The sequence below is a fragment of the Mesorhizobium salmacidum (SeqCode) genome (assembly GCF_037179605.1).
Taxonomy (GTDB): domain Bacteria; phylum Pseudomonadota; class Alphaproteobacteria; order Rhizobiales; family Rhizobiaceae; genus Mesorhizobium; species Mesorhizobium salmacidum.
This window is the reverse complement of record NZ_JAPYKS010000021.1, coordinates 56,526-107,276: the sequence shown is the minus strand read 5'-3', so window position 1 is coordinate 107,276 and position 50,751 is coordinate 56,526. Positions and strand designations below refer to the sequence as shown.

44 protein-coding genes (1 of these 44 cut by a window edge) are annotated in these 50,751 nt (G+C 60.9%); 15 read left to right on the top strand and 29 right to left on the bottom strand.

The window, feature by feature from the left end; genetic code table 11:
- Positions 1-784: 784 nt before the first annotated feature.
- The gene (locus O7A60_RS25065) at positions 785-1,090 is read right to left on the bottom strand and encodes a hypothetical protein (protein ID WP_337108455.1); all 306 of its coding nucleotides are present in this window, start codon (positions 1,088-1,090) and stop codon (positions 785-787) included.
- A gap of 390 nt (positions 1,091-1,480) precedes the next feature.
- Between O7A60_RS25065 and O7A60_RS25060 the strand changes: the two genes are divergently transcribed.
- The gene (locus O7A60_RS25060; protein WP_337108454.1) at positions 1,481-2,200 is read left to right on the top strand and encodes an SOS response-associated peptidase; all 720 of its coding nucleotides are present in this window, start codon (positions 1,481-1,483) and stop codon (positions 2,198-2,200) included.
- On the opposite strand, the gene O7A60_RS25055 is transcribed toward O7A60_RS25060, so the two are convergent.
- The 5 genes from O7A60_RS25055 to O7A60_RS25035 form a co-directional block, all read right to left on the bottom strand.
- A complete protein-coding gene (locus O7A60_RS25055) occupies positions 2,201-2,464 on the bottom strand; it encodes a hypothetical protein (RefSeq protein ID WP_337108462.1) in 264 nt (87 codons plus the stop codon).
- A gap of 99 nt (positions 2,465-2,563) precedes the next feature.
- Positions 2,564-3,271 (bottom strand): NYN domain-containing protein, encoded by a 708-nt coding sequence (locus O7A60_RS25050; protein ID WP_337108453.1) that lies wholly within the window; start codon positions 3,269-3,271, stop codon positions 2,564-2,566.
- A gap of 50 nt (positions 3,272-3,321) precedes the next feature.
- Positions 3,322-4,215 (bottom strand): IS1 family transposase, encoded by an 894-nt coding sequence (locus O7A60_RS25045; protein ID WP_337108452.1) that lies wholly within the window; start codon positions 4,213-4,215, stop codon positions 3,322-3,324.
- 44 nt (positions 4,216-4,259) lie between these two features.
- The gene (locus tag O7A60_RS25040; RefSeq protein WP_337108451.1) at positions 4,260-5,366 is read right to left on the bottom strand and encodes a P63C domain-containing protein; all 1,107 of its coding nucleotides are present in this window, start codon (positions 5,364-5,366) and stop codon (positions 4,260-4,262) included.
- A gap of 7 nt (positions 5,367-5,373) precedes the next feature.
- Positions 5,374-5,616, bottom strand: coding sequence for an RNA-binding protein (locus O7A60_RS25035; RefSeq protein ID WP_337108450.1), 243 nt, complete (start codon positions 5,614-5,616; stop codon positions 5,374-5,376).
- Positions 5,617-6,011: 395 nt separating this feature from the next.
- Between O7A60_RS25035 and O7A60_RS25030 the strand changes: the two genes are divergently transcribed.
- Together O7A60_RS25030 and O7A60_RS25025 are read left to right on the top strand one after the other, a co-directional pair.
- On the top strand, positions 6,012-6,359 hold the full coding sequence (locus O7A60_RS25030) for a hypothetical protein (RefSeq protein WP_337108449.1): 348 nt from the start codon (positions 6,012-6,014) through the stop codon (positions 6,357-6,359).
- Complete coding sequence (locus O7A60_RS25025; RefSeq protein WP_337108448.1) at positions 6,337-6,660, top strand: hypothetical protein; 324 nt, start codon at positions 6,337-6,339, stop codon at positions 6,658-6,660. Before O7A60_RS25030 ends, O7A60_RS25025 begins: the two co-directional genes overlap by 23 nt.
- Positions 6,661-6,807: 147 nt before the next feature.
- On the opposite strand, the gene O7A60_RS25020 is transcribed toward O7A60_RS25025, so the two are convergent.
- Positions 6,808-10,593, bottom strand: coding sequence for a hypothetical protein (locus O7A60_RS25020; protein ID WP_337108447.1), 3,786 nt, complete (start codon positions 10,591-10,593; stop codon positions 6,808-6,810).
- A gap of 239 nt (positions 10,594-10,832) precedes the next feature.
- Between O7A60_RS25020 and O7A60_RS25015 the strand changes: the two genes are divergently transcribed.
- Positions 10,833-11,804, top strand: a complete 972-nt coding sequence (locus tag O7A60_RS25015; protein ID WP_337108446.1) for a hypothetical protein — start codon at positions 10,833-10,835, stop codon at positions 11,802-11,804.
- A 79-nt stretch (positions 11,805-11,883) separates the two neighbouring features.
- On the opposite strand, the gene O7A60_RS25010 is transcribed toward O7A60_RS25015, so the two are convergent.
- Positions 11,884-12,381: a hypothetical protein gene (locus O7A60_RS25010; RefSeq protein ID WP_337108445.1), complete on the bottom strand. Its 498-nt coding sequence runs from the start codon at positions 12,379-12,381 to the stop codon at positions 11,884-11,886.
- Positions 12,382-12,717: 336 nt separating this feature from the next.
- Positions 12,718-13,113, bottom strand: coding sequence for a hypothetical protein (locus O7A60_RS25005; RefSeq protein WP_337108444.1), 396 nt, complete (start codon positions 13,111-13,113; stop codon positions 12,718-12,720).
- Positions 13,114-13,410: 297 nt separating this feature from the next.
- Here O7A60_RS25005 and O7A60_RS25000 point away from each other — a divergent pair, with 297 nt between their 5' ends.
- On the top strand, positions 13,411-14,019 hold the full coding sequence (locus O7A60_RS25000) for a hypothetical protein (RefSeq protein ID WP_337108443.1): 609 nt from the start codon (positions 13,411-13,413) through the stop codon (positions 14,017-14,019).
- A 1-nt stretch (position 14,020) separates the two neighbouring features.
- On the opposite strand, the gene scpB is transcribed toward O7A60_RS25000, so the two are convergent.
- Both scpB and O7A60_RS24990 read right to left on the bottom strand, forming a co-directional pair.
- A complete protein-coding gene (scpB, locus tag O7A60_RS24995; protein WP_337108442.1) occupies positions 14,021-14,692 on the bottom strand; it encodes an SMC-Scp complex subunit ScpB in 672 nt (223 codons plus the stop codon).
- Between the two features lie 2 nt (positions 14,693-14,694).
- The gene (locus O7A60_RS24990) at positions 14,695-15,663 is read right to left on the bottom strand and encodes a DUF1403 family protein (protein ID WP_337108441.1); all 969 of its coding nucleotides are present in this window, start codon (positions 15,661-15,663) and stop codon (positions 14,695-14,697) included.
- Between the two features lie 169 nt (positions 15,664-15,832).
- Between O7A60_RS24990 and O7A60_RS24985 the strand changes: the two genes are divergently transcribed.
- Genes O7A60_RS24985 through O7A60_RS24975 form a run of 3 tightly spaced genes read left to right on the top strand, consistent with a single transcriptional unit; the run spans position 15,833 to position 17,621 of the window.
- Positions 15,833-16,090: a type II toxin-antitoxin system VapB family antitoxin gene (locus tag O7A60_RS24985; protein WP_027143757.1), complete on the top strand. Its 258-nt coding sequence runs from the start codon at positions 15,833-15,835 to the stop codon at positions 16,088-16,090.
- The gene (locus O7A60_RS24980) at positions 16,090-16,476 is read left to right on the top strand and encodes a type II toxin-antitoxin system VapC family toxin (RefSeq protein ID WP_337108440.1); all 387 of its coding nucleotides are present in this window, start codon (positions 16,090-16,092) and stop codon (positions 16,474-16,476) included. Before O7A60_RS24985 ends, O7A60_RS24980 begins: the two co-directional genes overlap by 1 nt.
- Positions 16,477-16,478: 2 nt before the next feature.
- Entirely contained in the window at positions 16,479-17,621 is a 1,143-nt protein-coding gene (locus O7A60_RS24975) for a site-specific integrase (protein ID WP_337108439.1), read from the top strand.
- Positions 17,622-17,902: 281 nt separating this feature from the next.
- Here O7A60_RS24975 and O7A60_RS24970 read toward each other — a convergent pair whose 3' ends face one another.
- From O7A60_RS24970 to O7A60_RS24935, 8 genes are all read right to left on the bottom strand, one after another.
- Complete coding sequence (locus O7A60_RS24970) at positions 17,903-18,385, bottom strand: RES family NAD+ phosphorylase (protein WP_337108438.1); 483 nt, start codon at positions 18,383-18,385, stop codon at positions 17,903-17,905.
- Positions 18,382-18,816 carry an antitoxin Xre-like helix-turn-helix domain-containing protein gene (locus O7A60_RS24965; RefSeq protein WP_027143753.1) on the bottom strand — a complete coding sequence of 145 codons (435 nt, stop codon included), beginning with the start codon at positions 18,814-18,816 and terminating at the stop codon, positions 18,382-18,384. The genes O7A60_RS24970 and O7A60_RS24965 overlap by 4 nt, the downstream gene beginning before the upstream one ends.
- A 71-nt stretch (positions 18,817-18,887) precedes the next feature.
- Positions 18,888-20,228 carry a plasmid replication protein RepC gene (gene repC / locus O7A60_RS24960; protein ID WP_337108437.1) on the bottom strand — a complete coding sequence of 447 codons (1,341 nt, stop codon included), beginning with the start codon at positions 20,226-20,228 and terminating at the stop codon, positions 18,888-18,890.
- Between the two features lie 156 nt (positions 20,229-20,384).
- Positions 20,385-21,350 (bottom strand): plasmid partitioning protein RepB, encoded by a 966-nt coding sequence (gene repB, locus O7A60_RS24955; protein WP_337108436.1) that lies wholly within the window; start codon positions 21,348-21,350, stop codon positions 20,385-20,387.
- An 80-nt stretch (positions 21,351-21,430) separates the two neighbouring features.
- On the bottom strand, positions 21,431-22,633 hold the full coding sequence (gene repA / locus O7A60_RS24950; RefSeq protein WP_027143750.1) for a plasmid partitioning protein RepA: 1,203 nt from the start codon (positions 22,631-22,633) through the stop codon (positions 21,431-21,433).
- Between the two features lie 327 nt (positions 22,634-22,960).
- Positions 22,961-23,464, bottom strand: a complete 504-nt coding sequence (locus tag O7A60_RS24945) for a type 1 periplasmic-binding domain-containing protein (protein ID WP_337108435.1) — start codon at positions 23,462-23,464, stop codon at positions 22,961-22,963.
- Between the two features lie 22 nt (positions 23,465-23,486).
- A complete protein-coding gene (locus O7A60_RS24940; RefSeq protein ID WP_337108434.1) occupies positions 23,487-23,747 on the bottom strand; it encodes a type 1 periplasmic-binding domain-containing protein in 261 nt (86 codons plus the stop codon).
- Positions 23,748-24,056: 309 nt separating this feature from the next.
- Entirely contained in the window at positions 24,057-25,004 is a 948-nt protein-coding gene (locus O7A60_RS24935) for an EamA family transporter (protein WP_337108433.1), read from the bottom strand.
- A gap of 42 nt (positions 25,005-25,046) precedes the next feature.
- Here O7A60_RS24935 and O7A60_RS24930 point away from each other — a divergent pair, with 42 nt between their 5' ends.
- A complete protein-coding gene (locus O7A60_RS24930) occupies positions 25,047-25,682 on the top strand; it encodes a CGNR zinc finger domain-containing protein (protein WP_337108432.1) in 636 nt (211 codons plus the stop codon).
- A gap of 212 nt (positions 25,683-25,894) precedes the next feature.
- On the opposite strand, the gene O7A60_RS24925 is transcribed toward O7A60_RS24930, so the two are convergent.
- Both O7A60_RS24925 and O7A60_RS24920 read right to left on the bottom strand, forming a co-directional pair.
- Entirely contained in the window at positions 25,895-27,001 is a 1,107-nt protein-coding gene (locus tag O7A60_RS24925) for an ABC transporter substrate-binding protein (RefSeq protein ID WP_337108461.1), read from the bottom strand.
- A 210-nt stretch (positions 27,002-27,211) separates the two neighbouring features.
- A complete protein-coding gene (locus O7A60_RS24920; RefSeq protein WP_337108431.1) occupies positions 27,212-27,850 on the bottom strand; it encodes a CGNR zinc finger domain-containing protein in 639 nt (212 codons plus the stop codon).
- 53 nt (positions 27,851-27,903) lie between these two features.
- Here O7A60_RS24920 and O7A60_RS24915 point away from each other — a divergent pair, with 53 nt between their 5' ends.
- From O7A60_RS24915 to O7A60_RS24900, 4 genes are all read left to right on the top strand, one after another.
- Positions 27,904-28,698, top strand: coding sequence for a DUF2066 domain-containing protein (locus O7A60_RS24915; protein WP_051442660.1), 795 nt, complete (start codon positions 27,904-27,906; stop codon positions 28,696-28,698).
- Positions 28,699-29,195: 497 nt separating this feature from the next.
- Entirely contained in the window at positions 29,196-31,667 is a 2,472-nt protein-coding gene (locus tag O7A60_RS24910) for a caspase family protein (protein ID WP_337108430.1), read from the top strand.
- A 440-nt stretch (positions 31,668-32,107) separates the two neighbouring features.
- The gene (locus O7A60_RS24905) at positions 32,108-33,205 is read left to right on the top strand and encodes an OmpA family protein (protein ID WP_337108429.1); all 1,098 of its coding nucleotides are present in this window, start codon (positions 32,108-32,110) and stop codon (positions 33,203-33,205) included.
- 73 nt (positions 33,206-33,278) lie between these two features.
- Complete coding sequence (locus O7A60_RS24900; protein ID WP_337108428.1) at positions 33,279-34,451, top strand: caspase family protein; 1,173 nt, start codon at positions 33,279-33,281, stop codon at positions 34,449-34,451.
- Between the two features lie 51 nt (positions 34,452-34,502).
- Here O7A60_RS24900 and O7A60_RS24895 read toward each other — a convergent pair whose 3' ends face one another.
- Positions 34,503-35,039: a DUF6931 family protein gene (locus O7A60_RS24895; RefSeq protein WP_337108427.1), complete on the bottom strand. Its 537-nt coding sequence runs from the start codon at positions 35,037-35,039 to the stop codon at positions 34,503-34,505.
- A 175-nt stretch (positions 35,040-35,214) separates the two neighbouring features.
- On the opposite strand from O7A60_RS24895, the gene O7A60_RS24890 reads away from it, so the two are divergent.
- A complete protein-coding gene (locus O7A60_RS24890; protein WP_337108426.1) occupies positions 35,215-35,754 on the top strand; it encodes an OmpA family protein in 540 nt (179 codons plus the stop codon).
- Between the two features lie 38 nt (positions 35,755-35,792).
- On the opposite strand, the gene O7A60_RS24885 is transcribed toward O7A60_RS24890, so the two are convergent.
- The 7 genes from O7A60_RS24885 to tagH form a co-directional block, all read right to left on the bottom strand.
- Positions 35,793-38,237: a M23 family metallopeptidase gene (locus tag O7A60_RS24885; RefSeq protein WP_337108425.1), complete on the bottom strand. Its 2,445-nt coding sequence runs from the start codon at positions 38,235-38,237 to the stop codon at positions 35,793-35,795.
- Positions 38,234-38,725, bottom strand: coding sequence for a DUF1036 domain-containing protein (locus O7A60_RS24880; protein ID WP_027143742.1), 492 nt, complete (start codon positions 38,723-38,725; stop codon positions 38,234-38,236). The genes O7A60_RS24885 and O7A60_RS24880 overlap by 4 nt, the downstream gene beginning before the upstream one ends.
- 13 nt (positions 38,726-38,738) lie before the next feature.
- On the bottom strand, positions 38,739-41,273 hold the full coding sequence (locus tag O7A60_RS24875) for a serine/threonine-protein kinase (protein WP_337108424.1): 2,535 nt from the start codon (positions 41,271-41,273) through the stop codon (positions 38,739-38,741).
- Positions 41,270-42,049, bottom strand: a complete 780-nt coding sequence (locus O7A60_RS24870) for a PP2C family protein-serine/threonine phosphatase (RefSeq protein WP_337108423.1) — start codon at positions 42,047-42,049, stop codon at positions 41,270-41,272. Before O7A60_RS24870 ends, O7A60_RS24875 begins: the two co-directional genes overlap by 4 nt.
- A 135-nt stretch (positions 42,050-42,184) precedes the next feature.
- Positions 42,185-45,742: a type VI secretion system membrane subunit TssM gene (gene tssM, locus O7A60_RS24865; protein ID WP_415926856.1), complete on the bottom strand. Its 3,558-nt coding sequence runs from the start codon at positions 45,740-45,742 to the stop codon at positions 42,185-42,187.
- Positions 45,739-47,238: a type VI secretion system protein TssL, long form gene (gene tssL / locus O7A60_RS24860; protein WP_415926855.1), complete on the bottom strand. Its 1,500-nt coding sequence runs from the start codon at positions 47,236-47,238 to the stop codon at positions 45,739-45,741. Before tssL ends, tssM begins: the two co-directional genes overlap by 4 nt.
- Before the next feature lie 290 nt (positions 47,239-47,528).
- Positions 47,529-48,608: a type VI secretion system-associated FHA domain protein TagH gene (tagH, locus tag O7A60_RS24855; RefSeq protein WP_337108421.1), complete on the bottom strand. Its 1,080-nt coding sequence runs from the start codon at positions 48,606-48,608 to the stop codon at positions 47,529-47,531.
- Positions 48,609-48,853: 245 nt separating this feature from the next.
- On the opposite strand from tagH, the gene O7A60_RS24850 reads away from it, so the two are divergent.
- On the top strand, positions 48,854-50,751 hold the 5' portion of the coding sequence (locus O7A60_RS24850) for a type VI secretion system Vgr family protein (RefSeq protein ID WP_337108420.1). Its footprint extends 430 nt past the window's final position; the window shows 1,898 of its 2,328 coding nt (coding positions 1-1,898); it begins with the start codon at positions 48,854-48,856; the stop codon falls past the right edge of the window.

The window sequence follows — 50,751 nt, the reverse complement described above, 5'->3', positions numbered from 1 at the left end:
CAACTTTATGGCTGGCGTGACCGACGAAGCCGAACTGGTCTCGCTGTCCAAGCAGCCGCTCGGCCGGTAGGGACGATAGATGGCCGTTGCCAAGAAGGATCATGGCGTAAGGACGGGATCGCGCGGTGAAAAGGTGGACAGTCTCTGTCGGCGCGATCCTGCATTACGACCCTGGCCTGCCTGAATAGACCCGTAAGCTAATGAGCACAGCGGCCCCGACAGTGAGCGGGGGCTGGGGTTTGCCGGAGCCGCCTGCGCAGTCAGGGGTGGGCCTCGACCGCGCTGTCCCAGAATAGGACAGCGCGGTCAACGAGTCGGCAACTCTGTTCGTGCCGAGGAGTTCCTCCATTCGGCGGTTGTGCTATCCGGAAGACTTACTTGCGTCCCCGCCGCGGCAGGCAACACCCTTTCAGCAATTCCGTTGGCCGCAGCAGCGCTTGCCTGAGCCGGCGCTGTGATCAGCAATGGGAATAGGAACCCGCTCCGTATAGAGTTCTGGAGCGGGTTCCTGCTGCCTCAACGGTGTCTTATCAAAGCCGCGCCGAGGGCCGCGGCAATGCCTTGGTCGAGCAACATTCGTATCTACTGGCCCGCTGATCTGGACAAGCTCCAGCGGGTGTTTGATCGGCTGTGTAGCGAGCGCCGTCTCCCAAAAAAGACAGGGAACAGCGGGAATCCCTGGCTAGGGAAGTCTTCCAAGTTTTCGATGCCGGGACCACGAACGAAGCGGACCTATTGCGGGCCATTTCCAGGCGGGTAAAACGTCCCCCTTGATGGCGGCTTTCTATGTGGCCCTGTCCATCAGTGGCGCCTTCCGGGCCGGCGGCTTACAGGGCGCCACCAGCCTGACGGTATCGGCATCGACGGTGACGGGAATGCCCAGGTTCACCGTCACGTGATTTTCGTCGATGTGGGTGACGCTGCCAATCAGCTCGATGTGCTGCCCCTTCTGCACCTTCGTTGTTTGATCGACAATCGAATGCGGCTGTCCGTAGGACGGGATTGAAACGCTTACGCGATCGTCTGTCACTCGCCGCCGAACGGTCGCGGTGATGGCAACCTCATCGCCGATGTTAATGCCCTGAGCCATACGATGACTCTGGGGCGGCCAACGGCTTCGTCAAGCAAGCGCTAATACATTGCATTTTCGCCAACGCCCGGCGACACGGCTTAGAGCCGCCAAGTTATCCGGGCAAAAACATTCGCGCTCTGAAGACCACGGCAACTCCGCCTGCCGCCACAGCCATAACCACGACTAATTGCGACCTCGAACGGGCCGCCGCCATTCCGCGTGCCCGTCATTTTGAATTACCCAAACACGCCAAGAAACGTTACATGATGCGGCCTTTCGCCAGGCAAGCCGTGGGGATGGAGGAGGTGGGGCAGCCTTTACCGCCTCCGGAGCGCCGATAATCGCCTTGACTAGTTCCCACTGCGTTCCCATTTTGGTTTTCCCCGACGTCATTAGGTCGGCCTAAAAATGTGCGGACGCGTTTTCGTAAAGACCACAATTCCCGACATGGTTCGTCGGTTTGAATTCGCGCATCCTGGCGAAGTCGAGCGCCTGGGCAACAGCTTTCCGCTCTGGAACGGCGCGCCGAGCCTGACCTATCCGATCATCATACGCGAGGAGCTCTCGACCTCCATGGCCGGCTTTGTCTCAGCTCGCTGGGGCTTGGTCCCCGGCTGGGCTCGTGACGGTAGCGGCCGGCCGCCACCCGTCAATGCGCGCTACGAAACCATCGCCAGCAATGGCATGTTTAAGAAGGCTTATGCCGCGCGGCGCTGCCTAGTGCCCGTCGACGGGTATTTTGAGTGGCAGAAGCTGGATGCCTCGGGCAAGAGGAAGCAGCCTTATGCCATCGCCATGAAGTCCGACGAACCCTTCGCGATGGCCGGCATCTGGGAGGAGTATTCCGACAAGGTGACCGGAGAGCTGGTGCGCACCTTCGCCATCGCCACGTGCGAACCAAATGAGCTGATGGCGACGATACACGACCGCATGCCGGTGATCCTGGCGCCCTTGAACTACATGCGTTGGATTGGGCCGGAGCCGGATCCTCGCGACCTGTTGAAACCGTTCCCGTCAGAACTGATGAAGATGTGGCCGATCGATAGTAAGGTCGGCTCGCCACGCAACAACACGCCGGACATTATCGATGAAATCGGCCTCGGCCCCACCGACCTATTCGATGTTTGATCATTCCATGTCTGGAACTTCGCCGCTGGCGAAGAGTGTCGTGGGCGGCCCATAGTCCCCCACCGCAGGGTCTGTATCGCGGCTCCAGGCTATCACTCCGACATGCTTCGATGCGAGCGCCTTGGCCGTTCTGATCGCGCGGTCCTCGCTCTGCTGGTCGGCCGGGCCAAACGCAGGGAACAGCTCGCCGTCCTCGCCGCGATCGAATGCTACTACGACAATGAGCTTTGGTTTCTTTTGGCTGGGAAGGACGTGATCAGATATCAATGCATCTTTTTACGTTGGGCATGTTCACTCTCAAAGGTGTTGATCGCCGGATTCCCGATGCTCCAGGCAATACCAGTGTGACCGCTGGGTAGTGTCTCAGTTTGAATTTTGAACGGGCGCAACTTCGAGCGGTGCATACTGCGGTGGCCGCTTAGCCACCCTCTCGCCATTCACGACTATGACCGCTCCTTCAAACTGGCAAGCCTCGATAGTGGCCCGCTCAATCGACCGGGTGTCGTGAACGTGAGGCAAAATCTCTTTGCTGTGAGACCGGCCCGGAGGGGCAACGCTAATGATCTGCTTATCGGGGAATCGTTCCCTAAACATCTTGGCCGTTGCGACTTGGTCTGAGTCTGCCGTGACCAGATAGGCGACATCGAAGCGATCCAGGTGCGCATCGCTTATGAGATGAATAGCCAGGTTCACGTCGCCAGCTTTTTCGGTGGGGTGTAGGTAGTCGTGTCCGTCATGACACCGGCGCGGCTCCTCAACGAAATGCCCCTCTGCGCAGACAACACCGACGCTTAATTGAGCATTGCGAAATTCGCGCCAACGCAACATCTTTGCTACGTTTTTCGTATTGACGGCGGTACACCAAACGACGCGAACAAGCGTCTCGTCCCTGCGAATTATTCGCTTCGATAAAGCGTCATAATTCACCCATTTAAGATGGGGAACGCCAAGATTGTCTACCGCGTGATAAAGGTTGAACCCATCTATGTAGACGGCAGATCGCAAAGAAACGGCGGCACCGAGGCCGCCGTGGGCTGCCGGTAAACCGACAGCGTTGATGTCGTCACACATAGAGCGTTCGCCTTAACAGATCAAGAAGATTTACACGAAGTTTGTGCATTTCATACGGTCTCCGCACGTTTTTGGTACGGTCCGCGCTTGCCCGGCTTAGGTGCAATGGCGTCCATCTTCTCGCAAAGATTGTCCATTGACCAGAGCGTATTCGACACGCCGGCGGCCATTGCCGGCGACATTTTCAGCGTCTTGTGAATGCGAATGAAGTTGTACCAAACAGTGTAGAGCGCGACCATGTGGACGTGGTTTTCAAACTTCCTGGAGAAGGCATTCGTCAAGCGCGTGAAGTGGCGCATCTGCATACGCATGGTGAGGTTCTGGCGTTCAACGTGGGACGTGCTGACATGGGCCAGATCGGGCGAGCCTTCAATCCGGGTCTTTACCGCGCCAGTGCAGACTGCGGGGCTGTAGCGGCGTTCCTGTGGCACTGCCTTGCCTTCCGGCTCGCCGTACTGCTTCACCAGAATGGCGTAATCAATGTCCGCCCCAAAGGCTTCCTCGACCGCATTGAGGTAGGCGCGGTGACCATCGGTCGTAAGCTGGGCGCGATTGGCAAGACGGTCCTTCACGTCGTCCATGAACGCCAGCGCATATTCGCCATCGCGACCGCCGACCAGCCACGAAATAATAAGCTTGCTGTCGCTGTCCAACGCTGTCCATGTCCATGTGTCGCCAGCGCCATCGATGGGCTTTTTCATGCCCGCAACGTTCTTCTGCTTCGCGCCAGTAAAGCTCCAAATCTCATCGCACTGAACGCGCTTGGACTTCACGTTGCGGACTTCGCGGTCGTGCAGATCAGCGCAGAATTTGCCGGCATCGACAAGCAGCTTGCTCACGGTGTTGATCGACACATCGGCAACGCGGGAGATCGACCGCATTGACGATCCCTCGCAAAGCATTGTGAGGATTTGGACGCGGGTCTGGAGGGGCAGCTTGTTCATGCCCCTAATATGTGAACTTTTATGCTTAGTGTCAAGCATAAAGCTCATTCTTCATTTTTCAATCGGGCGATTTCGTCCTCCAAAAAGAGTTCCCCTTGGACAGGAGGAAACGCGTTTTTGAAGAGCATTTCGAAAAACTTCCACTGCCCTCTCGGTGAGGCGCGTAGCAGTGTTGTGACCGATGCAATCTGCCTGTCGACATGGGTCTCTCCGAGATTTTCGGTCAGGAGTTGAAAGTGCTTTTTCTTTCGGCGACCTGTTGATGGGTCCACTGGGTTCCGTCGTCTCAGTTCATCCGGGACGCCGGGAGGCAGCGTGTCATAGATGAGTTTATTCGTCAGTTTCCCCACGTAGGCGGTTCGCGCGCTGGAGGCTGCGTTAAAAGGCCAATCCATGACCCTATAAATTTGCTCATAGAACGAGACAGGGAATTTAGTAGAGTATTTCCGGAATTCTGGCCTGACGTAAGCGGATAATAGTCTTTGGAGAGCATCCTGTGCACGGCGCTTTTGATAACCAGTTGCTTCGTCTATTAGTGCGTCAATGGCCGTGTCAGCTAACGCATCCAAGAATATTTGAGATTTTTCAGCGACCTTTACTTGTGTAGGGCCAAGGACGCCGGCCGCGCGTGCACGGACCCAAACACTCAGAAGCCGCCGCAGGACGGTGCCGGGTATGCCTTCCGCAATTGCCGAATTCCCCTCTCCGCGATAGCGGATCGGATGGCGCAAAAGATCAACAAGTACCTCATCCTCCATAATGAATGGACGAAGGTTCTTCTGTGCCAGGTAAAGTGGGAAATGTAGCTCGTCATCAGGTGTGCGCCGAGTTGATAGCCCGCCGCTCCGATACATGCCCATAACGCGCATAAATTCAGTGCCGGAAATTACACGGATTTCGCCATCCAAGACCGCGCAGCGGAAGTTCAAGCCGGCAAGATCGACAGTACCTTCACCTAGGGCGTGGTGGACATGGTCTGTAGAAACAGCCCATCGCTTCTGCGCGGCGGCGCGGGCAATCTCACTGCGCTTCTCAGGACTGGTCTTTTCCGCTCTGGCGATGCCGCCTTTGCTTTGTTTGCTCGCAACCATGTGCTTTTGCTCCGATTCGAAACCGAAGCAAGCATTCGCATCAATCCCTGCTTCAAGCAAGCATAATTTATTTATGCTTGCTTGGGTGCCATCGCTTTTCCGCCGCCTTCTTTGCGATTTCGGCGCGCCGCTCTGGCGTCATGTTCTCGGCGCGCTTCTTCCCGCCCTTTGAACCAAGCTCTTTGGCGGCGGCGTTCTTGCCGTCGTCAATGACAGTGTCGTCTTCCTCGCCCGTCGCAATGCGCATGACGCGGACGGCGTTGCCGATTACATCGGCAGGACGCCTCTGGCCTTTAGGTCCGGTGGGCATCGGTACGCTTCTCCTGTGCGCTCTTACAGAGATCATCTAATTTGACCCGCACCCGATCGTTATCAAGCAGTAGCTTGGCGCGCGGGAAACCTTTGCTACGAAGCTCCCGTTCGATGGCTTGCCACCCTTCACAGTCGCCCGATGCGGCAAGTTTCCCAGCCTCGCGCCACATGCGCACATCACTCTTTTGGTCCACGCCTTTCCCCCATGCTTTGCGCTAAGCATATAGGAGTTCGGGCCGGATCGCGACAACGGCTTTTGCCGGTTCAAATTTCAAACTGAGACACTACCGACCGCTGTCTTGGCTTGGCAAACCCGAACGGCGCGCACTTAGCACACCCTTCAAACTCGCAAACGTGGTTTTGATGCGGGATGACCTCTATGTCGCGCCGCCAGTGAGCGACCTCATCGGGGCGCTTGCGGGCGGCGCTCCAGCAAGCCCAGCCGATCTCGCCGCAGTGGTTCTCGAAGAGCTCGATCGATACAGGGCGACGCTGCGGACCGGCAGCGAAACCCCGTGGAAGCGGTTCTGGAACACGGACAAGGACGGCGCTGCAACAACGCCGCAGATCGAGAACGAAGACCGCGATCGGTTGCTTGAACTGCTGCGGTTTCGCCTCGACAGGTACGGTATTGTCGCCAGTCTTCCGGAAGCGCGGCGTGGCGAAAACACCAGGGCCGACGTCCTGCTCCTCAGCCATGCTGGCATGAATCTGCCGATTGAGGAAGCGTCACTACAATAAAGAGCTGTGGTCAGCACCGTTGGAACAACTCGGCGGCTATGCAGCCGATGCAGGCGCCGACGGGTTTGGCATCTATCTCGTCTTTTGGTTCGGAATCGAATTTCCGGTTCCCGGTCGGAGTGACAGAGACGCCGTCCCCTCCACGGCCGAGGCACTCGAAACCATGCTTCGAAATGATATTCCGGCGGGCCTACAAGACAAGCTGGCGATCGTCGTGCTGGATGTTTCCCGTCCAACAAAGATGGTCACGGGCAAGATCCGGCGCCCTCAGAAGCGCTCGAAAAAGCAGGACGGTCGGTAACTGCTGCGCGCCCGACGCATCGCCAGACCCAATGCCACCTTAGGCAGAGGCCCGCGCGACTTTCGGGGAACCCTGACGGGACCGGAAGCGGGCTGGCTGCTTGGCGGGGATATGGGAGATCGTTATGCCAGCTTGTGTATGACGGGGTCATTCGAACCGACTATCGCGATCGCGATCCATTTCATCCCATTGTCTGATACGTTCCTCGAGCCGAGGCCCGGCCTCGCGCGCCCATGCCTGAGCGCGCGGAAGGGTACTTTGAAGCATGGCAGCGACGAGTGGCCGACGGCGCACAAATCGGAGCGAGAATGGTCCCCATCCGGCGCCGGTGAAGAACCTGCGCTCGAACGCGCGTAGGATTGGGCCCGGATCGGGGGCGATGTTGATCAATGCCAGAGCAACGGCCGACCAGCGAAGCGCCCCGCTCACATCGTCCTTGACCATGTATCTAACGACATGGGCTACCTTGAGAGCCCGCGCCTGCGGGTCTTGCGCAACCCATTCCAGCAGCGTTTCGACACCAGCCCCGGGTTCGAGCATTTCGTCATCATCTTGGTCCGCAAGCTTGCCGAAGAAGCGCTGGATGAGATGCTCATTTGCCGATTTCTCGACAATCTCCTCGCATACGGTTAACGGGTATTGCGCCATAATCAGTGTCGCCAACTCTCTAAAGTCGCGATCACTGATGTAGTTGTTGCCGGCATGCCCGCGCATCGCGATGCAGATCGTGCGGGCGAGCACCGGATTGTCGCCTGCGCTGAACACGACTTTGGCGATCCCAGCGATGTCGTGATCCTGCTGGCGAAACTCATGCGTGTAAATGCGCGCGTCGCCCAGCATCTCGCGGCCGACTTCAATTAGGGCCGGATCGAACGGCACTTTATCGCCGCGATCCCCGTACAAGCGCATATGCAGGATCTGTAGCGCGGGAACGAGCCCAGCATCATTTGCAAACAATTCCCGCAAGAATCGCGCAAGGACGGTTCCCGGCAACGGTTTGGTCACACTGCCCATCATGAGCTGCGAGAAGCGATCGACCGAGATGACGCCTCGCGAAAGCGCGGTACTAAACCGCTCGACCGCAGACGCGTCGAGCGGCACAGCATTGTGCAAAGTTACGAGATGCTCGCTCAGCGCCGGATCGGTGACGATTGCATCAAGCTTGCGCTCAACCCAGTCGCGATGCCGAACCCGGGCCCCCTCGAGCAGACCGCCCAACAGTCCTGGATGGCCTCGATCGGTAAGGACGAATCGCGCGTGGGCCATGTCCCAAAGTGCGTCGAGGTCAGTTGACGATCGCGCAAGGCCGACCATGAACGACCACACGCTGTTGGTGCCGCTGGCAGCGGCCGCACGGTCGAGATAGGGCGTCAATGCCACACTCCCCTGCATCATTGCACGCCCGACAGCCCTAGAAAGGGCGCTCGCATGGCGCACCATCTTGCGATGGTTTCCATTTGGGTGCCAGTGTCGCCAGGGCTCGCCCAAAACGAACGTTTCGAAAAAGTCGTCGATCGACTTCGGACGAAAATCACGCTCCAGCGCGATCAGTTTCTCAAGTTTCGTCGCTGCCGCGGTATCCTGGGGCGCAGGGCGCTGCATAAACGACAGCGTATCATTGATGGCCCGCCAGCCGAGTTCCCAATAATCGGCCCCGCGAACTGCGCGCATAGCGTCCAGCGTCTTGTCTTCGATCGAGCTGTCATAGTGTTCGCGAAAATGGTCAGCGATCACGTCTCGGGCTCGTACGGCTTCAGCGCGCCTACTCTCGGCGATCATCATCAGCCGGCCATAGGCTTCATCGAACCAAGCCCGATATCCTGGGCCATTGTTCGGCCGCCATTCCTTGAGCCGAACTTTAGCGCCGAACTCAAGATTGAGCGACGAGCTAAAATGATTGGCGTCGAGCATGTGATCAAGCGCTTCAACGCCGAGCGCTCGGATGCGGTCGTCTGGGTTGCTCAGCATCCGATCTATTCTGCTCAGCCGGGTATCCTGATCGGCTAGAGTAATGGAAAGGATCGGCCAAAACCGCTCAAGTAAGTGCGGGCGCGCCTTCAATTCATCACGGGTGTCACGATCGGCAAGTGTGAAGGCGGTAAGCACATCGATCGCTCGCCCGAACAGACGCGGTTCGTAGGCTATGTGAACAAGCAATTGGCTAAGGTCCCGGCGACGTTCGTCGGGTTCGAGCAAGCGGTCGCGGTCGTCGCTCCTCAGCGCCCGTTCGATCGCGGTTAGCGCTGCTTCGGGCGCTGCAGCGGCAGCGTGGATAAAGGCACGATGCCGCAGTCGATCGAGCGCTACCGGATGTCCCAGCGGTCCTCCCACCGCGAAAAAGCGCTCAGCAATGGCAATTGCAGCAGGCTCATCATGCAATTGTCCGATGCGCCGTGCAAAGGAGGCGAACAACCGCACTGGGCCGCAGACAAACGTCGCGACGAGCGCATCGGGATCGCTACGCCGAATGCAGGGCCCGGCCAACATGTTCGCGAGCGGCGGTGGCATTACCGCGCGCTGTGGCCCGCGCTGCTGCACGACGCCCCAGTCAAGGAAGGTCGCGATCGTGCGAAAGAACCGCTGAGGAGTGACGCCAGCTAGATCTGCCAGCACGGGATACTCGACGACGTGGCCATCTCCAGCGATGGCGTAGAACGCGTGGACAAGCGAAGCTGCCTCTGCACACTCTCGCGCCTTGGAGTCGCGTTCCTGGCGACCGGTCTGAAAGAGCCGTTCGAGCAACTCGCTATCCTTCAGTTTAGAGAGGTCAATGTCCTCGCCCCCTGCTTCGGCAATCTTGAGTGCAATCCGCGCATTACCGCCGGAGATTTCAGCGAGACGCCGACGTTCTGCGTCGCTCAGCCCTGGAAAGCGCTGCTTGAGCACACCATCCAGGATTTCCTCGCTATTACCGCCGAGTGTCACAAGTGTACCAGTGGGCTGCTCGCTCAGGACATCATAGTCGATTGTAAGGAGGCTGGCCCGGCTATTCCCGCGCCGCACTATCTCGGCGAGTTGGCTATGGGTCCGTTGCGTGCAGTTGTCGACCACCACAACGGCTTCGACACCTGCGACAGCGATCTGCTCCGCCATCAGAGCCGCGCTCACGGCGAGCTCAAGGCCAGCATCGCCATAGACCGCTCGCTCAGTCGGCAAGGCCGCACCCCCGCCGAGGCGATCGTCGAATAACGCTTCGGCAAGGCGTGTCTTTCCCATTCCCGACAGACCGATCAGACGCACAACCCCACCAGGACGGAAAAGTGTCTCGCGCATCTTTTTGACGGCGTCGCGCATCGGCAACTCGCGACTGTCAATCGTCGCGCGTGCCGTGTCGTCCAACAGGTAAGGCTGGCCCGGACTGTCGGGGGCTGACCAAGCGCCGTATCCACGCCATCCTGCCAATGGTCGTCCGACCTGCTCAAGCAACCATAACGCGACGCCCAGGCGCTGGTTGGACCAGCGTGCGATCTTATCGGCGCCGTAGAACTCGAGCGCGATTTGATCTGAGCCCGCAACATCGGCTATCGCATCGCGCATCGCAGCGATCCGCGCCTCGTGACGAGACTTGGAGGGGTCATCGCTCGAGAATACGATGTATGCACCTCCAATGGCCGCCAGTTCGGAGAAGATTGGGCGCGGAACACGCTTGGGGCGCATTTCGTGGATGAGCTTTGCCGGTCCCATTACCTCGGCCTTAGACTGGAAGTAAATCGTGCGCCGTGGGAGCCAGCCCTCGGGGTTGGGGGGTCCATTCCAAGCGATGGAGCCGTCAACGCCACCATCGCCGGCTGTTTGGTTCCCTCCTACTCCGATAGCTGACAGCGGAATATTGCCGGCTCGCGCCTCTGCCTCTAGCAATCGACGGAGCAGTTGACGTAACTGCTCATCCTCAACGCTTGCGATCATCTCCTTGGTGATCTCGAATACGGCCATGTGTCGTTGCTCGGTTGAGAATCAGCTGTTTAAAGGACAATCATTATCGTGGATTTGCCTAGCAGTTTCTGACGTAGGTACGCGGCGAAGTCTTTGACCGATTAGACCTGATGACTTAGCACTTGAAGCAATCGAGATCGGAGCGCGGAAGAGTGACTAGCGAGAACCTGCGGTATGGACCGAGGTTGGATGCGTGCGCTGTGCCGGACAACCCTTGGATAGCGTTTCTAGAAATCGACATGCGGAACGTGATCGCAATGACGTCAGGTTCGCTGGGTATCGACTTCGCGTTGACGGAAAACACCGACGTCCAAGCGATTGCTGTATTCAGCAGCCCGCCCAAGATCCTGATGACCTTCGGATTGGCGGACGCAATGTGTAGGCTTTCCAGTGTATTGGTCACCGCCGGCATGTTCGTCTCTTTTGGAGACACCGACCCAACGTGGTCACCGAAGCTGCAAAACACTGTCATCACTGTCGAGGATCAAATTCGCGACGAACCGTTCCGGTGGCACCCGGAATACACGCCCTGGATGAATGACGGCGAGCGACAGGTCATCTTTGCTTACCTGCTTGTGTCAATGAGCAGATTTATTGTCCTTCATGAGATCGGCCACATAGGCTACGCACACTCGCATGGACCGTCAGGGACCTCCCCAAGGCTGGCTGCTCTCATCGATGGTCAGGCGACAAACGAGGCAGACCGGCGGGCTGCGATCATTTCTCAAGCCAAGGAGATTGCGGCTGACGGATTCGCCTTCAATACGCACTTGTGTCTGCAGGCGCACGAACTTGGGGTGGCTGATCTAGACCCGATGAGAAAGTTGCTCACAGAGAAACTGATCGGGACACCACGGCTTCGCCTACGTTGGACGCTGCTTTCTGCATATTTTGTCTTTCAGCTTCTCGATCGTCGGAACTGGAACCTAGAGACAGCGACGCTTGCTACGCATCCGCCTGCACCGTTCCGCCTCAAGTGCCTGTACGCGGCTGCCCTAGAGCTCAAACACCCTGACCTGCCGGAAAGCGAGATTATCGAAGAGGTCTCTGGCGCGCGAACATTTGGAAGCGCCGTGTTCGACGTGGGCCTCAAGCGGTTTCCCGACCTATTCTGGATTGATCAGGTGGCTGACGAAGCGTTCGATGCAATCTTCATGGAAATTTATGCGGAATTGCACAATTGGACGGTCTGGGGTGGGAAAAAACCGTAGAGACGACCTCTCAATTTCAATGCACAGCGCATTCTGACGCCTTGCGAGAAGGCCTAGGCGGGTTTGGTGTTACACAGCTTTAGTTGAAGCGCGGGTCGGCCAGTCTGAGGCATTCCGCGGCAAACTCATCAAAGCCGCCGTCATAGCAAATCAGGCGTGGAGCATCTTTGTTCGATATAGTGGGGAAGACCTCTTTGATCACCTTGCGCTTGGCACCTTCAAGGCCGGGCCCAATATAGAAAATGAATTTCTGCCGGCCGTCTTCTGGCTCCTCGGCGAACTGGCGGAGGAAGAATCGGATTAGCGCATCATCCGGCGGCAGACTGTAGCCGACGATCACGAGCACGGTGGTATCACGCATAAGGCGAACGACCTTGGGGAACACCGTCTTGAAGTACGGGTCTGAATAGTCCTGTTCGCGTGAAGCTAGCATGAGGATGGGCGGGTCGTTTATGACCCTCGCCGGCGTGCGACGGCTGTAGTCGAGGGCATACCCATCTCCCCGACGGAGTATCTCAAAGCCCCCGTTGATCTTGAGCAGGTGCTGCACGAGCCAATGCTCGTGGACGGGCGACATGTTGCGCTCGCCGACGATCTCAGTCGGGTGAAGCCACGGTAGGTGTAGAGAAAATGGGAGTCGTCGTCACCCAAAACGCTGTCCAGAATCGTTTCGATCACATAGTCGTAGTTCGTAGTGATAAAATGGGTGCGAACACCCTCGGCTAGGCCCTGGGACCCATCAATCCGGGTGTGAAGGTGCCGGAAGAACTCTACCATGTCCTCTTGCTGCGGCGTCGGTGACGCCATCCTAAATTTGCTTGAGACTGTGTCGAAGTAGTTGAGGTCCGTAAGCTTGTCGTAGCGGTCTTGAACCGCGGCTCGAAGCGCTCCCCTGAACATCCGCAGGTTCTGCTCATCCACGTACCGGGAAGCGAACATCTGGGTACTTATCATACATGTCGATCTGGTAGACGATCTGCCTCAATTGCTCGGGGTTGATCTCGTCCATCCCGTTCAAACCGAACATGCGGGATAAGGCCCCGACGTCGGCGACTTTCTGAATGACCGTCGATTTGAGCGTAAATAGCTGTGACCCAACGGGCGCCTTGGGGTCCCATGATTTCGAGAACCCCGCGCCGGCGAAGAACGTGAAGTTGGTTAGCCCTCTCGGCTGTGTGCGCGGACCTTGCTGATAACTGAAGCAGTCAACGAGCGTCATGAAGCTCTTGGCCGCCTTAGAGACCTTCGTCTTTTCACCACCTGGCGATCGCTCTGATTTTGCTCCCTGGCCCTGCCTTAGCTTGTTCATCTGTCGCTCTGCCACATTTGTTGGAATTGATATCCAGTTCCAAGTTCCAGGTCGACTTTCTTTTAATCCGAGATGGCGGGCGGGCGCCGCAAAGCTGCCATCCAGACCTGGCCTGCGTGTGTCTCACCCGGGTGACTGTGACCAAGAAGCGCTCCCACTCGGCCTTCGCCATGTCGCGCCAACCGTGGCCGCTGAGGTGGAGAAGGTCGCAGCGACCAGATAGAGGTCGTGCGGCCGGCGCGTGAATGCTGGAGCGCAACGCATCAAGTTCGATGGTCCACGGCCATTGAGGCACGAATGGTCTCGCTTTCGATGACAAAGCTCTCGACCTTCGGCCCGGCCGCCTCGGCCGCCAGCGGCTTGTGCCAGGAGCGAAACGCCGCCAGGGATCTCGGCTTTACGGACGCGCAGAGCTACAACGATGCAAGGTCCGGCGGCTTCACATCCGCACGCGCATTCGCTCAGGCGAAGAGCATGGTTTTCAATACCCGGCGCGACCATGATGCGGCAATGTCGGGCGGCTTCCGCAGCAGCGACGAATACCAGCGGGCGCAGGCGGGCGGCTTCACGGCTGCCAACGAATATCGTGCTGGATGGCGAGCGCGGAGCGCGGTCAGTACAAGGACGAGTGCTTCCTGTTCGGCGCCGTCGTCGACAACGAATTCCAGATGTTCGGGAACCCGTATGAGTCCAAATGCAATGAAGCCCAGACTGCTGCCGGTGGGCCGTTGGTCACGAGCTCAAGAGCCTTTGGGTCGCCAATTGACCGACGGCGACGACGCAACAAAGCGGGTTCGGAAACCCGCAAATCTCACTCCGCACGTCGAAGATGGCTTCTCGAAAGCGCGCTGCAACAGTTCCAAGGCCAAGCACGTTCAGAAGGTCCTCACCGCCTTTCTTGCCTAACCTATCCCTCATCCCGATCGGAGAACTCGGGCATGATGTCGCCGGCCAGCAGCTTGTCCTTCGACAACAACCCGGCGTCCTCGAGCGCCTCGAAATCCGGCAGCTGGCGCAGCGTGTCGAGCCCGAACTGCGACAGAAAGGTTTTCGTCGTCACATAGGTGTAGGGCGCGCCTTGAGTGGGGCTGCGCGGCCCCGAGGCGATCAGCTCCTGCCCCCGCAGCACGCCGATCAGGTCACGCGACACCTCCTTGCCGAAGAAGGACGACAGCTCGCCACGCGTGATCGGCTGGAAATAGGCAATGCACATCAGCACGAGAGCCTCCGCCTGCGATAATTCCTTCGCCTCCTGCCCGGCCGAGCCAAATGCACTGCGGATGACATCCCCAAAGACCTTTTTGGTCCGATGCTGCCAGCCGCCGGCGACCGCGACCAGCTCGTAGGGGCGACCGGCGAGCTCGGCGCGAATGTCGTCGATGATCAGCTCGATATTGCAGTTCTTTCCCACCACCCGCGCGAGGACACTACGTGTCACCGGTTCGCTGGCGGAAAAGATCACTGCTTCGACGCGACCCATCCACTCGCGCCAGCGCAGTTCCGGCGGCAGGTGCTCGAGCTCCGTGTCCAGCAACGCGGGCTGATCGTTTGGCTTGCGGCGGGCGGACGATTGGCTCATCGCTAAAGCCCAAATAGCCGGAACGATGACCGCCCCGACAGCTCGCGCACGGCGTCGAGGTGTTGCAGCCGCTCGAACAGCCGCCGCGTCGCAAAACGCGACAGGTTTTTCGTCGTCAGCGAGCCGGAGACGGCGTCTTCGCTGAGCAGCAAAAAAATCACGTCGCCGGCGCCCTTGGCGCGCAGTTTCGGCGCCACCGCCAGGAGTTTTTCGGCGCGCCGCGATAGCTCGGCCGCCAGCCGGCAGGCCTCCGCCGCCGCTTGAACCAGCGCCAGGCACACCGCCCGCTCAAACCCTTTTTCGCCGGGTCGGATGCGCCTGCCGCCGGCTTCTGTGCGGAAAGCAGAGCCAAAAGCCTGCGCCATCAGCAGCGGCAGCGGCCGCAGCCAGCGCAGGCTTTGCGCCAGCGCCAGGTCGGCCAGCCACCAGGCCAAAAGCTCGGCATCGGGGCGCATGGCGACGACGCGGGCAGCGATCGCCGCGGCGACGAACGGCGCCGGCCGCTGCGAGCCCGCCAGCTTTTCAATCTCCGTGCAGAGGTCGGCGAGCGCCGCGCCGTCCCAGGCGAGCCCCAGCATCTCCACGATCTTTTCAAGCCGATCGGCGGTGGCGGGTGGCGGCTGCAGCGCCAGTTGCCGCCAGGCGGCAAAAATGGCGCCGGCGGGACCGGGGTCGGCGCCGACCGGGCAAAGCTGCCAGGCGTCGCGCAAGGCGGCCTCGTCCTCGGCGCGGCCGGCGAGCCGCATGCTGGCGGCGGCGCATTTGAGCGCCAGTCGCTGGCGCCAGGCGCCGGTCCAGGCAGGCTGCGTCCGGGCGAGCACGTCGAGGGCGCCCAGGGCGGCGCCGGCCTGGAAGGCGGCGTCGGCATCGTTCGGCGCACCGGCGCTTGCGAGCGCCCAGGCCGGAACGTTCGGCGGCGTGGCGGGGCTGGCGGCCAATGGACTGGCGGCGAGGGGATCGAGGCGAATCATGATCTTTGAGGGTAAAGCGGCCGTGCGCTTTGCGCTATCGATTTCAGCCTAAAACGCACAGCTTGTCGGAGAGACAAAACGAATGATAATGTTGCATTATCATTCGTATTTGCGTAGGCCGGAAACTTAAGGTAGAAACAAGTGAAAAGGTAGATTTCAGGAGCTTCTCGTGTCCCTCAACATCAAGAACCCAGCCACCGTCGCTCTTGCCGACGAACTCGCGCGCCGCCAAGGTATCACTAAGACAGCCGCCATTCATCAGGCCTTGAGCGAACGCCTGCATCGCTTGGGCTTCGGTGAAGCCGGCCAGGAGCGTCTGCTCGCAGAATTGCACGCCATCCGAGAAAGAGTAGCGCGTTTGCCTGAACTGGACAGGCGGAGCGACGAGGAGATCATCGGCTATGACGACCAAGGAATTCCGAACTGATGGTGATCGATACCTCCGCTATCGTCGCGATCCTTGGCAGTGAGCCTGAGGCAGCAAAGCTGGAAAGAGCGCTGGTTTCCGACCAGATCCGCTTGGTCCCGGCAACATGCGTGCTCGAGGCATGCATGGTTTTGGTGAGCCGGCGCGGCGAGCACGCGTTGGCCGAGATCGATCTGTGGCTCCGCAAGATCGAGGCCGACATCATTCCAGTCGAGTCCGAGTTGGTTGATCTGGCAACGCAAGCTTGGCTGTCCTACGGCAAGGGCCGACATCCCGCGGCACTGAATTTTGCTGATTGCTTCTCTTACGCTTTGGCAAAGCGTGCAGACGAGCCACTGCTTTTCATCGGCAAGGATTTCTCCCAGACCGATATTCAGGCGGCATGAGGATGGCGGGGAACGGTCGAACCTCATCTGCGGCTTCCGGAGACGACGATCTTCCCGATATTGTCGACCTGGTCATGGCGATGGGCCGCTCCGACGATGAGGCATCGCATGAACTCCCCTCCCCTGCCCTGCCGGTGGCTGACACGGCTCCACGCCTGCCGGCGCATCTGGAGCGGCTCGCCGACCGCGCCCGCGACTACGTCGAGGCGGCAAGCTCTGCCAACACGCGGCGTGCCTACGCCTCCGACTGGAAGCATTTTGGCGCCTGGTGCCGCCGGCAAAATCTCGAGGTGCTGCCCGACCCGCAGACTGTTGGCCTCTACATCACCGCTTGTGCTTCAGGGGCAGTGTCGGGCGACAAGACGCCGAACTCAGTCAGCACGATCGAACGGCGTCTGTCCTCGCTGGCTTGGAATTTCACCCAGCGCGGCCAACCGCTGGACCGAAAGGATCGGCATATTGCTACCGTGCTCGCAGGCATCCGCAACACCCATGCCTCCCCTCCCCGGCAGAAGGAAGCGATCCTCCCCGAGAATCTGATCGCCATGCTGGAAACACTCGATCGCGGCACGCTGCGGGGATTGCGCGACCGCACGATCTTGCTGCTCGGTTTTGCCGGCGGGCTGCGCCGCTCGGAAATCGTCGGCCTTGACGTTTCGCGCGACCAGACCGAGGACGCCCGCGGCTGGGTGGAATTCTTTTCCGACAAGGGCATTCTGTTGACGCTGCGCGGCAAAACCGGCTGGCGCGAAGTCGAGATCGGCCGCGGCTCCTCCGAGGCAACCTGCCCGGTCGTGGCCCTGCAGACGTGGCTCAAGCTGGCACGCATCGCCCATGGGCCGCTGTTCCGCCGCGTTTCCGGGCGAGGCAAAGCCGTCGGCGCCGATCGGTTGAATGACCAAGAGGTCGCGCGCTTGGTCAAGCGTACCGCCCTCGCCGCCGGCGTCCGCGGCGATCTGTCGGAAGGCGAACGCGGCCTGAAATTCGCCGGGCATTCATTGCGCGCCGGCCTCGCCTCCTCGGCCGAGGTTGACGAGCGCTACGTGCAAAAGCAACTTGGCCACGCCTCGGCCGAGATGACCCGCAAATACCAGCGCCGGCGCGATCGGTTTCGCGTCAACCTAACCAAGGCAAGCGGGCTGTAGCGTTGAAAGTCCCCTCCCCTCCCCCGCAAGAGAGAATTCCCGACGGGGCCGCTCAGCCGTTCGCGTGATCAGTTTCAATGATCGGAAATGGGTGCGGTAGCGGCCGACGTCTCGGTCAGCCATGGCTGAGGGCAACGACGTTCTAACAAACCGCGCCTCCGGCAATCTCCAAGTCCATCCGTTTTGGTGAGATTGACCCGGCGAGGGGAGGTCATTGTGTGGGGGAACGCAGCGGAGCCTGCTGTTCCAATTTGAATCTACACGTAAAAGCCCTCGCCTTGCTAAGACCCGAAAAGACGCCGATCCCAGTACACCGGCTGATGCAGGCTGGCCTGGATCGAAGGAAATTCCCGATGAGCGGGATTTATGAGCACGTTATGATCGAGGCGTGCAACCACGCTCGGCACCAGCAGAATGGCACTGCGCTTTTCCAAGCACCATCGTTCGCCGAATTCCTTGCTAACCGTGGCCGGCATCGCGTCCCAACCGGGCAGCGCGGGCGCTGAGAAGACTTCATAGGTGGTTCCGTGGGGGATGGTGATTCCGACGTAATGCTGATTGGGTGGCAGGCGGCCGCTGCCGTGCACCAGCTTTTCCAGGACGGCGGTCGAATAGTGCTCGCTCGAGTAGATGACCGGGCTGCCCGATGTATTCCAGCGCCCTGGCGCTATGGTCGAACCCGTCGCGTCGAAGATGGGGTAGGCACCTTCAGGATCGCCAACGCGAAAAGCCGACAGCGTGCGGTCAAGAACCTGTGCCGTCACGCAGCGCTGCCGTATTTCAGGCTCGCGAGTATGTCGAGGACCATCTCGGCACCGAACTCGTTCTGGATGACCACGTCGATTGGACGCTTGTCCTCCAGCATGGCGTGGCTGCGAAACAGGAAATCTCGCGCCTCGTCTTCCCTTTGCCAGACTTCGAGTGCCAGATTCCACACCCGTGCGACCCGTGCGACCCGCGTTCCCTCCTCCGAGGACAGGCGCAATTGGCCCTTCTTGCGGCGGTCATAGGTCGCCTTGGGAACAAGGCGGTACTTGAACTGCGAGTCGTTTGGCGAGACGAACTGAGACACACGTTCAAGGGTGGCGAAGGGCAAGCCCTCTTCAATGCGTGAGATTAGGCCAAAAGGAGACAGCGCCGCCGTCCCCCTAATCGGCAGACCAAGCACATCAGCGACATTTGCAAGGGCTAGCATGGCAATCTCCATTCCAGATGAGACATTATATAGCCTCACATGAGGCGCAGAACAAGAAGCGCGCTGATCGATCAATCCCAGCCCTTCCGCTTCATGCTGAGCCGCAGAGCCTCGCTGATTTCGGCAGACTTGGAGCTGCCGGTCAATTCATCCCTTCGCGCGGTTTCTTTCCCGAGCGATTTTCCGGCGTTCTGGCTGGCCTTGGCATCAAGCCTTGCGCGCAGCAGCGCCATGACCATCGGCCACACCGAAAACTGACCGTTGCGAGCCCGATCCGTCAGGTTCCTGAGATAGCCGCCCTGACTGTTGATCTGATCGGTTCGCTGCAGCATTGCGGCTATCGTAATGGCAGCCTTTTCAGGCCCCATCACCTGGACCGCTTCCTGCCATGCGCTGGGGCTGACCCCCATATGCGGCCGGGCCAGTTCGGCCGCCGCGACAAAGTCACGCCAGGTTCGAATCTGGGCGCCGCGGGCCATGTTCAGGATTTCCGGGCAGGCGTCCAGCACCATCCCCAGGGGCAAGTCCCGTTTGGGCAGGCTGCGCACATTGTCATCTCGCTCGGCGCTGCTGCTCGCTTCTTTCTGCAGTCCTAAGCCGGGTTCAGTTTCATCGGTAGAATGAGAGTCTGGATTTGAATTCTGTATGTGGCGCTCAGAATGGGACTCATTGGCGTTCAAATCTTGTGATTTGACGAATGTTTCCAACAGCTGATGCACTTCGGCCCAGATGTTCTCCAACTCATCGGCCACCGCCTCCAGCAACTGGCGCGAGGCTGTCCGAGGCAACCGACCGACGGCCGCCTCATATCGCGTCTGAAACCGGCGCCAATCGCCCGGGACCTCCTCATTGAGCCCTGCGTCGATCATCTTGACGATGTCGCGCCGGCAGATGGTCAGACGCTCCTTGACCAGCCTGTAGGCCTTCCGCTCGGCTTGAACGGCGGCGGCCAGTTGTTTGAATTCGTCAGCGCGCGCCACGATCGGCGCCAGGTCGAAGCCATAGGCCTGCTCGATCTCCCCGCCCTCCCCCTTGCGGGCAAAGCGCTTGCCGTTCGGGCTGTCGCGGCGGATCACCAGGCCGCATGTCACGAGGACCGATAGATGGCGCCTGAGCGTCGCCGAGGACATGCCATTGGCGCGCCGGATCAGTTGCTCGTTGGAGGGGAATACGACCAGCCCCCCCTCCCCCGACAGCTCGTCGTCGCGGTGAAACGACAAGAGCGCATTGAGTATCGCCAGCGAACGATCGGTCGCGCCAATGGCGTCCCTGGCCTCTGTGATGTCTCGAAAGGCCTGCCATTTGGGCACAGCCGTCGTTCGGTCGATCGCCTTTGCACCTGCCTGGCTTGCCATTTGCGCAACCGTCATCGGCCGCCGCCCAAAGGGCGTCGTAGAGATATGCGTAACCATTTTCCCTCTGCCTCTAGTCAGGCAAAAGAAATCTGCTCGCCAAACGACGCCCAATAACACTTGACAGTGATTCGCGGATTTGCGATTCTCGGCTTGCTACAGACCTGAGAAGGGCTTCCGTGACGGTGACGTTCGGGGGCCTTTTTCTTTTGCGGATTAGTCTCCTGTTGTCTTCCTCGTTTCAGACTCTCGGAACGCCTCGAACAGCTCCTCGAGCCTGCCGGCAATAAAAGCACCGAAAGCCGAAGCCTCCTTGGATTTCAAAGCCAGCGTGAACACCTTCCCGGTATCGGCAATCCTTGCCTTTACGGAATTGTCTTTTGCAGCCCAGGCCCTTTCGCGCGGCCGCGACGGCGCTGATTTCGCACCCTTGCCGCTTGCCGCCAGCAGCTCATAAAGCGCCTGGAAACGCGCGTCGCTGCCGGCGTGTTGGAATTGGCTGGACTGGACATGCTCGTCGGCTGTGGCGGCATTGGCCGGATGCGCCATGAGCTTGGCCAATTGCCACCAGCGGTCACGGCCGATCCCCTTGGCCGCGCCGATCGCCATTATGATGGATTCGGAGACGTTGCTGGAGACCGACCGCATCTTTGACAATGTCGTATCGTCAAGCGCCAAGGCCGATTTCACGATGTCGGCCGCATAGCCCTGCTTGAGAAGGCGCTCAGCAAACAGCGTCCGCTCGATAAAGGATAGGTTGGCGCGGGCGGCATTCTCCTGGCCCTGGGCGACGACGTGGTCGCGGTCGTCCAGTTGCTTGACGACGGCTCGCACCGGCCGCCGCAACGCACGTGCAACCTTTACGCGCCGGTGCCCAAACACCGTCTGGTAGCGCCCGGGGGAGGATGGATGCGGCCTGACCAGGATGGGGGAATCCTGTCCGCGCTCCTGGATCGCGCGCATCAGTTCGGAGAATTCCTGCTCGTCATCGCCAATGCGGTCCGACACGAACGAGGTGTCGACGAGCTCGGGGTCCAGATCGACAACCGAGCTTTTCGACAGCTCTTCGAAGGACTGCATGATGGATCGCGACGCGCCGCGAACGGCGTAGCTCGACACGTCTCTCGTTTGCTCCACGGCAGCGGAGCCCATCACGCTATCGAATATGTCCTTGCGTGCCATTCAGCCCTCCCCCAAATCAGCTACCGGCCTGATTTTGTGGACGAAAACATGCGTTTTTACTGCAGTAAAACTCAATGCCATCACCCCCTGCCCCACGCGCGATGGACGAGAGACACGATTTCGGAATTGACCGCATCGAGTGATTCCATCGCCCGATCGTAGGTCGTGCGCGTGAAAGACGATTTCTCGACCTCGTAGAGTGTCTGCTTGGTCAGTCCGGCATCCGATATGGCGGTCGACTTCAGCATCGGATGCTCAAGGATCTGGCCGGCGAGCATCGATTGCATGAACCCCACCATCTGGGCCTGAGGGATGTCGGTGGGCTCGTAACGGGTGATCAGATATCGGAACCAGTCGAGTTGGATCTCCGCTCCGGCTCCCTTGATCGTTTTCAGGATGCCGCCCAGCATCAGCAGAAACTGGCTCATGGACATGAGATCGAGCATTTGCGGGTGAACAGTAATCAGCACCGATGTCGCCGCCGACATGGCGGTCAAGGTCAGATAGCCGAGCTGCGGGGGACAGTCGACGACCACCACGTCATAGCGGTCGTCGACGTCGCTCAGGGCCTTGGCAATACGCAAGAAGAACTGGCGGCCGGCATTGGATGATTTGTCCTGCATCGCCAATGGCGTGTCGTATTCATATTCCTGGAGCTCGAGATTTGCAGGAACAATGTCGAGGCCCGGGAAATTCGTGGGGACAATGACGTCGGCGATGGACCTGCGCTCCGCATCGTAGCGGATTGCTTCATAGAGCGAGAGGTTCTGGTCGAGTTCCGGCTGGAAGCCGTGGAGTGCAGACAAAGATGCCTGCGGATCGAGATCGATGGCAAGGACGCGATGGCCGGTAAGCGCCAAGTGCTGGGCGAGGTGAGCCGCGGTCGTGGTTTTGCCGCTGCCTCCCTTGAAATTGACAACCGCGATGACCTGCAGCTTGTCGGCGGGCTTGCGATGAGGGACGTATTTCTTGACCTCCGTCCTGCCATGCTGGTCGAGAAAGTGGCGAAGCTCCAGCATCTGACCAGCCGTATAGGAGCGTCGACCCGACTGCGCTTGTTCGGGCAGGGGGCCCTTGCCTTCGAGATGGAGCCGTTTCAGATTGTTTTGCGAAACACCGAGGTAATGCGCAACCTCGGCCATGGAGAACGTCCGCAGGGTCTTCGTCGCGTTGGGGGGAAACTTCTCCATGCGAAGCTGATTGAGCCGACGCGATATCTCCGCCCCGTGTTCGAGGATCTTCTCGTCAAACTCGAAGCTGGGCAGCCGCATTGCGATATTCATACTTCCGGAAACCTGAATTGGCGCTTTTTGCTGGGAAACGGACCAACAACCGCCATTAAGCTCCGATTCGCCAGCCCGGGCAAGGAGTTTTGGGTTAAGAGAAGGTTAACGCCCCGTTCGGGTCAACACGGCGCAAAAACGCCTGCCCAAGAAAGCTAACGCGCTGTTTCAATACATATTTTTGCGCAAATTTACGGCAGTAAAGTACAGGCCGGGGATGTTGCCACCGCTGTCGCCCACGCCGGGGAGGGAGACGGCCGTCATTCGATCCAGGAAGCCGTTTGGGGCCGGCCGAGATATCTATGCATGCAGGCAAAGGGGTGTCAGTCACCTCACGCCGTTGCCAAGGCGGCCAAGCACGTTGATCAGGAGCAGCCCTGCGTCTACGACGAGCAGCGCAATCTCTTGCGCATGACAGCGACCTGTCTGAACCGTCTTTCCTTTGACGACATGAAGCGCCGTGACGGCTGCCAGATTGCCGCCGCGCTGGTCCCACTCAATTGGTTCTGGATACGCGATGCCCTGCCGGCGCTGGCTTCTGATCGCGTCAGCGACGTTTGCTCTTGAGAGACGACCGTCGGCGGCCAGCGCGTGAATGGCGGCTGACACGGTTTTGGTCGCGTCGTATGAGTTCGCGGCATAGTTCTGGTCCGAAGCGTTGCGCATAATCCGTGCGAACGCGCCGGCGACGTGGCCTTTCTCCGGCCAGCCGGAAAGAACAAGGACGCGTTCCCCCTGCTCTGCCGCGCCGCCTGCTGGGCGAAGGAAATTGGCAACGTCCCAGCAGACGTCGCCGATGGCCAGAAGCCGCTTGTCGCCGGCGGCGTCCATGGCACGCAGGAGCGGAGCGCCTTCATAAATGCCGCCATAGAAGATCAGATGCCTGCGATGGAAATCCGGCCACCAGGTCGGGGAATTCCCTGTGGCCTTCATCGACGCTGTGGAACGCGCTCACCACCCCGCCGGCTTTCACGAATTCGGTCGCGAACTGGTGGCTCATGCTCCTGCCATAGACGGTATCGGTGGCGACGATCACTGCCGCGCGTTTTGCCAGCTTGCGAGACACGTAGCTTGCGATGGCGGCGGCCGTCTCGACATCGCGGTTTGTGAACACGTACGTCCATCCGGATTCCGTTAGCTTGGATTCGACACGATCGGTGTGATGAGCGTCAGCCGCGCCGTGTCATAGGCCGGCGCCGCGCCCAGGCGATGACCGCCCCATGGGAATAAAGGATCTGGCGATTCGTTCGCCTTGTGCCTCCTCACACGTGGAGTCGCGGCGACAGCCTCGGACAAGTTGCTGCTGTCCGCATCATTGGCTTCATCTACAGCCGTCTGGACGGCGTTGCCGATCTCGGCCCAAGCAGCCCAGCATCGCCCGAAAGGGGTGTCGCGATGCCCGAGTCTCGATCGGAACATTCTGTTAGTCGACCGCGAGTTCTGCCCGGGCCTTGTTTGATCTCCTGGATGGTCGAGCGGAGCCGGTGAAAAGCAGGCCGCTAACAGAAAGGATCACGAGGAGCGCCCCAGTAGCCATCCACATTGACGGGACCTCGCCGAGAAAGGCCCAGCCGAGCAACACAGCGATGATGGGGTTGACGAAGGTGTAAGTCGCTACCAGGGTTGGCGTGACTTTGCGCAAGAGCCAGATGTAAGCCGCAAAGGCAATCACCGTTCCGGCGACGGTGAGGTATGCCCATCCAGCGATCGACCACCCCGTGATCGAGTAGGGGTGAACAAGGCTCACTTCGCCGTTGGCCGCACCGACAACCGCCAGTGCAGCAGCGCCGGCCCACAATTCGATAACGGACATCACCAGTGGGCTGCTGGACGTTGGGGACTGTTCGGAGACGACCGTTCCTATGCTCCAGGACAGGGACGCACCAAGCAGCAAGAAAATGTCGATCAGGTGCACCGCACCGATTCCGCCAGCACCTTCTTCCCAGGCTATCAGCGCAACTCCAACGACACCGGGGGCAAGAAAGCTCAGTGCCAAGGGGCTTGGCCGACTGGGACGTCCGAGGCCTGTCTGAAGGGCCGCAATCCACAACGGGATGGTCGCGAGCATGACTGCGGCCAGCCCCGTTGGAACACGCTGCTGAACGTTGGCAAGGATGCCGTGGCACCCGACGAAGAACAGCAATCCGCACACGATGCCGTAAAGCAGGGACTTCCTAGACGGGGGCTTCGCACCCGACGCCGCGGCAACGACGAAAAGGATTAGGCCGCCCACCATGCAGCGTGCTGCCATCAGCAGAAATGGCGGCAGTGATTGCAGCGCCAGCGCCAAAGCCAGATAGGTCGAGCCCCAGATGAGGTAGATGGCGCCGAAGGCAGCGATCAGGAGAAAACTTGCGCTGGGGAGCTTCATCGGCGTAAAACCTCTTATGAGGTTAGAATTCGGAGACCGCGCTTGGGTTCCCCGCAGATCCTGAAAAAGCGACAGCCGGCCGCTGTCGCGAAGGAGGATCTGGCGATCCGCTTTGTCAACACGGTTGCCTGGCGCCTGCGGCAAGCCGCCGAGGAGCGGCTTCCTACGCCCGCGGCACTCCTGGATTGGCTTGATGAGAACGGCGTGCGCATTTCCAACGATCCTGCTGAAGTCACGCCGGAAAGGGGAGGGGACCTCCAACGGGCCCAAACCGCATATGGAAGCGCCATAGCGCTGCGCGAGACGATCTACGAAATCCTGGTGGCACAGATCAGAAATGTCACTCCCGCTGCCGACCACGTCGAGGCGTTCAATCGATTTCTGCATCACAGGCCAGCCGCTTTGCTGGAATGGCGAGCCGGCAAATTCGGCTGGCACGGCTCGCATCCAGATGAACTCGATTTTTGCACACCGATCGCGATCTCCGCGGCTGAACTCATGACCGGCCCCCGGGCAGGGCGGGTCAAGCAATGTGGGGACGATCGAGGCTGCGGCTGGCTGTTCGTCGATGAGAGCCGGGCGCAAAACCGGCGTTGGTGTTCCATGGGAGACTGCGGCAACCGCGCCAAGGCGTCGCGCCATTACGCCAGGATCCGCGAGACCAGAAACGCGAAATGACGACATGTCAGCCATCCACAGATGGTGGTGTACAATCAGGTCGCCCTGAAGCACCAACACCTGTCACGACGTCAACTGTGGCGGGTCTTTCGCCATGCTTGAGTGACAGGCACCAGCTGGCGTCAGGTTTTCAGGAGGAGTGTAAGGTCGTATCCTTAGGGCATCCTACCGACCCACCCCGATCGCCGACCCAAGTCAACGTCCGGGGCCGCTCAAGGGGCGTGAAGGATCCGGAACTGCGCTGGGTTGCCTGGGGTTCTCTCGACGATTTGAATTGGCGCAGCAGTCCATTGCCAAACAGCTGCGCCTGGTGTGCGGAAGAACTGGATTTTGCCGCGGGTGCCTTCAACTCTTAAGCGCGGCCATGACTCGGCTATGCTGTTCCGCTCAATTCCGTGGGACCGCATTGCATCGGCAAGGACGGCGATCGTGTCGTAGCCTTCCAAGGCAACGAAGGAGGGTGCCTCTCCCAACTTCTCGCGGAGAGCCCTTTGGACGTATGAACCTAGCGCGTTGAGGTGCTCGGGTCGGTAGCGCAGGAACGGGATCGCAGCGCTATCCTCACCTAGCAATGTGGCCCATTCAGCGAATTCTGGTTGTCCGGCTGGAGCGCCGATCTTGATCGTGGCGAGGCGCCTGTCGTTGCGAACTGACTTGACGATTGAGATTGCTGGCTCCGGATCACCTACCAGAAGAAGAAGCACTGTTGCACGATGGTCGACGAGTTTATCGCACAAAGATGAGGGGTCGAGTGAGCTCATGCTGATTTCCGATAAGGACCCGCCTCGTGAGTGAACGTGATCCCGCAGAATGTGAGCGCCAGACGCCCAGTAGACACTTTGCTGCGACGCAACTGCGATCCGATGATGGCCGGCGCGCGAGAGGAAGTCTGCATATATTTGCCATCCGCGGGACTGCGGCGGTGCAAGGCGCGCGACCCATTTCGTCGATTGTTCCGTAAGCCTGTCGAGTACCGCCGACGAGCAGAGAAACGGGACGCCAAGCTCGTCGGCCCTGGTAGCCGCAGCGCGAGCAACGACACTGTGATACTCTCCCGCTAGCGCAACCACGCCCAAGCGAGCCAGTTCATCCACCGCCGCGACAGCCTTCTTCGGATCAGCGGCCGTGTCTCGGACAACAAGCTCAAGCGGTTTGCCGGCGACGCCGCCGGCGCCGTTGATTTCGCTGGCGGCAAGCTCAAGGCCGGCAAGCAAGTGTCTGCCTGCCTGAACCCAGCCGGGCCGAGTTAAAGGAGCGAGTGCGCCGATCCTAATCGTCGCTTCCTCGGAGCGCCCAGACCGCGATACAGTAGATGGCATACGTTCCAAGTCCCCAGCTTTACCAACGCTGACATCACCCCGCTACAGCGCACATGCGTCGGCCGATAGAGACAGTCGGAACCACCTCCAACAATCTGTACCCTCGACGCAAACGATACAGTGCCCCTGGATGCCCAGATGAGCTTGAAGCAGCTCTTGGGCGGACTGGCTGCGGGCCGCCGGCGGGCACTCTTTTCCGCGTAGCCCACGCTACTTGCGATGTGCCAGGCGATAGCGCGCTGCCTTGGCGCGGTTGCCGCAACTGTCCATCGAGCACCAGCGTCTCGGTTTTGATCGGCTATCGTTGATGAAGAAGCCGCCGCATTTGTCAGCCTCACATTGCCGGATGTCGTTTCCTGACGGGAACAGCACCAGCATGGCTGCGGCTGCAGCTGATCGGCGCAGGGGCAGGTAAATCGCTTGGTTTGTCGACGCGGATGTGACGTTCAGGATTTGGCCAAGGCCAGCCGAGCCTCCCGCCTGCGCTATCGCTTTATGGATGTCGCGCAAGGCGTTGCGTTTCGGCGCGAGACCACGGCCAAGGTTTTGCGCCGTCACATTGAGCCACGATTTGAGGGCCGCGCGTAGCTTTAGCACCTCAAGATGCACATCGCAGGCGACGCGTTGGTGATTTAGGGCGAGACGCTTGAGGACCCGCCCTTCATTTTCCGACAGCAACAGGGCCGGAATGCAAAAGACCAGCAGGTCTTGGTAGCTTGGAATGAAATCGATCTCATCTCCGTCGCGCCAGTGCAATGTGTTGGCAAGATCAAGTGCGGGCGCGCCACCCAGCATGCGCATGGGTCCGAGCGGCGAGACATAGGTCCGGACAAATTCGGTTGATTCCATCACCGCCAGTATGTAACCTCCTAAACAGTTACTCAAGAGGGCAGGGAGGGTCAATGAAGAAGGCTCTGCTGACATTGCTGGCGTGGTTTGCATTTGCGGTCACGGCACATGCAAATGACGATGTGCTTTATCGCTCAAGCGTCATTGTCACCGGAGATCGGGAGGAAACGCGCGTCCCCTCCATTCCAGAGGGTTTCGAACTGGCAGCGCAAAAGCTGACCGGAAATCCCGACATCGCGCAAAACCCGGCCTTCGCTTCGCTGGCGACCGGAGCGCCTGGCATGGTTTGGTCCTACACCTACCATGATCGCATGTTCGGCACTCCAATTCACGATGAGCAGGGCACGCGCGATCGCCCTTTTGATCTCACATTCCAGTTTGACCGGAAGCGGATGGACCATGCGATGGCGGTGCTGGGCGAGAAGCCATGGCTAGGAGCGCGCCCAAAGCTGGCGCTCGTCGTCGAAGTGACCGACATGGCGCGCAGCTATGTACTGGCCGCCGATGGCGTCCACGGATCGGACCTGCGCGCAAGCTTTGAAGATGCTTCGGCGCGCTTCGCGATACCGATCATATTCGCGAACGAGGCCGATCTCTCGGCGCTGGCGCAGGAAAACCTTGATGCACTCCCTCTTGAGACGCTGGCCAGCCTGAAATCCAGGTTGGGCGCTGACGCGATCTTGGTCGGTCATCTCGATTGGGAAACCAAGGAGCCGGGCTGGCATGCGGTTTGGAGCCTGCCATTTAGTCCAGAAGATACCAAGTGGGAGGTCGGCGGTGTAAATTTCGATGCCGCCTTCCGCAACGCAATCGGAGGTGCCGCCAAGCGCTTACGACCGACCCAATAGTTCGGGTGCCATGACATTGCGGGAGGGAGTGCATCGCCACTGCGTTGCGAGGCTCGTGCGGGAGATCGGACCCCGGACGCGAGGTGCGACAGGCCGGGCCTAAACGGCTCCCAAGGGGGAGGGCACCGGCCGCGAAGCAACGCCGAGGCGAGATGATGTCATTGGCCCCCCGCCCTTTGTCGTGCTAGCCATCTGCAACCAGCCCTGCAGGGCCCCGATACCACCGCAGGCTCGGTCGCCTTCACCCAGCTTATTGCGGTCCCCACGCCACTGGGTTATTTTAGCAGTTGTGGGAACAGCATCTGCCATCGATCGCGGGTGCGACCTTGCCGTCTCGGCAGATTGTGAAGTCTTTAACAGACCAGGTGTCGCAAGCCGTGTCTTGTGCACCCCAGGTCATGAGCAGTTAAGGATGCGCCATGCTGCGATGTTTTGCGTTCATTGCGGCCCTGATGCTCGCGAGCTTCACGGCGTTCCAAGCTTGTGCCGATCGAAGGGTGGCCCTTGTCATCGGCAATTCCGAATACCGCGAAATTCCCGCCCTCAAGAATCCGGACAAGGATGCCGAGGACGTGTCGAGCACCTTTCGGCTGGCTGGATTCGACGTGTTCGTCGCCAAGGATCTCACCAAGATCGAATTCGAAAAACAGTTCCGCAACTACCTCGCGGCGGCGGACGGTGCCGATCTGGCGATCGTGTATTATTCCGGCCACGGCTTTCAGATCGGCGGTGAAAATTTCCTGATCCCCGTCGATGCATCGCTCAAGAACGCGGCCGACATTGAGGTTCAGGCCGTCAAGCTCGATGATGTGCTGCAGCAGTTGAGGACGAAATCGAAGATCGAGGTGATCATCCTCGACGCCTGCCGCAACAATCCGTTTCCGCGCAAAGACTATTGGTTGCGAGACCAGCTCATCGTCGCTGGCAACACCGGCCTTGCGCAGGTTAAAAGTTCGCTGAACACGCTTATAGCCTTCGCCACCGAGCCCGGTGCTGTCGCTTATGACGGAAGTGGCGACCTCAGTCCATTTTCCTCCGCCTTTTCCCGCCGCGCGCTGGCGCCGAACCAGGAGATACGCTCGGTCATGGCGGCCGTCCGCCGGGATGTGGTGGAGGCTACGGCCGGAAAGCAGGTGCCTTGGGAAAACTCGTCGCTGATCGACGAGGTCGTCCTCATGCGTCGCGCCAACCGGCCTGCACTGCCGCCCGTGTTGGAAAAGGTCGTACCGTCCGGCGTCGGGCCTGTCGCGCTCGACCTGCCGGAGCCGGTCGATGTCGATGGCGGTGCGGTCACCGTCAGCATCGACAGGCAGCCGGTGCTAGGGCGTCTGATCTTGGATGGCAAGGCGGTTGCGGCGGGGGAGCCGATTGCCGGCAAGGATCTCCCGCGATTGCGAATGGACGTCCCCAAAGGTGCCGGGGCCCAGGAACAAGTCGACATGCTGGCCTATTCAACGCACGACAATTGGGGAGGTGAATCCCGGGGCATCCTGGTGTTCCGGGTCAAGAATGGTGAGGGTGCCGAGGGCAAGCAACTTATAGCCTCGCTCGAGTCCCAGCAGAAGCAGCAAGCAGTGGAACGCGGTATTCATATTGCGGGCGCCGCCGAAGCAATCGAAAACCATGAGGTCCAGATTCCGGTAGGCGTCGGCCCGGTTCCGTTGCAGCTCGATTTCCCAACTACGGATCCGGCGGTCAGCCTGAAACTTGCAGGCTATCCGGCAACGGGAACGCTGTCGCTGCCGGATCGGACCTTGTCACCGGATTCAAGCCTGATGGCCAATGAAGTCGACCACTTGCGCTACGAACCCCAGATCGGCGCCGTCCAGCCACTGATCGTCGGCTTCGAAGTCAGGGCCGACAACACGTCGTCAAAGCCGGCGACGATGAAGCTGTCGCCAACCGTCGACCCCTGCGACAGGGAGGCCGGTGAGCCTCTTGACCTGCAGGGCGTCGTCCCCGGCCTGCTGCCGAATGAGATCAGCAGCAACGCCGTGGACGTCTGCCGGGCGGCTGTAAAAGCCTATCCGGACGTCGCCCGCTTCCACTACCAACTCGGCCGGGCACTGCTTGCCGCCGGGAAGGTCAATGAGGCCTTGAAGGCGATCCAGGAGGCTGCCGATAAGGGGCATGTGCGCGCAGTGTTCGAGCTTGGCTACCTCAACGCGACGGGAACGGGAATGCCCGTCAATCGCAAGCAGGCCAATACCTTTTATGCTGCAGCGTCCGACAAGGGCGACCCCTATGGCATGACCTCGTGGGGTCGCGCTTTGTTCAACGGCTATGGCGTCGAGCGTGATACCGCCAAAGGGCTGGACCTGCTGCTCAAGGCGGCGGCGATGGGGCACACTTATGCCATGAACGATCTCGCCGCCATCTTCACCGAAGGCCGTAATGGCGTGCCTGCCGATGCAGCTCGCGCCGTGGCTTTCCTCAAGGCTGGCGTCGAGCGGCAGGACATGTATTCGATGAACCTGCTCGGCCGCAATTACCTCGCCGGCACGGGTGTCGAGAAGGACCCCAAGACAGCGCTCTCGCTTTTTCAGAAATCGATGGATCTTGGCCAGCCCTACGCTCCCGGCAGCCTAGCGCGCATGTACAGGGACGGTGTCGGCGTGCAGCAGGATCTTGCAGAAGCGCAAAGGTTGTTCGAGCTGGCGACGGCGCGCGGCGACCAGTCGGCTGCGTATGATCGCGCAGCTCTGGAGATGCAAAGGGGTGAACAGGCGAACCAGGCCTTGGCGGTGCGCTACCTTGCTTTCGCGGCCGCGCTCGATCTTCGCAACGAAATTCCCGATGCCAGGAATGCGCTGTCGAAATTTGGCTCCAGGGCGAAGACGGCGGCTCTGAAGCAAATGCGTGGGGACCTGAAATCGAAGATTTCGGCGAACGGTTCGTTGGACGATCAACTGGTCAGGACGGCCAGGGCGGTCTGGGAGCAAGCCAATCCGCGCCGGGACGTGTTCTGACAACATGGAGGCAACAGATGGGCTGGGCATTAGAACAGGTAATCGTCGCAACGGTCCTATCCCTCACGGTGGCAGGGTGCACGACCATTGCACCCCCGCTCGAACCGACGACGACGAAACATCGTACGAACTCGGTTCGCACGACGACCGCACCAAAGGTGGTCAAGCAGAAAAATGTGACCGCCAAGAAACTGCTTATGCCGGTCAAGACCCAGACCACCCCAGTCATTGCGCCCTTGGGCGGCGGTGGCGCTGGCGGTAGTGGCGGTAGTGGTGGTGGTGGTGGCGGTGGCTGGGGGGGATAGCGCCTCTACAGCGCACGACGCGGTGCACGGCTATCGTAGGCCACAACGCGCTGGAACTGCTCGCCAAGCAGGAACAAGTGCTCTATGGTTGCGGCGTGCCGTTAGCGGGATCGGGTTGCCTGGCGGGGGCGTTCCATGTTCGAAGTCATTGCATTCTGGCAAGCGCGAGCAAAAGCGCGGCGTGCTGGCCTGATCATCGTAGCCATATTGGAATTGCTGGTCCTTGGACCGCGGACAGCGAGTGCCGCGCCGAACTGGACGCTCGATCCGGACGCTTCGGTGCTTACCTATCAGTCGGTCAAGAAGAACACGATCGTCGAGACCAACAAGATCAGGAATATCACCGGCTCGCTGAATTCCGCCGGTGATGCCAAGATCAGCTTCAATCTCAATTCCGTCGACACGGGCGTCGACCTCCGCAACGTGCGCATGCGATTCCTGTTCTTCGAAACATTCAAGTACCCGACGGCCGAACTGAGGGCAAAGGTGGACCCGGCTGCATTTGCCGACTTGCCGGCCAAACGCCGGATCAAGGCAACTTTGCCGTTCCGGCTCAGTCTACACGGAGTCGATAAGGACCTGGAGGCGAGCGTCGTTGTCACCATGATCAGTGACACCCAGGTCTCGGTTGCTTCCGAGGCTCCCGTTGCGGTGCATGTGGAGGACTTTGGCCTGCTGCCGAACGTCGACAAGCTGCAGCAGGCCGCCAATGTGACGAACATAGTGCCCACTGCCTCGGTGTCCTTCGACTTCGTCTTTGTTGCTGAGGGCAGCAAGCCGGCCGCTGGGCAGACAGTCGCGGCCAGCGGCACCGAAGTCGGTCCGGTGGCCACCGACGCCGCGAAAGCCAACTTCAGCGACGAGGAGTGCCTCAACCGGTTTGCAGTGTTATCGCGCACCGGAGCCATCTATTTCCGTCCAGCCAGCGCCAGACTCGATGCCAAGAGCCGTCCGTTGCTCGCCGAGGTTGAGGGTGTCGTCGGCAAATGCCCGACCCTGAATGTGGAAGTCGCGGGCTACACTGACGCGGATGGTTCGCCAGAGGCAAACAAAGCGCTCTCCGAACGGCGCGCCCAGGCGGTTGCCGATGCTTTGGTCGCCGATGGCGTGCAGCGCCGCCAGATCAGTGCCACCGGCTATGGCGAGGAGCGGCCGGTTGCGGCCAACGATACGCCAAAGAACAAGGCACTCAATCGGCGCATCGAATTCTCCGCCACGAAGCTCGCGAACTGAGGTCGGGGTGGGCTCCCGTCCATTCGCGTGTTGCGCTGGCTTGTTTCGCGGCGCTGGCCTTGTGGCGATTGTCTTGCTTTTGACTTTGACCGCCGCGACTGCCGAGCGCCGTGTCGCGCTGGTGCTCGGCAACTCGCAATATCAGCACGCCGCGCCGCTCGCCAATCCGGTGCGCGATGCCCAGGCAATGGCCGAGCGCCTGCAGCACCTTGGTTTCGATGTGGTCTCTGGCTTCGACCTGACCAAGCAGCAGACGCAGGCCACGGTCGCCCAGTTCGCAAAGCAGGTGCGCGGCGCCGATGTCGCGCTTTTCTTCTATGCCGGACATGGCTTGCAGGTTTCAGGCAAGAACTACCTGCTTCCGGTCGATGCCGCGCTCGAGGATGAAACGTCACTCGACTTTGAGGCCGTGTCCGTCGATTTCATTTTGCGTCAGATGTCTCGCGAGACCAGCGTAAGGTTGGTGTTTCTGGACGCATGCCGGGACAATCCCTTGGCCGATGTGCTGACTAAGACCGCGGGCATCAAAGGTGCAAGCAGCGGCCTTGCGGAAATCGCGATCGAAAATGGGGGCGCGGGAACGCTCGTTGCGTTCGCTGCCAGTCCCAACCAGCTCGCCTATGATGGGTCGGGCGACCACTCGCCCTTCACGACGGCATTGCTTCAGCACATTGGGGAATCCAATGTCTCCATCACCGAAGCGATGAACAGGGTGACCAGCGACGTCTTCAAGGCGACGGCCGGCAGGCAACGCCCCTGGGCCAATGTTTCCTTGACCACCGAGGTTGTCCTGCACAAGGTCGATCTCAACGCGCCGCTGATCGTCGGGCAGTCGAGCACCCCGCCAGCTGAAGCCAGCTCCGGGACGCACAAAACCGGCGGGTCGTCGGCCCAGGATGACGATCAGCTTGCGCTCGATGTTCTCCGTGCGAAGATCCCGAAACTGGCCACCGACGGCCCCATCTTTTTCGATCGTCCCGTCAAGTTCGGGGAGCCGGCGATCGACGGCAAGAGCATCGCCCAACTGATCAAGGGCGAACCGCTGTTCAGTCCGGTGGAAGGTCTCGACAAGTCGGTCTGGGAAGGCAAGCACTGCGATAGCTGCCATGAGTGGAATGAGGCCCGGCTCTGCGAGCAGGCGAAGAATTTCGCTGCCAACGACGTCTCGGTCCTGCGGCTGCAGCATCCGCTCGGTACCCGATTCAAGGTCGCGCTGGCCAGATGGGCGCAAGGCGGCTGCCGGTGATGCTGGGCTGCTGCCAGCGCCGGCGAAGGCGAGCAGGGGAGGCGAATGCCGTTAGGCCTCCATCTCCACCATCTGGATGCCCATCTCGACAAAGGCGGAAAGCAAGGTAAACCGGTCCGCCAGCGCGGCGCGGGCCAGTCCAGCGAGGATCGCGGCATTGACGGCATGGGCGGCAGGAAATCCGCTCGATTCCATTTTGAGGGTCGGGTCACGCCATACTGCTGCCAGAGCGATCCAGGCGGCCGGCGTTGCCGGCGGCAGGTCCAAGGACTTGCTCAAGACGGATTGATGGTGGGGGTTGTCAGGTTCGCCGACGCGGGCATGAACAAGCGCCAGCAAATCGAGCTCCCGGTTCCCGAGGAGCTCGGCGACATTCCTCAGGCATTCATGTCCCCACCAGACGGCGGCTCGCTCGGGGAGGAGGTAGGCACAGAACGTGACTGCTTCTTCCGGGACTCGCCCGGCAAGCAGGTTACGGCAAAAATCAAGCGGCGGCTGACCGGTGGCCAGCGATTTCATGTCCCTGGCGATGGCGGGACAAGCAAGAAACAGATCCCGTGCCGTTCTGTATCCGAGTTCGTTAGCCATGGCTGCCCAACCTGAAAGCCAGCAGACAAACACTCAAGCCTGTGGCCGAGCGCCGGTCAAGCGTCAGCCTTTAACGGGTGGCGGACAGGAGCAAATTGCGTTTGTCCACAGACAATCGCTTCCCGATTTGATATGGTAGCGGCCAGCGAAATCCACTCGAACAGGAGTGACGGTCATGCGATTGGGCAGTTCAGCCTTGGCATTGGTGGCCATGCTTCTTACGACGCACGTATCCGCCGATCCGCTTCAGAAGTCGGAAGACATCGTGAAGTTCTTCGCCGGCCAGCCCGGCAATCTGGGTGCTTCGCGCGGGATCTGCGTCGGCACGGAGGAAGAGTGCAAGAGCAAGGCCGAGAAGACTGGCTCAACCTCCCAAAAGGGCGGCCTCGACATGATGATCAATTTCGCCCTTGATTCCGCGCAACTCGACCAGGTTGCGCGCACCGAACTTGATGAGTTCGCCAAGGCGCTGAAGGACAATCGGCTGAGCACGTTCAGCTTTGTCGTCGAAGGTCATACCGATGCAACTGGCTCGGACCGCTATAACCAGGAACTTTCGCAGCGAAGGGCGCGGTCGGTGGCGGCCTTCCTGACGGCCAACGGCGTAGAATCTGCCAGACTGGAAGCAATCGGCCTCGGCAAATCGCATCCGCGCGTCGCCAATCCTTATGATCCAGTCAACCGCCGCGTGGAGATGCGCGTCAGGACCGAGTAGGCTGTCGCCAACAGGCGATCATTTAACAGCGATATGCATTAGCCTGGCTGAAACGCCCCTTGGACCGAATTGAGCAGCGCCGTTATGGCCTGCTTGTATTTTTCGAACCCCGGTGATGTCTGTCGGATTTCGGTCGTGGTCGTCGCCGGCTGGCCCGCGTCTGTCGCCACGCGCAGCACTTTTTGACCCATCTTCCGCTCGGCCCAGTCAATGACATAGCCAGCGGTCTTGCCGATGAGGAAAGGATTGGCCTCGATCACCGCTGACCCCAGAACGGCGCTCAGTTGCGACGAGCCGGACGCAGCCAGCACCTGGTGCGCGCCTTCCATGCCAAGGAAGTGGCAGAGGTAAAGGCGCCCTGCGGTTATCTGGTGGCCGCGCGCGCGCAGATAAGCCTCGCCTTCGCGCGCGAGGTTGCGCACCATCTCACGCGACAGCGTCACGTCGTAGCGAAGCGCAAGCAGGTCAGCGGTCGAGAGCGAACGGGCAAGATCGGGGCGATAAGTGTTCATCATCCGGATCCAGGTCTTGGTGATGAACTGGCCAGCGCCGGTTGCTGATGAGTTGGGGTTCTTGGCGCGGGCGCTGCCGCCGCTTTCGACATGCACGATACGGTCGGTTAGCGTCTCGACGGCGGAATCGCCGGAGCTGCCGGATCCGCCGGAGCGGGCGTCTGCGCCGGCAGCAACCGTGGTGACCGTTCCGAGCGGATCGATTGCCTCGCCGTTTTGATAGAGTTCGAAATGCAGATGCGGTCCGGTCGAGAGCCCGGTCGTGCCAATATAGCCGATGACGTCGCCGGCCTTCACCTTGGTGCCGACGCCGCTGGCGATGGCGAATTTCTGCATATGCGCATAGCGTGTCTCGCGTCCGTTTGCATGGGCGATCTTGACCAGATTGCCATAGCTGCCGCCATCGCCTTGGAAGCTGATCTCGCCGTCGAAGGCCGCCATGATCGGCGTGCCGATCGGAGCCGCCCAGTCGACGCCTTTGTGGATTCGAACCGTGCCTAGGATGGGATGCTTACGCGGGCCGAAGGTCGAGGTCATGACCCCGCTCACCGGCGTGACCATGCCGTTGGCGATGGACAGCGAACGGACCTGATCATCGCCCGTCACGCAGGCATACTGGCCCTCGCTTTGCTGATAGACGAAGCAGTCGAGGTTCTTGTCCCTACCGAGGACACCGACGTAAAGCACCCGTCCGGATATCTCGCCTTGGCCGCGCGGGGTCTGCGAGTAGATCAGCACCAGGCGCTGGTCCTCGGCGGCGAAGGCGTCCAGATCCTGTCCTCGCGACAGATACATGATCGCTTCGCCGATCACGCTGGTCGGCACCTTGTTGCGCGCCGCGGTCGAATAGATTGCGTCGAGCAGGCGGTATTGCCGCTTCGGCCCGCCCTGATCCGAGCTACCGGAATAGTTGAAGAGGTCCTCGCGAACCCAGGGATCGGCGCCTGAAACAAAGGGACCCGCGGCGCTGCGCGTCAGCGTACCGACATAAACATTCTTTGCGTAGACGGAGACCTGCATCAGCGACATGGCGGTGGTCTCGCGGTTGGGCCGGAAACCGCGCAAGGCGACCACAAAGCCGGGCTCCAACCCGTCGCGGTCGAACAGCGCTTTCAGCGCCTCGCCCGCAAGCCTGGCGTCATCCGCGGAGAAATGCGCGTCGAGCGCCACGCTTTCCAGGCTGCGGTCGTTGAGGACTTTCACGAAGGTGTCCTCTGTCGCCTCGAAACGCTGATATTCGCTGATGACGGTCGCGACGGTGGTGTTGTTCTCGATCGCGGTCTTGGCGAAGGCAGGGAGCGCTGCCTCGCCCTGGTCGATGGTCTCGCCCCAGCCGGCCTCGGGGTCGTCTGCATCGGCTTTAAGTGGCGAAGCTGTGGGCACCCCGCCTTCATCCGGCGTCGCCTGCAGGTCGTTCGCCAGATCATCTTCTTGCTCATTGGGTGCCACGGCAGGTGCGGCCGAGGTCGGCTGCTGATTGTCCGGTGCTGCAGCGGAGGGCTTCGGAGGTGCCTGCCGCTGCGCCTGGAAGAAGGCAAAATCCTCCTGCGTCGAGGGGATTGTCGTCATGAACTTCTCGCTGGCGCTCAGCATCACGTCGGACAGGATTTCGATCTGCGGCGAAGCCCCGGAACTGTCGAGTTCGGCCGGGCGCGCAATGGTGTGGCCCTTCGTGGCGGTCTCGTCATCGGGTGCCAGTGTGATCCACATCGGGTCACCGGCAAGGTCGATGATCGCCGGCACATAGACCGCCGCGTCGGCGGGCACGTCTTCCATGCCTTCGACGGGATGCAGGTCCTCATTCTGGTCGCCGAACGACCACTCATCCTTGGTAAGATAGAAGCTGGTGGCGATGGTGATGACGGTGAGCGTAGCAACGCCGGCAAGGACGCGGCGCCAAAGTTTACGTCGGCGTTCGCTCTGGCGCGCCAGCTTCTTTTGTTTGAAGCTCGTGTCGATGCTGTGCGTCACGGGCTGCTTCCGGTCAGGAAATAGGTCCAGCGCACCTGCTCGAGCGTATCGACCTCGACGAATCGCGCCGCGATATGACCGCGCGGCCAGCACTCCTCGATGCCACGGATGGAGAAGCGGCGCCGATCGACGCACATCTCGGTCGATCCATTGAGGATCGCATGGCCGAACACGTCGGTGGCGTAGAGGTAGATGTAGCGGTTGGTTAGTTCCTCGCGGATCACGTTCACGCACTGGTTGGCGCCGATGGTCCACCAGCCGTCGGTCTGGTCGGCATTGTCGACCTTCTGCCCGACTGCGAGGTTGACGACGTCGAGCGTCTGATTGCAGACGGTGAATTCGGCACGCGCCGTGCCGGTCGAGAGGATAGTGAGCAGCACCGCACCGAACAGCGCGCAACCGGCCAGGCGGTCGGCCAGCAAGAATCGAAACCAGCTACGCTTTACGCGTGAGGGATGCTGGCAAATAGACAGCGAGCGACGGTCCATCGGCGTTTCATCTCTATCCGCCGAGCCGAAAATACTTGGCGGCGGCGGAGAATTGCGAGCCGTCGGCCTCGATCTCCTCCAGGATCTTTGGCAGAAGGTCGGAGGCCGGTGTCGGTCTCGAGAACATCGCGGCCTGGATATCGTGCGGTCCGGTGATCACCAGCATGATCTGCGGCAGGGGCTTGCCGGCCGCTTTGTCGGCGGCGCCCAGACCGATCGGGATGCTGAATGTCGCCTTGTCGGTTTGCGCCACCATGCGGTCATCGAGGTTGAAGGCGATGCCGCGGTGGTCGATCAGCATGACGTTGGAAACGAGCCCGCCATGCGTTGCCAGCGTGCCGCTGATCGGCGCGCCATCCGGCACCGATGTCCGGTCGAGAACGAGCCGCGGGCTATCCATCCGGTTGCGGTCGAGAAAGCGCAGGAGCTTGGTCACTTCACACTGGGGCTGCTCGATCAGACGGACACTGATGTCCGGCTCGAGATGGAACCTTGCCCGAAATTCATTGAGCAACTGCTCGAAGGGCTGCACGGCCGTCGCGAAGCCTTCGATAGCGACGGCGCTGGCGTCTTCGGATATCAGCGACGCGTAGAAACAGTCGCCGCCGCTGAAGTCGCGCACCCATGAAGCGCGTTGCGCGGTCTCGTCGCCGGTCGTCGCCGGGGGGACCGCCGGCTTGGGCACATTCATCGCGACTTCGGTGTTTTCGGGCTGTGTGGTCACCGGTGGCGGTTGCTGGGACGACTGCGCCTTCTGCGTCGGCTCTGATGGCACGGTTGCTGGCGGCTGGATGGCGGGCGGGGGAGGCGCCGCCGGTTCAGCCGGCGGCGTGGTCGGCTGCGTCGGCACGGGGCGCTGCGCAATCGGCGGCGGGGAAGCCTGAGGCTGGGCCAATTTGGAGAGCCTGTTGACGAGGTCGGTTGCGCTTGGTTTTGTCGCCGGGAGGTCTGCCTCCTGCGCCGGGTTGCCCTCTGCCTCCGCCTGGCTTGGCGCCGATGTCTCCGGCGGCTGGCTGACTGGTTTTGGCACTTTCGCACTCTCCTCGGCCTTTGGCACCGAAGCTGCCGTTGGCGGATTGGCGGTCGGCGTCTGGGCTGGCTTAATCCCGACCCCTGGCACTTGCGGGGGATTGTTGTTAGCCTGTGATTTTGTTGCCGGCTGCTCGCCTGCAGCGTCCGCCTGGTTCTCAGCCGGTATTGCGGTCTTCGTCTTTACATCGGGCAGGGCAGGTGGCTTCACCGTTTCGACGGTGCCGGCGTTGTCGGTTTTTGACGGCTCTGGCTGAGGTTGCACCGGTGGGTGTGGCTGAGGTTTCGATGCTTCCGGTTGCGGCGCCTGGGCCACCGGCTTTGCGATCAGCGGTTTGAGTTTCTCTTCGGCCGGCGGTGGCGCCAGTATGCCACTGAAGTACAGCCCGCCGCCCAACAGGAACACCAGCGCCGCGAGGCTGCCAGCGATGGCCGGCATCCGAGACGACTTTCGCGGCGGCATGGTCGTGCTGGCCGGCGCGGGCGTTGGCGCGGACCTTGGTTGCGACAGATGCGCCGGCCGCACATGTTCAACGAAGCGCTGTTCGCCAGGAGGCGCCGAAGGCTGGACCCTGGACTTGGGCAGTGCCGTCCAGCCGGCGCGCGGCAATCCCGAGCGTTCACGCGAACCGTAGGCTGCCGGCGGCAATGTGACCTCGGCATCCGCGTCACGCGTTGCCCTGGCGATGTCGGCCATGCTGGCCGGCCGATCGCGCGGGTCCGGCTGCAGCATCGCGCCGACGAGCTCGTGGAAATTGGGATCGATGTCGGACAGGTCCGGCACGGTTCGGCGTTTCTCGACGACGTCGTACTGGGTGCCGCTCATATCGAGCGGCTTTCCGCGCAAAACGGCGGCCAGCACCAGGCCGAGGCTATAAATATCGGACTGCTCGCTCACCTCGCCGCCATAGAGGCCGAGCTGTTCGGGCGAGACGTAATTGTATTTGCCAGCGAACTTGCCGCCAATCAGCGTTTCACCGCCTGCGGCCGCCGACCGAGCGATGCCGAAATCAATGATCTTGGCGCGCTCCACCCGCCCGCCGGGCAGGATGATGTTGTCCGGCGACAGGTCGCGGTGAACCGCGCCCGCCTGGTGCACGGCGGCCAGCCCCGACGCCAGGCGATGGCAAAGGCGCCGCACTTCTTCTCCCGGCATCGGTCCGCGACGCATCACGTCGAAGAGTGATTGGCCGTCCACGAACTCCATCGCCAGATAGGGGCGGCCGATCTTCGGATCGATGGTGAAGACGTGATAGCGCACCACTGCGTCATGCGACAAATGGTTGAGGATCGAGGCTTCCTTGCGGAACAGCGACAAGATCGTCTGGTCGCGGGCGAATTCGGGGAGTACGATCTTGATCGCTACGTGGTCGCCGGTTTGGATGTTGTGGCCGCGATAGACTTCTCCCATGCCGCCGGATGCGATCCTCTCGTCGAGTTCGTAAATGCCGCTGAGCTGTGTGCCGGCGCCAGCATAGGTGACGTTCGCTGATAACCGCGTCTTGTCGTCGTCGCTCATCTGGCCAGGCTCTCCGCGCCGGATCGATCCTGATGGAGCGCACCGTCGCGCCCGCCGCCGATCTTCACCAGTACGATGGTCACATTGTCGGTCCCGCCGCGCGCCAGCACCATCTCCAGCAGGCTTTGGCACGCCGCCTGCGGCGTTGCCGATCTCACCGTGGCTTCGATCTCGGCGTCGCTGACATGTGCCGTCAGGCCGTCGGTGCTCAGAACGAAAACATCCCCCGGTATCAGCTCGCCCTGCTGGAAATCGATCTCGAGCTCGTCGCTGACGCCGACAGCATGAGTAATGACATGACGGCGCGGCCAGGTAAGCGCCTCTTCCGCACTGATCATGCCGCGATCCAGCAGTTCCTGGACCTCGGTGTGATCCTTCGAGACCTGAAAGATCATGCCGTTGCGGACCAGATAGATGCGGCTGTCGCCGGCCCACAGGCCTGCGAACCGCCCGTCCATGGCAAGCAAGGCCGCGAAGGTGGAGCCGATGGTGATGCCGCGGGATCGCGAGATGTTGCGGATCTCGGAATTGGCGCGGCTCAGCCGGTCTTCGAAGCGCGCGCGAAGGTCCGGTGCCGAGCTCGCGATGCCAATCGTTGCCAGATGATCGACGATGCTGGCCGACGCGACCTCGCCGGCCTCGTGCCCGCCCATGCCATCGGCCACCACCCAGAGGCCGGTCTGCGGGTCGATCAGGTAGTTGTCCTCGTTGTGGTCGCGCACGCAGCCTCTATGGCTCACGCCGAAGCTTTCGATGGGAAGGGCGACAGTGCTCAATTTGCCACCAAGCGCTTCGCGAGCGTCCCCTGTGACCAACCACGGGCAGCATGCCCAGGCCACTTTGCCACATGCGCATACATTAGAGTACCGAAATAAGGGCTGCAGCCGTAGGCGCGCTTGAACACGGCCATGTCAGAAAGCCTTCGGACAGCTGAAGCCGGCCAGGGCTGGCAACAGGAAGGGATTGGCCCCCGATCCGGACTGGATCATGTAGGCGACGTCTCGTCCGCCGATCACGAAGCGGGCTTGGGTGTTGGCGCCGTTGGCGGTGATGGTCGCCGTGTCCAGCAGACGCTTCAGGGCCCAAGCTCCTTCGAATTTAAGCGCTGAGTCGCGGCCTGGCATTTCCGGCATAAGGGTAAGGCTGGCGGAAGCCGAGGCAGTGCTGTTTGGCCACGTCACCGTGCTTGGCGCATTGCCCGTCTGGCTGCTCTGGACAGTCTGGCCGTCAATGTTGAGAAGCGCGTTGTCCGCGTCTCCATTCAGCGAAAAAGGCGTGATGGTGAGCGAAACCGACGGCACCGAGCCGCCGGAGGGGAAGAAGGCGCTGCGGATCTCGGCGGCCGACTGAAAGGATTTCAAGGTCGACTTCGCGAGCTCGTGGCCGGAGCGGGCATCCTGTCTCCAGGTCCATTCCTGGCCGGTCATGTCGATCAGCGACGCAAGGTTCTGCGCGAAGAAGCGGTCCATCAGCCCGCCTGGTGCGAAAAGCCTGGCGAAATCCGCTATCGAGATCTCTTCCGTGCCGTCGCTGGCGAAGGGATAGCGACCGTTGACCGCCTCCTCGCAGGCTCGTGTGACCGTCTGGTCGAGATTCTGGTTGAGGTTGGCCACCGAAGCTTCGGCAATGTTACTTGCAAACTCGTCCGTTGCCGCGTTGACCATGCGCGCAAGCGGCTTTGGAAGGCGCGAGACATTGGCGCGCAGCGTGGAGATCTGCAGCTGCAGGTTGGCGTTGACGCGTTCGGTCTGTGAAGGGACATCGGCCGAAAGCTTCAGGCTTTGAAAAATGTCGTGAAAGTTCCGCGCCAGCGCATCGAGCGGCCGCCGTCCATTGGCGCCGCTGACCAGGGACTGGAACGATCGAAACTGTGCCTCGACGCTCGCACCGGCACTGTGTGCGAGAGCCGAGCCCGAACCGGCACGGCTCTGTGACTTGCCGCCGGCGATCTGCAGGCCGATGCGAGCCAGGCCTTTGGCCATGGTGGCGGGATCCTCTTGTGCCGCACCGGTTCCGCTCTCGGCCATGGTGTTCTCTTTCGTCAATGCGGTCTCCTCGGCGATCGCCGTGTAGAGCCGATCGAGAGGCGAGCCCGCTGCGGCGAGGGCGGAAAGCGCGAGATATCGCGGCTTGTCCTCGAGCAACGCCTTGAACTTCAGTTGGTCGAGTACGCCGTTCCATGCGGAGGAGAATTCCTTGCCGTAGCGGTCGATCAATTCAGGGCCGAGCTTGGGCAGGTCCTGGTCGATGCCGCCCTGTTCCTCGCCGCCGCCAAGCACCCACCGATCGTTCATAAGCGTTTGGGCGATGCGCGAAAGCTGCGGCAGGAAAAAACGGTTGAAGCCGGCGCGCGTGTAAAGTCCGGGAACGTTGAGATCCGCCAGATCACTGCCATCGGTTCGTTCAAACACGAGCTGTGCCTCAGGACCGGCTTTCGCTGCGAGGGAGAAGTTGTCCAGCCTTGCGGCGTAAACCGCTGACTTGATCAGCGCCGAAGCGCGGTCGGCAAGGCTCATGCGGCCAAGGGAGCGTTGCGCGGCTTCGATCAACGGTTGGTTGAGCTCGAAGAGAGGATCGTAGGCGTCGTCGAGGGCGAGCATCGCGCGCAGATGCTTTTCGAGCTGCGCGCGGCCTTCGCGGTTGTTCTCGCCCGGATAGCGGTTCACTTCCCAATCCTGCTTCATCCAGGAAACGATCAACTCGTTATCCACCTTCGGAGCCTTGCCGCCCAGCATCAGGTAGATCTTCAGCGGCTCGTAGAGCGCGATTGGATCGGCTATCTTGGCCTGGATGGTCCGCTCGGCCTGCACCAAGAGCCGGGAGCGGAATGTCCGCTCGAGCGCTTGCCGGTAGGCATCCCTGGACGCCGACAGCAGCCTCTCGCGCTGGCCCAGCCCGAACGTCCCCTCGATCGGCTTTCGCTGGTCGCCGTTTTCGAACCCGGCTGGCAGGTTGCGCAACTGGTCGAGCGGGCCGATGACGTTTTCGAGATCGACATCGGTCACCATGGTACTCTTGAGCAGCGAATCCGCGCTGTTGCGATACTGCGCCATGGCCTGCCTGGTGGAGGCGATCAGCGACTTGTTGGCGAAGAAGTTCAGCCCAAGCACGCCGAGCGCCGTCAAGGCCGCCAGTCCAATCGCGGCGAGGCCGCCAAATCTCGCGAACCTGGCGCGCCGTTCGGCCGCCCGGTCGAACGATACCCAGCCCGATTCCGGAAAGATCACCTTGGTCAGGAGATCGTGCAGGAAGAAGCTCTTGCCGGTGCCGGAAAAATGCGCCTGGGAGGCGCTGCCGAAGCTGCGCCCGATGGTGCCCAGAACCTGGTCGAACGGTGTTCCTTCCTGAGTACCCGAGGAGAAATAGAGGCCCCGCAAGCTCACATTCACCCGCGATCGAGAGGCATCGAACAAACTGGTGATGAAATGCGCTGTCCGGTTCCTGAGGGCGCCGAACTGCGCCGGGAACTCGAAGATGGCGATGCGGGCCACCGGATCAGCCTCTTCCTGCAAGCGATCGACGACTTCTGCTGCCAAGCGCTGCGCCAGACCGTCGAATTCGGCCGGCGCCTCGCTGGCCATGTTCCTTGTGCGATCGACGGTCTGGAACGTTGCGCCCCATACCTTGCGCCTGCGCGCTTCGTCGAATTCACCGAAATAATCCATGAAGCCGGATACGAGATCGGCCTTGGTGAAAAGCAGATAGACGGGAAACTGGACCTTCAGCGTCTCGTGCAATTCGCGCAGGCGGCTTCTTATCTCGGTGACATGCGCCTCGACCTGCTGGTCGTCGAGGCTGATAAGATCGGCGAGGCTGATGGCGAGGATCACGCCGTTGATCGGTTGCTTGACGCGGCTTTTCTTGAGTAGTCGCAGGAATGCAAGCCAGCTTGCCTTGTCGCGCTCGCGGTCCGAGTCCTGCGTCGTGTAGCGGCCGGCCGTGTCGATCAGCACCGCTTCGTCGGTAAACCACCAGTCGCATAACCGTGTGCCGCCGACGCCGGCCACCGGCTGGGCATTGCCAAAGCCCGCAAGCGGAAACTTCAGCCCGGAATTGACCAGCGCCGTCGTCTTGCCGGCGCCTGGCGGCCCGATGATGATGTACCAGGGAATATCATAAAGGAAGTTGCGCGTGCGGCTCGTCCGCCTCAGCGCTGCGATGGCTTCACTCATGCGTGCTTCGAGCACCTGTGAGTCGTCGCTCCGCTCGTCGCTGCGCACGATGGCCGTTTCGAGTGCCTTTTGCGCCTTGCGCCTTTGCCAGAAGCGAATGCCGTAGAACAGTGCAAGCGCCGCCATGGTCGCACCGATGACCACCGCCCTGAGCCACACGGACCCAAGCGGGCGGGTATCGGCGAAGCGGATCAGGGGTCCCGCATACCAGATGGCGGCCGAGAAGCCGGCCAGGGCAAGCACGCTGAAGATCGGCAGCACCCAGCCGACCAGCCGCTCCTGGCCGCGCCCGCTCACAACGCGTCCTCCTTTTGGATTATCACGTCGACGCGGCGGTTCTTGGCGCGCCCTTCAGCCGTCGCATTGTCGGCGATGGGTTCGTCTTCGCCCTTGCCATCGACGCTCAGGCGCGATGGGTCCTTCAACTGCTTGGCCATTAGGGCCTGCAGCGCTTTTGCGCGCGCCACGGAAAGATCGAAATTCGACTTGAACGGGCTCGACTTCTTCGGCTTCACATTGTCGGTATGGCCGACGATCTTGATCGGTCCGGGTTCGGCATCGAGCGCCGTGGCAATGTCCGCCGCGATGGGCTGGAATTGTGCCGTCAACTCGGCCTGGCCTGATACGAACAAAAGCTGGTTGCTGATCTCGACAACGATGAAGTCGCCCTTCGTGCCGACGCTCAGTCCGCCGCCGGCGACCTCCTTGGCGAGTGCCTTTCGGATGCGGTCGATCTGCGTGGTGTTCGCAGGAGCCGGTGGTGGCGGGTTGGTTTGCACCGGTTCGCTGGGTGCCGCCACGCTGGCGCGTTCAATGGTAACCGGGGTGGAAGGATTGAGCGCCAGCAACTCGCCGGCCGTTACATCGCCCTCATCGGTGATCAATATCCTTAGCCAGAAAAAGGCCGCCGTCACCAGGGTCGCCGCGGCGGCTGCGATAGCCCACAGCGGCAGCCGCACTCCTGGCCTGGCCAGCGCAGCCGCCATGCCTTGCCACCGCGGCGAAATGTCTTCGGCGGCACGCGGCCGGAAATAGCGCAGTGTGTCGTACACGTCGCGCCGGACGCGCTCGAGCGCGTTGCGTTCACGCTGCAACCCCCGATACTGGCCCTGGAACCCGAGCGACAGGCAGGCATGCAGCAATTCGAGCAGGTCGCAATGCGCTTCAGGCTTCGCGAGGATATTGTTCAGCGCTTCGTAAAAGCCCGCACCTGTCGGCTGCGTGTGGAAGAACCTCACCACCATACTGTGCTGAGCCCAGCTTTGCTTTTCCGGCCAGGGCAGGTTGCCGATGAGATCGTCGGCAGTTTCGCAAAGTGCAAACTTTGCGATCCGCGCGTCTTCTTCCCCAATTCCGGCTTTGGCGGTGGTACGCTCGAAGCTCTCGATAACGTCTGCGGTATGCTCCGCCAAAGCGGCCGCTTGCCGTTCGACCGGTATCAGCCGCAACTGGCCGAAAAGCATGAGCAAGGGGGCTGCGGCGGCAAGGATAGGATTGGCCGCGGCATACTTCACGCCGACGGTGGCGTTGAGCAAGACATCCTGCTGCAACGCCGGTGCCCTTGCAGGCACCGCTTCGTCGTCCTGAATGACCACGGTTCGGGACGACCAGCCGGGGGGCGTCTGCCGGCCGACGCCGGGGGCGAACACCGTCGATTCCCTGGCGGGTGATGAAAGAGGGGGCACACTTGGCGCACCGGAACGACCGGGGGCCAAAAGCGGCTTTTGCCTTGGCCGTGGCGCGCGGATGACGGTTTTGTCCGGAGGCTCGGAGGAATCGTCCTTCGAGCTCATCGGCGCACCACCGTCGAGGTGCAACGAACATCTTTCAGGGGAGGGGACAGCGGCGCAGGGTCAGGATCAGCAGCGAGCCGCGTGGAAAGACTGAACTTGCCGAAAAATGACATTCCTGCACACGCCCCAAGCCGCGCCGCTCTGCCAGCCTTGGCAAGCGCCCATGTGTATTCTAGTCGCACAGGCAGCCGATTGAAATCGGAAAGCGGGATGATCAAGCAAGCGGCCTTTTCTATGGGGCTCGTAATAAAGCCCGTAAGAGCGGTGCTAACGAGATTTGGCGAGTACGGCTATTTCTGCTTACAGGCCTTGGCATAGGCTTCAGCGAAATAGGCGAGGAAGACATCCAGCATGCCGTTTTCATGCTTGTCCTCCATCGTGCGCCACGTAGCGACGAGCGCATCCCAGGCTTGGCTTTTCCTGGATGAAAAGGAGGCAGGCGGGATCTTTTTGGCAATCGCCTCCGGCGACAGGTCGTCGAGCAGCCTCGCGAGCGCGGCCTGCATGGCGGCGTACGTAGCGATTTCGTGGGTCTTCAGGTCGCCGAACGCGTCCTCGATGCTACGTTTGGCATCGAGATAGCCTGCCCGGCGCTTGGCAAACATGATCTCCAGCATGTCGTCGGTCCCCGGCACGAATTTCAGCGGGTTGTTGTCCTCGGCGCCGATCATCGTGCGGTGCGCGCTTTTGGCGAGCACCTTGGCCGCCGCGCGCGCCTTGAGCAGGAGGGAAAGTTGCTCGACTGTGGTTCGCAACACCGCGCCGATCTCGGCAGCGACCTCATGCGGGTCGCGCGCCGCCAACAGCTCCGGCGATAGACCGGCGGCCCTGGCGATGTCGCGAAGTATCCCGTCCGCATCCGCCGGCTGCTTGGCTGGGACAGGGGGGCTGGGCAGCGGCGCCGAAGGCGTCGACATCGGCGCTGCCTCGCCCGAGCGCGGCTTTGCCGGATTGAGAAATGGTGTACTGCCGAGTTCAAGCGGTGTTCCTGTAAAGGAAGGCAACTCGCGTTGCGTCGAACCGGTCCCGGCTTGCGCATGACCGGTGGCGTCCCGCTCTTCGTCGATCGACACGGTGATGACATAGTGGCCGATCAGCAGCCGGTCGCCTCGGGTTAGCCGATGCGGCGCATGGATGCGCTGGCTGGAGCCGTTGACGAAAGTGCCGTTGCGCGAGCGGTCATGGAGCCAGAACGAGCCCGTCTGATAGCGGACTTCGCAATGCCGGCCAGAGATGATTTTGTCGGGGTCGGCCAGTGTCCAGTCGCAATTTTCACGGCCGATTTCAAAGCTGCGGTCGCGCGCGGCATAGCTCGTCGCGACCCCCGGCGGCAGCCTGTCAACATTGCTGATCTGGAGCGAAATGAACATTCGAAGCCACTGTCACCGCTGAAATCCAAGCTATTCTAGCAGCTTGCCAGCGCGGTGGGAGAGGTGCGTTTAACATGAATGCACTCGACGGTTAGCCATTGCTTTTGTTTGGCCGCCAGAAAACATATGCTAGGCTTGCAGTGGTCCGATGCGGTGAATTCGAAACTTCCCGAACGTGATGCAGTTTGCAGGGCGGGGGCTTCAATCCATCACATTGGCGGCCGCGTCCAGGAGGGGCACGACCCATGCCGAACGAACGTGCCACGGTTGTGCAGACGCCGGTTGGCGCCGATGTGCTGACCTTTACCCATCTTGTCGGTCGTGACGAGATAAGCCGATCTTTCGCCTATACTGTCGGGTTCGTCAGCAAGAGCCGTGACGTCGATCCGCTGAAGATGCTGGGCGGCATCGTTTCAGTCGAAGGTGAATCCAATCCAAAGCGCTGGTTCAGCGGCCTGGTCTCGGATTTCAAGCTAACCCGCATCGAGGACCGGCTGGCGTTCTACGAGGCAACTGTCAGGCCATGGCTCTGGTTCCTCGGCAACACCACCGACTGCCGCATTTTCCAGAACATGACGGCGGTCGAAATCATCGAAAAAATATTCTCTAAATACGGCATCGCCAAATTCGAAAAGCGGCTGCAGGGGTCTTATCCCTCGCGCGAATATTGCGTGCAGTACGATGAGAGCGATCTCGATTTCGTGCAGCGGCTGCTCGAGCACGAAGGCATCTTCTATTTCTTCGAGCATGACGAGGGCAAGCACACGCTGGTGCTGTGCGATGCGATGAGCAAACTGAAGCCGGCCCCAGGCTATGAAAAGGTGCTCTATAATTTCGAAGGCCACGGCTCGCGGCGCGATATCGAATACATTACCGAATGGATTCCGGCCAGCACGGTGCGACCAGGCGCCTACGTTCATACAGACTACGATTTCGAGAAGCCCGGCGCTGACCTGATGGCGAAATCCGCCCAGCCCTTCGGCCACAAGGAGGCTTCGGGCGAAAACTACCGTCAGCCTGGCGCGCATCTGGATGTCGGGCGGGGTGATAAGATTGCGGGTATCCGGCGCGAGGAACTCCAGGCGGTGCACCAGCACAGCACGGCGGTAGGTACCGTGCGCGGCCTTTTTTCAGGCTGCAAGTTCACCCTCGAAAGTTTTCCGCGCGACGACCAGAACCAGGACTATCTGGTGGTCAGCGCCGAGTACCGGCTGTTCGATCCGGGCTACCGGACCCAGAACGACGCTCACAACGAGAATTTCAAGGTGGTGCTGGGCGTAGCGCCCACGAAATTGCCCTACCGGCCGCCGCGGATCACGCCGCGACCGATCATGCGCGGACCGCAGACCGCGACCGTCGTCGGCCCTTCGGGCGAGGAAATCTTCACCGACAAATATGCGCGGGTGAAGGTGCAGTTCCATTGGGACCGGCTCGGCAAGAAGGATCAGAATTCTTCATGCTTCGTGCGCGTATCGCAGAGCTGGGCCGGCAGCGGCTGGGGCTTCATCCAGATCCCGCGCATCGGGCAGGAGGTCATCGTCGACTTCATCGAAGGCGACCCGGATCTGCCGATCATCACCGGCCGTGTCTACAATGCCGCCGAAATGCCGCCCTACGGGCTGCCCGGCAACGCGACGCAATCGGGCTGGAAGTCGAATTCGTCAAAAGGTGGCGGCGGCTACAACGAGCTGATGTTCGAGGACAAGGCCGGCTCCGAGCTGGTCAACTTCCAGGCGCAGAAAGACCACCATCTGTTGATCAAGCACGACCGCAACAAGACGGTGCAGCATGACCAGTCCGACCGCATCGACCACGACGCCAAGCACTCCGTCGGCCACAATCTCGATGAAGACGTCGGCAACAACAAGACGGTCAAGGTTGGTGTCAATCAGACCACCAACATCGGCAGCAACGACACGGAGACTGTGGGCGCCAACCGCTCGCTGACGGTCGGCGCCAACGAGACCATCCATGTCGGTGCCAATTCGTCGGAAACAATCGACTCCAACCATTCGCAGACGGTCGGGCTGGTACAGACGGTGACGGTGGGCGCGGCGCGCATCGACACAGTCGGCGCCACCGAGACACGCAGCGTCGGCGCGGCGCAGACGAACACCATCGGCGCATCGAGAAGCGTCACCGT

What these genes read in the sequence shown, in the direction of transcription:
- repC (WP_337108437.1), bottom strand. Translation starts at nt 20,228, where the DNA reads ATGGTTACGCATATCTCTACGACGCCCTTTGGGCGGCGGCCGATGACG.
- O7A60_RS25005 (WP_337108444.1), bottom strand. Translation starts at nt 13,113, where the DNA reads ATGAACAAGCTAAGGCAGGGCCAGGGAGCAAAATCAGAGCGATCGCCA.
- O7A60_RS24990 (WP_337108441.1), bottom strand. Translation starts at nt 15,663, where the DNA reads ATGATTCGCCTCGATCCCCTCGCCGCCAGTCCATTGGCCGCCAGCCCC.
- O7A60_RS24895 (WP_337108427.1), bottom strand. Translation starts at nt 35,039, where the DNA reads ATGGCTAACGAACTCGGATACAGAACGGCACGGGATCTGTTTCTTGCT.
- O7A60_RS24920 (WP_337108431.1), bottom strand. Translation starts at nt 27,850, where the DNA reads ATGGAATCAACCGAATTTGTCCGGACCTATGTCTCGCCGCTCGGACCC.
- repB (WP_337108436.1), bottom strand. Translation starts at nt 21,350, where the DNA reads ATGGCACGCAAGGACATATTCGATAGCGTGATGGGCTCCGCTGCCGTG.
- O7A60_RS24975 (WP_337108439.1), top strand. Translation starts at nt 16,479, where the DNA reads ATGGCGGGGAACGGTCGAACCTCATCTGCGGCTTCCGGAGACGACGAT.
- O7A60_RS25065 (WP_337108455.1), bottom strand. Translation starts at nt 1,090, where the DNA reads ATGGCTCAGGGCATTAACATCGGCGATGAGGTTGCCATCACCGCGACC.
- O7A60_RS25035 (WP_337108450.1), bottom strand. Translation starts at nt 5,616, where the DNA reads ATGCCCACCGGACCTAAAGGCCAGAGGCGTCCTGCCGATGTAATCGGC.
- O7A60_RS25045 (WP_337108452.1), bottom strand. Translation starts at nt 4,215, where the DNA reads ATGAACAAGCTGCCCCTCCAGACCCGCGTCCAAATCCTCACAATGCTT.
- O7A60_RS24925 (WP_337108461.1), bottom strand. Translation starts at nt 27,001, where the DNA reads ATGCCATCTACTGTATCGCGGTCTGGGCGCTCCGAGGAAGCGACGATT.
- O7A60_RS24915 (WP_051442660.1), top strand. Translation starts at nt 27,904, where the DNA reads ATGAAGAAGGCTCTGCTGACATTGCTGGCGTGGTTTGCATTTGCGGTC.
- O7A60_RS25020 (WP_337108447.1), bottom strand. Translation starts at nt 10,593, where the DNA reads ATGGCCGTATTCGAGATCACCAAGGAGATGATCGCAAGCGTTGAGGAT.
- O7A60_RS24890 (WP_337108426.1), top strand. Translation starts at nt 35,215, where the DNA reads ATGCGATTGGGCAGTTCAGCCTTGGCATTGGTGGCCATGCTTCTTACG.
- O7A60_RS24875 (WP_337108424.1), bottom strand. Translation starts at nt 41,273, where the DNA reads ATGAGCGACGACGACAAGACGCGGTTATCAGCGAACGTCACCTATGCT.
- repA (WP_027143750.1), bottom strand. Translation starts at nt 22,633, where the DNA reads ATGAATATCGCAATGCGGCTGCCCAGCTTCGAGTTTGACGAGAAGATC.
- O7A60_RS24935 (WP_337108433.1), bottom strand. Translation starts at nt 25,004, where the DNA reads ATGAAGCTCCCCAGCGCAAGTTTTCTCCTGATCGCTGCCTTCGGCGCC.
- O7A60_RS24880 (WP_027143742.1), bottom strand. Translation starts at nt 38,725, where the DNA reads ATGGACCGTCGCTCGCTGTCTATTTGCCAGCATCCCTCACGCGTAAAG.
- O7A60_RS25050 (WP_337108453.1), bottom strand. Translation starts at nt 3,271, where the DNA reads ATGTGTGACGACATCAACGCTGTCGGTTTACCGGCAGCCCACGGCGGC.
- scpB (WP_337108442.1), bottom strand. Translation starts at nt 14,692, where the DNA reads ATGAGCCAATCGTCCGCCCGCCGCAAGCCAAACGATCAGCCCGCGTTG.
- O7A60_RS24965 (WP_027143753.1), bottom strand. Translation starts at nt 18,816, where the DNA reads ATGCTAGCCCTTGCAAATGTCGCTGATGTGCTTGGTCTGCCGATTAGG.
- O7A60_RS25015 (WP_337108446.1), top strand. Translation starts at nt 10,833, where the DNA reads ATGCGGAACGTGATCGCAATGACGTCAGGTTCGCTGGGTATCGACTTC.
- tssL (WP_415926855.1), bottom strand. Translation starts at nt 47,238, where the DNA reads ATGAGCTCGAAGGACGATTCCTCCGAGCCTCCGGACAAAACCGTCATC.
- O7A60_RS24945 (WP_337108435.1), bottom strand. Translation starts at nt 23,464, where the DNA reads ATGGACGCCGCCGGCGACAAGCGGCTTCTGGCCATCGGCGACGTCTGC.
- O7A60_RS25060 (WP_337108454.1), top strand. Translation starts at nt 1,481, where the DNA reads ATGTGCGGACGCGTTTTCGTAAAGACCACAATTCCCGACATGGTTCGT.
- tagH (WP_337108421.1), bottom strand. Translation starts at nt 48,608, where the DNA reads ATGTTCATTTCGCTCCAGATCAGCAATGTTGACAGGCTGCCGCCGGGG.
- O7A60_RS24905 (WP_337108429.1), top strand. Translation starts at nt 32,108, where the DNA reads ATGTTCGAAGTCATTGCATTCTGGCAAGCGCGAGCAAAAGCGCGGCGT.
- O7A60_RS25000 (WP_337108443.1), top strand. Translation starts at nt 13,411, where the DNA reads ATGGTCTCGCTTTCGATGACAAAGCTCTCGACCTTCGGCCCGGCCGCC.
- O7A60_RS25010 (WP_337108445.1), bottom strand. Translation starts at nt 12,381, where the DNA reads ATGTCGCCCGTCCACGAGCATTGGCTCGTGCAGCACCTGCTCAAGATC.
- O7A60_RS24980 (WP_337108440.1), top strand. Translation starts at nt 16,090, where the DNA reads ATGGTGATCGATACCTCCGCTATCGTCGCGATCCTTGGCAGTGAGCCT.